The sequence below is a fragment of the Kytococcus sedentarius DSM 20547 genome, assembly GCF_000023925.1.
Lineage (GTDB): Bacteria > Actinomycetota > Actinomycetes > Actinomycetales > Dermatophilaceae > Kytococcus > Kytococcus sedentarius.
The window spans coordinates 1,705,078-1,762,454 of the sequence record NC_013169.1 but is presented as its reverse complement, the minus strand read 5'-3'; the positions used below and the strand labels follow the sequence as shown (position 1 = coordinate 1,762,454).

Below are 57,377 nucleotides of genomic sequence, written 5' to 3'. Positions count from 1 at the left end.
TCACGAGGGCCATGGGGGCTCTGTCCGTACCCGGGCGACCGGCCTCAGCCGGTCAGCGCCTCCGAGCGATCAGTTGCCGCTGGGGGGCGGGGGAGGCGTGGTGCCCCCACCGTTCCACGGGCGGTCACCGCGGTCGTCGCGGCCACCGAGGTCACCACGGTCGTCGCGGCGGTCACCGTCGATGCCCTGGGAGCGGTCGTCCAGCGGACGGCCAAAGCCGCTCGTGGAGCCCGAACGGTCGCCGTGCACCTGCTCGCCGTCCAGCGGACGACCGAAGCCGCGGTCCTCGTCGCGCATGGGCTGGTCGAAGCCACGGTCGTCGCGCACCGGCTGGCCGGCGTCGTAGCCGCCCCCGGCACGCTCGCCGTACTGGGGGCGCTCACCGTCGAGCACCCGGCCGTCGCGGCGGTCACCGTCGTCGTGCGTGACGCCGTAGGCACCGGCAGCGCCGGCCCCAGCAGCACCAGCACCGGCGGCGCCGTAGCCCATGGTGTTGTTGCGGTCGTCGTACTGGCCCGGGCCCGGGGGCACCTGGCCGTCGCGCTGCGAGTACGGGGCGGAGCGGGAGAACTGGTCGGAGTACTCACCGTTGGTGTAGTTCGAGTGCTTGGGACGGTCCTTCTTGCGGCCGAAGAACCACAGCAGACCGCCGATCAGCAGGAGCAGCAGGCCCAGCGGGATCAGGATGATCGCGGCGAGCACGCCCAGGCCCAGCCACAGGGCGTCACCGATTGCCAGCGGCTCGCTGACGCCGAAGCCGGCGTCGCCGCAGTCGATCGTGTAGTCGCCGGCCTCCGGGGCGGTGAAGACGCCCTTCATGGACCAGCCGTCCACCGCCGGGGCCGTGTTTGCGTCGAACGGCACGTCGGTGCCGTCCGGCGCGGTGATGTCGCAGGAACCGCTGACGCCCTCCTTCGCGAGGATGCTGCGGGTCTCCCCGCTCTCCATCGCGACGGTGGCCGTGCCGCTGATCTCCTGGTCGACGGACAGCATGTCCTGCACGTCGTCCCACTTCGAACCGGTCAGCACCGCGCCGATGATCCCGAGGATCAACGACAGGACGCCCAACCAGAACAGGATCTTGCCGAAGAGCTTCATCGGCGTTCCCCTCTCGTGTCGTGGTCCGGGCGGGCCCGGACGGGTGTCGGCGGGGCAGGCAGCCCCGCACCTGACGCCCACGCTACCGAGCCGGTCGGTCCGGCGCCCCTCCCGGCGCGCCCCGTGGGGCCGATTTGGACGAAGCCCCACCCGGGTCGTATATTTGCCGCACTGTATCCAGAGCGGTGGAGAGATCTGGCTCTTTGAAACCGCAGCAACCCCCCGTCATCGGGTGAGGGTGCTAACGCCGGAATCGATGGAGGAATCATGCGAATGCACATGCGGACGAGGTCCTGACAGCAGCTCTGGCCGTCCCCGTCCCGCCCTGATGTGGCGGATCCATGCGGACCCAATGAGCCGTCAGGCCCTCTGAACCCACGTACCCCCCGTTTCGTCGTGCCCGGCGGACACTGGGTCTGCCTATGCATTCCCTGATGTCCGATTGGGTCTGTTCGTTGTGCCCGAAAAGGACATTCATGATTACGTTGGAGAACATTTCCAAGACCTACCCGGCCCGTGGCGGGGGTGAGGCGGTCCACGCGCTGGACGACGTCTCGCTCCAGATCGACCGGGGCCAGGTGCACGGTGTGGTGGGCCCGTCGGGGTCCGGCAAGTCCACGCTGGTGCGCTGCATCAACCTGCTCGAGCGGCCCACCAGCGGCCGCGTCACCGTGGACGGCCGGGAGCTCACGGCCCTGTCCGCCGCCGAGGTGCGCCGCGCCCGCCGCGAGATCGGCATGATCTTCCAGCACTTCAACCTGTTGGACTCCCGCACCGCGCTGGAGAACGTCGCCCTGCCGCTGGAGCTCGCCGGGGTCGGCCGACGGGAGCGTGCCCGCCGCGCCACCGAGCTGCTGGACCGGGTGGGGCTGGCCGAGCGCGCCGGCGCCCACCCGCGCCAGCTCTCCGGTGGCCAGAAGCAGCGCGTCGCCATCGCCCGAGCACTGGTGACCAACCCGACCGTGCTGCTCTGCGACGAGGCCACCAGCGCCCTGGACCCCGAGACCACCGCCAGCGTGCTGGACCTGTTGCGCGAGCTCACCGCCGACCTCGGGCTGACCACCGTCCTCATCACGCACGAGATGGACGTCATCACCCGCGTGGCCGATGCGGTGACCCTGCTCTCCGCCGGGCGCGTCGTGGAGTCCGGCACCCTCGCCGAGGTCGCCAGCAACCGCGGCAGCGCCCTGGCCACCCAGCTGGTGCCCCGCCCGGTCCGCGGCCTGGACGCCGCGGACCTGCCGGCCGGCTCCCGCATCGTCACCGTCGACCTGGCCACCCAGGACGAGACCCGGGTGATCGCCGAGCTCACCGCCGCCGGCAACAGCGTGCAGGTGGCCGCAGCCCGGGTGGAGAACCTCCACGGCGCCCGCGTCGGGACCCTCGACCTCCTCGTCCAGCCCGCCGGCTGGACCGCCCCCACCACCGCGACCACCCGACAGGAGCTCCCCGCATGACCAGCGACCGCCTTCTCACCGAGCTCCTCGACGGCACCGTCGACACCCTCTACATGGTGGGCCTGTCCTCCACCATCGGCCTGCTGTTCGGTGTGCCGCTGGGCGTGCTGCTCGTGGCCACCGCCCCCGGCGGCGTGCTGCCGAACCGCACCCTCAACACCGTCATCGGCGCCGTGGTGAACGCCGGCCGCTCCATCCCGTTCATCATCCTGCTGGTGCTCATCGCCCCGCTGACCAAGGTGCTGGCCGGCACCACCATCGGCCCCACCGCCGCTGCGGTGCCGCTCACCCTGGGTGCCATCCCCTTCCTCGCCCGCCTGGTGGAGAACGCCCTGCGAGAGGTCGACCCCGGCAAGGTGGAGGCCGCCTCCTCGATGGGGGCGAGCCGCACCCAGATCGTCCGCTCGGTCCTGTTGCCCGAGGCACTGCCGGGGCTCATTGCGGGGACCACGGTCACCGTCGTGGCGCTCATCGGCTACTCGGCCATGGCCGGCGCGATCGGCGGCGGCGGACTGGGCGACCTGGCCATCCGCTACGGCTACCAGCGCTTCGACATGACCGTCACCCTCGCCTGTGTGGTGGTGCTCATGGCACTGGTGGTGGCCGTCCAGTTCGTCGGCGACCTGCTCGCCCGCGCCACCCGGCACTGAAGCACCCGGCGCGTCCGCCGGCAGCCCCGCGGCGCGGCCCCCCACGTCGGCGCCCGCGCCACCGCGGTCACCCCTCACCGCACCGATCCCTCATCGACACCCCCACGCACCCAGGAGATCACCATGACCCCGTCCACCCGTTCCCGCTGGACCCCCGCCCGCACCGCGGCCGTCGCCGCCCTCGCCCTGAGCCCGCTGGCCCTGAGTGCCTGCGGCGGGGACGCCGCCGCCGAGGGCGACGGCGAGGTACTGCGCGTCGCAGCCACCCCCACCCCCCACTCGGACATCCTGCGCTGGGTGGACGAGGAGGGCCTGGACGCCGAGCACGGCTTCGAGCTCGAGGTGGTGGAGTTCACCGACTACCTGCAGCCCAACGTGGCCCTGCAGGAGGGCTCGGTGGACGCGAACTACTACCAGCACAAGGTGTTCCTGGCCAGCCAGGAGGAGTCCGCCGGCTACGACTTCGAGATCGTCTCGCCCATCTCCAACCAGCCGATGGGGCTGTACTCCGAGGAGTTCGACTCCCTGGAGGAGCTCCCCGAGGGCGCCCGCGTGGCCGTGCCGAACGACCCCGCCAACGGCGCCCGCGGCCTGTGGCTGCTGGAGGAGGAGGGGCTCATCACGCTGGCCGACACCGGCGACACCCCGCCCACCCCGGAGGACATCCAGGACAACCCCAAGGGTCTGGAGTTCGTGCCGGTCGAGGCCGCCCAGACGCCGCGCTCGGTGGGCGACGCCGACCTGTCGGCCGTGCCCGGCAACTACGCCGTCCAGAACCAGCTGAAGGTGGACGACGCCCTGGCCGCGGAGGACCCCCGCGACGAGCGATTCGTCATCAACCTCGTGACGACCGCCGACCAGGCCGAGGACGAGCGGATCACCGCCCTGGCCGAGGTCCTGAAGGGCGACGAGGTCGGCACCTACATCCAGGACACCTGGCAGGGCACGGTCGTGCAGATCGACTGACCCGCCACGAGGCCCACACCCACACCACCACACCCACCCCCACACCCACACACCCCGACCCTCCCGAGGAGATCCCATGTCCCGCTCGCCCCGCTCGCCCCGCTCGCCCCGCCTCTCCACGACGGGTCCCACCCGCCGCGCCGCGCTGGCGCTGACCGCCGCGCTCACCGCATCGATCACCCTCGCCGCCTGCGGGGAGGAGGACACCGCCGCGGGCGGGGGCGACTCCGGGGAGGCGAAGGTCCTGAAGGTGGGTGTGAACCCCGTGCCCCACGGCGAGATCCTCACCTTCGTCAAGGACGAGCTCGCCGCCGACGCCGGTTTGGAGATCGAGGTCGTCGAGTTCACCGACTACGTCCAGCCCAACCAGGCGCTCGACGCCGGGGACCTGGACGCGAACTACTTCCAGCACGAGCCCTACCTGGCCGAGCAGGAGGCCAGCGGCGGCTTCGACTTCGAGAGCATCGGCGCCGTCCACCTGGAGCCGCTGGGCGTGTACTCCGAGAAGGTGGAGGACCTCTCGGAGCTCGGCGGTGGCAACAAGGTCGCCATCCCCAACGACCCCTCCAACGCCGGGCGCGCCCTGAAGCTGCTGGCAGCCCACGGCGTGCTGGAGCTCGCGGACACCGGCGACTCCGCCCCCACGCCCGCCGACGTGGCCGACGGCGGTCCTCAGATCGTGGAGCTGGAGGCCGCGCAGCTGCCGCGCTCCCTGGGGGACGTGGACGCCGCGGTGATCAACGGTAACTACGCCATCGAGGCCGACCTCTCGCCCACGCAGGACTCCCTGGCCCTGGAGGAGTCCGAGGGCAACCCGTACGCCAACCTGCTGGTGACGCGCACCGAGGACGCCCAGGACGAGGACCTCCAGAAGCTCGCGGAGCTGCTGCGCAGCGAGGAGGTCACGTCCTACATCGGCGAGAACTACGAGGGCACCGTCATCCCCGCCGAGTGACCCCGGCCCTCAGGGGCGCTCGGACCGGCCGGCCTCGGCAGGCTCGCCGGTCGGAGCCGGCTCGGTGGCCCCGCGCAGCTGCTCGGTGACCTCGTCGATGAACTCGAGGCTCGCCGGGCCGCCGGCCACCGGGCCGCCGGCCAGGAGCCCGTCGGCGCCCAGCAGCACGGCCGACGGGGTGGCGCGCAGCTCCAGCATGGTGCGCAGCTGCTGGTCCTCGTCGTAGGCGACCGTGGCGCCGCGCGGGCGCAGCGGGTCGTCGACCGCGGTGGGGGTGGTGGTCACGACGAGCACCCCCACCTGGTCGAACTCGGCCGCGAACCGCTCGGCCCGCTGCAGCGCGCCCTGGCAGCTGCCGCAGCCCAGGCTCACCCAGAGCACGAGCTGGGCCTGCTGGGCCGCGAGCTCGCGCAGCCGGATCGGCCCGTCGTCGCCCTTCACCTGGACGAAGGGGATGGGCAGGCGCTGGTAGTCGAGCTCGGCTTCGTTCCCGCCCGCGGCGGGGCTCACCCCATCGGCCCCGATGGGGTGAGCACTCGCCCCCCGCTCGTCGCCCGCGGCCCCGGTGTCGCCGGTGATGAGCCAGGTCAGCGCCACGGCCGCGGCGAGCACCAGGGCCCACCACCACAGCTCGGCGCCGTCGAGCAAGCGGCCGATGATGCTGCCGCCGGTCGCGGCGTCGGCGACGGTGGCCGCCCCCAGGGCGACGAGCACCAGGTTGCGCACCACGGTGGAGCGGGTGACCGCGCCCTGCCCCAGGGCGCCGAAGCAGCCGCAGGTGACGGGCACGTCGAAGCCCAGCGCGCGCACGATCAACACCGTGTAGACGATGCCGAGCACCAGGGTGGCCACGGCGGGCAGCCAGTACCAGGGCGCGGGAAGGAGCAGCAGCGCGACCGCCAGGGCGATTTCCGCCGGCCCGAGCAGCCGGGGGGCACCCACCCGGTGCAACCACCGGGGCAGGCGCAGCTCGTGGAAGGCGCTGGAGGTGCTGGCGGGTTCGCGGACCTTGGCGACGCCGCTCGCGGCGTACACGGCCGCCAGCAGGAGGCCCGCGCCGGCGGCGGCAGCAGGCAGGAGGGACACATCACTCATGACCGCAGTATCCCGCGAATGCGACCAGGGGTTGACGCGGCGCCCGGTGTGACCTGCTTCACTACGAGCACGCCGCCTGAGGGCCGACCCCGAGGAGACCCCATGACCCGCAACGAGCGCCAACCGAACCGACCCGCTGCGGTCCCGGCCGCCGCTGGGCTGATGGTGCTGGGTGCCGGGCTCTCGCTGGTGTGGGCGCTGGGGGCCACCCGGGGGTGGTGGGTCGACACCGGTGGGCTGGTGACTCCCGAGGAGGTCAACGACCGGCTCCGTGACGCCGCGGTCAGGGGGTGGAGTGGGGATGCCGAGCAGGCACGGCAGGTGGTCAACGGCACCTCGCTGGTGCTCGGCGCGGCCTCGGCCCTGCTGTGGCTCACCGGCGCCGTCGTGACCCTGCGCGGGGAAGGTCCCAGCCGCCCCATCGTCGTCGGGCTCTTCCTCACCGGTCTCCTGGCGCTGGGGAGTTGGGCTCTCGGCGGGGGCATCGCGCTCAACCAGGCCATGCAAGTGCTGGCCGGCGCCATGCTGGCCGTGGGCGCCGTGGCCACGGCGCTGCTCTTCCTGCCGGCCTCCACCCGGTGGTTCGACTCGTTCACCATGTACCACCCGCTGCGCGAGGACCGTCGCGACCTGCAGGCGCCCTCCGGGGAGCGGCCGCTGGCACCCCCGGCAGCCACCCGCTGACAGGGCGATCCCCCGAGGCCGGTGCCCCGGGGGAGACTCCCACAGCGGGAGCGGTCCGCCCCGGGGATCCGTCCTCAGAGCGCGAAGAGCACCTGACCCGTCGTCACCTCACCGGTGGCGGCGGGCTCGATGCTGTCGGCGGGGGAGTCCATGACCACCACCGGCACCAGCGCGCTGCGGCCCCCCGCATCGACGGCGGCGGGGTCCCAGGAGACGATCGGATCGCCGGCGGCGACGGTGTCCTTCTCGGCCACGTGCACCTCGAATCCCTCGCCCTCGAGCTGGACGGTGTCGATGCCCAAGTGCACCAGCACGCCCTGGCCCTCGCCCATCACCACGAAGGCGTGGGGGTGGACCTTGAGCAGCGTGCCGGCGAGCGGGGAGACCACGGTGACGCGTCCGGGGTTGCCCTCCGGCCGCAGCGGGTCGACGGCGACGCCGGCGCCCACCATCTGCGTGGCGAAGACCTGGTCCGGCACCTCGGCCAGCGGCAGCACCGTCCCGGCGCAGGGGGCCAGGACGTCGGTCACCGCAGGTCCTCGATGTCCTCGGCGATGGTGTCGGCTTGCGGACCGACCACGACCTGCACGACGGTGCCGGCGGCCATCACGCCGTGGGCGCCGGAGGCCTTCAGGGCCGCCTGGTCCACCTTCGCCGGGTCCTTCACCGTCGTGCGCAGCCGCGTGATGCAGGGCTCGATGTCGACGACGTTGTCGGAGCCGCCGAGGGCGGCGAGGATCTGCTCGGCCTTGTTCATGGGTGCCTCCTGGGAGGGATGGGGAAGGACCATCATCCCACCCGGGGCGGCCGGCAGGAAGAGGTGTGCTCCCCGCATCGAGCCCCCGGTGGGCGTCAGCCGCGGTCGGTGCGGGTGACCTTGCGCAGGCCCTCGGGGGAGTCGGGGTCGAGCCCGGTGCGGCGGGCGAGGTCCAGGCAGGCGAGCTGCCCCGGCAGCACGAGCCCCAGCGGCGCGAGGTGCTCGGGCAGGTCCGGCCCGGGCACGTGGTGGGCGACCGCCGCGGCGAACGCGGCGTCCCCGCCGATGCCGACCACCCGCGCGCCCCGCTCGGCCACCTGCGTGGCGAGGTCGGTCAGGGGCGCCACCATCGGTCCGTCCGCCGGGGCGAGCAGGGTGATCGCCTCGCTGCTGTCCACCGCCGCAATGGGGCCGTGCCGCAGGTCGGCGTAGGAGTAGGCGCGCACCGAGCGCAGGCAGGTCTCCTCCGCCTTCAGGGCCGTCTCCAGGGCGGTGCCCAGGCAGATGCCGCGGGAGGTGACGACCATGTCGGGGCGCTCCTGCCAGGCGGCCACCAGCGGGGCCACGGCGTCCGCACGGTTCAGGAGTGACTGCATGGCCGCCGGCACGCCGGCGAGCTCCGCCTCCCAGGCGTCGGGCTGGTTGGCGCCGCGGAGGTCGGTCGCGGCCGCGGCCAGGACGGCGACGGCGGCCAACTGGGTGGTGTAGGTCTTGGTGGCCGGGACGGCCTGCTCCTGCCCGGCGCGCGTCACCAGCGCGATGTCGGCCGCGGCCGCCAGCGGGGAGTCGTCGTAGTTGGTGATCGCCACCGTGCGCGCACCGTTGCGACGGGCCCACTCCTGGCCGGCCACGATCTCCTCGGTGCGGCCGGACTGGCTGATGCTCACCACGACGGCGCCCGTAAGGTCGGTGTCCGTGCGGTAGTGGGTGGCGATGCTCGGGGCCACGTGGCCGGAGGCGATCTGGCACCGGGCCTCCATCAGGTAGCGGCCGTAGAGGGCCGCGTTGTCGCTGGAGCCCCGCGCGCAGAAGGTGACGCGCTGGGCGCCCTGCAGAAGCCGGGTGAGCTCGGGGCGCACCGGCAGCAGGTGGTCCAGGGTGCGGGCGACCGCCTCGGGCTGCTCGGCGATCTCGGCGGCCATGTGCCGGCCGGCGATGGTCTGCGGGTCGGCGCCACGTGGTGTGGAGTCCATCACTTCTTCCCCTCTGCGTGGTGTCACGGAGGTCTCGGAGCCCCGCACCCCACGCTAGGGCAGGGCGCCGGACCCCGCCGGGTGGCCCCCCGCCACCGCACGCACCCAGCCGACGAGCGGCACCCACCCCCCATCGAGGAGCACGACCATGAGCACTGTGGACGAGACCGGTCTCGCCGGCGAGCCGCCCGAGGGCGGCCTGACGACCGAGCCGAAGAAGCGCTTGACCGACTCTGCGGCCTTCGCCTGGCTGCAGAAGTTCGGCAAGTCGCTGATGCTGCCGATCGCGGCGCTGCCCGCGGCGGCGCTGCTGCTGCGCTTCGGCCAGCCGGACATGCTCGGCGCCGACGGGCTCGGCTGGGAGACCCCGGCCGCCGTCATCGGCGCCGCCGGTGACGCGCTGTTCGCCAACCTGCCGCTGCTGTTCGCCATCGGCCTGGCCATCGGTATGGCGCGCAAGGCCGACGGGTCGACCGCGCTCGCGGCGGTGGTGGGCTACCTCGTGTTCAAGGGCGTGGGTGACGCGATGAGCCCCCTCATCCTCGGTGCCGCGCCGGAGGGTGAGGAGCAGGAGCTCATCAACTTCAACGTCTTCGGCGGCATCATCAGCGGTCTGGTGGCCGCCTGGCCGTGGCAGAAGTACCACCGCATCAAGCTGCCCGACTACCTGGGCTTCTTCGGGGGCCGCCGTTTCGTGCCGATCGTGACCTCGCTGGCCATGCTCGTCATCTCCGTGCTCATGAGCTTCCTGTACAAGCCCTTCGACATCGGGCTGACGAACCTCTCCCAGTGGGTGGCCGCCAACGACATCCTGGGTGGCTTCATCTACGGCACGGCGAACCGCCTGCTCATCCCGTTCGGCCTGCACCACGTGCTCAACAGCGTGCCGTGGTTCGCCCTGGGCGAGTTCGAGGCCGGCGGCAAGACCCACACCGGCGACATCGCCCGCTTCCTCAACGGCGACCCCACCGCCGGTGCGTTCATGACCGGCTTCTTCCCGATCATGATGTTCGCCCTGCCGGCCGCGGCCATGGCCATCTGGCACGAGGCCAAGCCGGAGAACCGCAAGGCCACCGGCGGCATCATGATCTCCGCGGCGCTGACCAGCTTCCTCACCGGCATCACCGAGCCGCTGGAGTTCGCGTTCATGTTCGTCGCCTGGCCGCTGTACGTCATCCACGCGGTGCTCACCGGCTCGTCCATCGCGCTGACCAACGCCCTGGGCATCAAGGACGGCTTCGGCTTCTCCGCCGGGTTCATCGACTACGCGCTGAACTTCAACATCGCCACCAAACCGTTGTGGATCCTGGGCATCGGGGTGGTCTACGCGATCATCTACTACGTGCTGTTCCGCGCCGTGATCCGGTGGTGGAACCTGCGGACCCCCGGTCGTGAGGAGGAGGGGCAGGACTCGATGGTGCAGGCGGACACCTCGGCCTGACCGTCCCGGCCGACCCTGCCCGTCCCGGCCGACCCGGTGGCCCGCAGCGCTGCGGGGCACCGGGGGCCGGCGTGGGTGAGGATGGGGCCATGCTCCTGCGCACCCACCGCCTCTTCGACGGCCACCGGTTCGGCGGCCCGGCCACCCTCCACGTCGAGGGTGACCGGGTCGCCGCGCTCGTTGAGGCCCGGGGTGGGCCCGCGGACAGTGCGTCCCGGCCGGGCGGTGCGCTCCCGGCGGACGCCGCGCTCCCGGCGGACGTCGCGCTCCCCGCATCGGAGGGTGGGTCTCCCGCACCGGAGGGGGCGGTCGTCGACCTGCCGCGCGGCTGGACCCTGGCGCCCGGATTCGTCGACGTCCACTGCCACGGCGGCGGGGGAGCGTCCTTCTCCGACGACGCCGACGGCATCGCCCGCGTGCTCGCCACCCACCGCGCCGCCGGGACCACCAGCTCGATGGCGTCCACGGTCACCGAGGGCATCGGCGACCTGTGCGAGCGGGCCCGCACCCTGGCGCCGTTCGTCGCGTCCGGGGACCTGCTGGGCATCCACCTGGAGGGGCCGTGGCTCAGCCCCGACCACCGCGGCGCCCACGACCCGGAGCTGCTGCAGGCCCCGGACCCGGCGGCGCTCGACCGCATCCAGGAGGCTGCCGCGGGTGGGGTGCGGATGGTGACCCTCGCGCCCGAGCTCGCGGGCGGGCAGGAGTTCGTGACGGCGCTGACTGAGCGGGGGATCGTGGCGGCCGTGGGCCACACCGACGCGACGCACGAGCAGGCGGCGCGGGCGTTCGCCGGCGGCGCCACGGCGGCCACGCACCTGTTCAACGCGATGCGGGGGATCCACCACCGGGATCCCGGGCCGGTGACGGCGGCGTTGGAGGACGACCGGGTGTGGATCGAGCTGATCGCCGACGGGGTGCACCTCGCCCCGCCGATCCTTGCCGGCGCGATGCGGATCGCCGGCGAGCGGGCGGTGCTGGTCACCGATGCCATGTCCGCCGCCGGGCAGCCCGACGGGGACTATCGGCTCGGGGGGTTGGCCGTGCGCGTGACCGACGGCGTGGCCCGGCTGGTGGACGGGGGCGCCATCGCGGGCAGCACCTTGACCCTGGCCGATGCGGTGCGCCACGCCATCGAGGTGGCGGGGGTGGAGCCCGAGGCGGTGCTGCGTGCGGTGACGAGCGCGCCCGCATCGATGGTGGGGCTGGGTGAGCCGGCGCCCGGCAGGGAGGTCGGCCTCCCGGCCCCCGGCCTGAGCTGTGGTGGTGAGCCGGCGCCCGGCATCGGGCACCTCCGCGCCGGCGGTGTGGCCGACGCGGTGGTGCTGGACGAGCAGTGGGGAGTCCGCGGCGTGCTGCGGCGCGGGGAGTGGGTGGTGCGGCCGGACTGCTGAGCCCCCGCCCAACGCCCTCCCACGCAAACCATGCCCCCAAGCAAACTGTCTTCTCCCCGTCCACCCTGACGCGCGGACACGGGTCACGGTGGACGGGGAGAAGACAGAACTGCGGGTCGGTGTCGCCGCCCGCGTCAGCCCCCGCCCGGGCGCCGCCCCACCTGACGTGTGAGTTGTTGCACCCGATGGAGCAGGCGCCCGGCGGCATCCGCAGTCACCACGTCCCGCCAGGTCACGCGCAGGACGTTGTACCCGGCCTCGCGCAGGGCGTCCTCGCGTCGCTTCTCCGCGACCAGTGCGTCGCGCCCCTGCACCCCGTCGTACTTCACCGCCCCGTCGAACTCCACGACGATCCGCTCGGCCTCCAGGAGCAGGTCCACTCGGTAGGTGCCCTCGCGGGTGGCGATGCGCACCTGACTGGTGGGCCGCAAACCGCCGCGTACCAGCGCCAGGCGGGTGAGGGTCTCACCGGGGGACTCGCTCCCGGCATCCGCCAGGTCCAGGACGGCGCGCGCCTTGCGGACCCCCCACCGGTTGGGCTGGACCACCTCGGCGACCTCGTCACGGGTCACGAGCCGGCGCTGCAGGGCAGCATCCAGAGGAACCAGGGCTGCGGCAACCGTCGACTCCCGCTCCGAGGCGTGCGCCACCAGCGCCCGGGGCAGGTCACTGACAGCCCAGGTCTCGCGGCACCCGGGCGGAACGACGCTCTCGGGAGGTGCGTGGTGGGGCAGGAGGCGCAGGGCACCGGCGCCCTGCCGGATACGGCCGCGCGGGCCCCCGAGGTGCACGGGACCGGGCCGGCCGAGCAGTGGGAGGCCCCACATCGTCAGTGCAGTGGCCGATGCGGCGCACTCGCCGGGACGGTGGAGGAGGTACCCGAGGGTGCGCAGGCGGTGGACTGCTCCGGAATCCTCCGGGCGTTGCCCGCGGGCCACGATGCCCGGAGCCGGACGCCAACACAGCCCGAGCCGGACGGCCCGGGCCAGCGAGGACGGGGAGACGTGGACGGCCTCGAGTCGGGCGAGGGTGGTGACGCCGTCCCGCCACCGCACGTGGTCCAGGAGGTGCACGGTGCCGGGCTCGGGCCGCGGGCTCCCACCATGGTCCTGGGACACGGGGCCCGGGTGAGTCGGTCCTGGGGTGGTGTCTCGGTCCATGGGTGCCAGCGTCGCGCCCCGCGGACGGCCGGGGTCGGGGAGACCCGGTGGCCCTGTGGACGATGTGGTGCCCGCTGGCCCCTCGACGGCCAGCCAACGCATCTGCTGTGCACAAACTGTCGTCCCCTCGTCCACACTGCCGTGCGGACACGGGTCAGTGTGGACGAGGGGACGACAGTTTGTGGGTGGGGTGGGGAGGCCTCAGGCGTCGAGGTCCTGCTCCACGAGGGCGGCGACCTTCTCCACGGCCGCCTCGTCGTCGCTGGTGACCGTGACCTCGGCGCCCTGCTCGGCGCCCAGGGTCATGATCATGAGGCTCGAGGAGGCGTCCACGGGGTCACCCCCGGCCAGGGCGATCTGCACGTCGGCCTCGACCTCACCCGCTGCGGCGGCGATGACGGCGGCAGGGCGGGCGTGCAGGCCGACGGCGGAGCCGACGGTGACGGTCTTGCTGGCCATGGGGTGGTCCTCTCACAGGGGGCGGGCCGCGCGGGGCGGCCGGGATCGATGGGGGACAGGGTGCCACGCAGACCGCGCTCCCCACACAGACCGGGGTCGATGGGGGGGCGGGCCCCGCAGGTGCGGGGCCCGGCGTGGCGACGCGCGGGTGCGGGGCCGGGCGTGGCGACGCGCGGTGCGGCCCGCGCGGACAGGTGGTCGTCCGGCGGGCAGACTGAGGGGCAGTCCACACGCCGCGGGCCCCGGCTCCCGTGCGTGACCACGCCCCAGGAGGATCCCGTGCCCCGCGTCCCCGCGACCAGCACCCCGGAAGACCAGCCCCGCCAGCTCACCGGCACCCCGGTGGTGCCGGGCGTGGTGCACGCCCCGGTGGTGTGGGCGCGGCCCCGCCCCGAGGCCCCCGCCAGCGGCGCCGAACTGCCCGCGGGGGAGCGCGAGGCCGAGGCCGAGCGTCTGGCGACGGCGATCGAGGCCGTGGCCAGCCGCCTGGAGGAGCGCGCTGCGGCGGTCACGGGCGCGGCGGCCGAGGTGCTGGCGGCCACGGCCGGCATTGCGCGGGACACCGGGTGGGCCAAGCAGGCCCGTCAGGCCGTGGAGGCCGGGCAACCGGCCGCGGTGGCGACAACGCACGCCATCGGGGGCTTCATCGAGACCTTCGAGAAGCTCGGCGGGGTGATGGCCGAGCGCACCACCGACCTGCGGGACGTCCGTGACCGCGTGGTCGCAGAGCTCACCGGCCAGCCCGAGCCGGGTGTGCCCACGCCCGCCGAGCCGTCGGTGCTGTGCGCCGAGGACCTCGCCCCCGCCGACACCGCGGGGCTCGACCCGCAGCAGGTGGTGGCCATCGTCACCAGCGCCGGCGGCCCGACCAGCCACACCTCGATCATCGCCCGGCAGCACGGCATCCCCTGCGTGGTCGGGGTGGCCGGGCTCGAGGCGCTGGAGGCGGGGGAGTCGGTGCTGGTGGACGGGGGCGCCGGGACGCTCGACCGGGGGGTCGACGCCGAGGAGGCGGCGCGGCGGGTGGCGCAGGACGCCGACCGGCGTGCCCGCATCGAGGCGTGGTCGGGGCCGGCCCGCACGGCCGACGGGACGGGCGTGGAGCTGCTGGCCAACGTGCAGGACGGGGCCGGGGCGCGGGCCGCCGCGGCCGGGCACGCCCAGGGGGTGGGCCTGTTCCGCACCGAGCTGCTCTTCCTGGGTGCACGTTCCGAACCCACCGTGGACGACCAAGCGGCGCGCTACGCCGAGGTGTTCGGCGCGTTCGCCGGGCACAAGGTGGTGCTGCGCACCCTCGATGCGGGGTCGGACAAGCCGCTGGCCTTCGCCACCCTGCCCGACGAGCCGAACCCCGCCCTGGGGGTGCGCGGGTACCGCCTGGCGCAGGTGGACCCGGGGCTGCTGGAGCGGCAGCTCGATGCGGTGGCGCGGGCCGCGTCGCAGGCCGGGGTGGACGCCGCCGACGCCTGGGTCATGGCCCCGATGGTGGCGACCGTCGCCGAGGCGCGCGCGTTCGCCGAGCAGGTGCGCTCGCGGGGGCTGCGGGCCGGAGTGATGGTGGAGGTGCCGGCGCTGGCGCTGCAGGCCGAGGCGCTGGTGCGCGAGGTGGACTTCGTCTCGATCGGCACGAACGACCTCGCGCAGTACACGATGGCCGCCGACCGGATGACGGCCTCGCTGGCTGGGCTGACCGATCCCTGGCAGCCGGCGGTGCTGCGGCTGGTGGAGATGACCGCACGGGCCGGTGCGGCGGCGGGGGCACCCGTGGGGGTCTGTGGCGAGGCCGCGGCGGACCCGGACCTGGCGTGCGTGCTGGTGGGCCTGGGCGTGAGTTCGCTGTCGATGGCGGCCGGTGCCGTCAGCGCCGTGGGGGAGCGGCTGTCGCGGGCCACCGACGCGCAGTGCCGCGCGGCGGCGGAGGCGGCCCTGGGCGCTGCGGACCCGGCGGCGGCCCGCGAGGCGGTGGCCGCGGTGCTGGAGGGTTGACCGGGGCGCGGGGGCGGGTTCAACGCATCGGGGGCGGGGGTCGAACGTCCGCCCGTGGTCGGACCCGGGAAGGGGGCCGTGTGGCGCCCGGGGCCCCACAATGGACGTTCGCCGTCCACACGCGGTGAGCGTCCCCCATCGACCCCGACCACGAGGATTGCCATGACCTACAACCAGCCCGGCGGCTTCCAGGCCGCCCCGTCCCTCGACGAGCACCACGGCCAGCGCGGTCCCCTGACCCGCCCCAAGCCCCTCGACCTCGCCGTCAAGCTCATGTGGCTCGGCGGCATCGTGCAGCTGCTGGGCATGCTCCCGGCCTTCTTCATGGGCGACCAGATGCGCGATGCGGTGCGTGAGCAGCTCGAGGCCAACGGCCAGGAGGTCACCGACCAGGTCGTCGACGGCAGCGTGACCTTCGGCATCATCACCGCCGTTCTGCTGGGCGTCGTCGGTGCGCTGCTGTGGTTCCTGCACGCCTGGGCGAACGGCAAGGGCATGAACTGGGCCCGCATCACCGGCACCGTGCTCGGTGTGCTGAACATCCTGTTCACCCTCATCGGCCTGTTCATGCCGACCGGGGCGCAGGCGGGTCTGCTGTCCACGGTGGTCTCGGTCCTGGTGGCCCTGCTTGCGCTGGTCATCATCGTCCTGATGTGGCGCAAGGAGAACAACCCCTTCTACAACGCCCGCTGAGGCGGTCCACCCCGCGCCCGTCCGGGCGCGGGGTGGACACACGACGGCGCCTGCGCTCCCGCATCGGGGAGGGCAGGCGCCGTTCGCGTCACACGGAGGCGGTCAGCACTCGATGACGTTCACCGCCAGGCCGCCGCGCGCGGTTTCCTTGTACTTGACCTTCATGTCGGCGCCGGTCTCCCGCATCGTCTTGACGACCTTGTCCAGGCTGACGATGTGGGAGCCGTCGCCGCGCAGGGCGGTACGGGCGGCGGTGATCGCCTTGACCGAGGCGACGGCATTGCGCTCGATGCAGGGGATCTGCACCAGGCCGCCGACGGGATCACAGGTGAGGCCGAGGTTGTGCTCCATGCCGATCTCGGCGGCGTTCTCTACCTGCAGGGCGTTGCCGCCGATCACCTGGGCGAACGCGCCGGAGGCCATGGCACAGGCCGAGCCGACCTCGCCCTGGCAGCCCACCTCGGCGCCGGAGATCGAGGCGTTCTCCTTGAAGATGACGCCGATGGCGCCGGCGGTGAGGAGGAAGTCGACGACGCCCTCGTCGTCCGCGCCGGGCACGAAGTCGACGTAGTAGTGCAGGACGGCCGGGATGATGCCGGCAGCGCCGTTGGTGGGGGCGGTGACCACGCGGCCGCCGGAGGCGTTCTCCTCGTTGACCGCCAGGGCGTAGACGGTGATCCAGTCCATGCCGTGCAGCGGGTCGGTGGACTCCTTGCCGGCCTCCTCGAGGGCCTCCCACAGGGCGGGGGCGCGGCGGGGGACCTTCAGGCCGCCGGGGAGGGTGCCGGAGGCGTGCGTGCCGTTGTGGACGCACTCCTGCATGACCGACCAGATCTTGAGCAGGCCCTCACGGACCTCGGCCTCGGAGCGCCAGACCTTCTCGTTCTCCATCATGACCTGGGGGATGGTCATGCCGGTCTCGCGGCAGATCTCCAGGAGGCGGTCACCGGTGGTGAAGTGGTGGGGCAGCGGGGTGTCGTCCTCGACGATGGCGGAGTCGCCGTCGGCGTTCTCGTTGACGACGAAGCCGCCGCCGACGGAGTAGTAGACGTGGTCGCTGAGGACCTCGCCGGCCTCGTCGTAGGCGGTGAAGCTCATGCCGTTGGGGTGGACCGGGAGGGACTTGCGGCGGTGCAGGACGAGGTCGGTGTCCTCATCGAAGGTGATGTCGTGCTTGCCCAGCAGGGGGAGGCGCTTCTCGCGGCGGATGACCTCGAGGGTGCCCTCGACCGCGCGGGGGTCGCAGATCTCGGGGCGCTCCCCGGACAGGCCCAGGAGGACGGCCTTGTCGGAGCCGTGGCCGACGCCGGTGGCGCCGAGGGAGCCGTACAGCTGGGCGTGGATGCGGTGGGTGCGTTCGAGGACGCCCTCGCTCTCCATGCGCTCGGCGAACATGACGGCGGCGCGCATGGGGCCGACCGTGTGCGAGCTGGAGGGGCCGATGCCGATCGAGAACAGGTCGAACACACTGAGCGCCACTGTCACTCCTTCGTGGGTAGGCGGTGCCCGGGCAGGGAGGGCAGGCGTCAGTGTCTCATTGGTGGGGCAGGGTGGGTTGGCTGCGCGGGTGCGTCGGCCCCCTGTGGTGTGGGTGGGGTGGGGCTGGGGGTTTCCACAGGTCGGGTGGGTGTGTCTCGACACGGTGGGCGCTCGTCCACATGTACTACACCAGCGGCACCCCGCACCCCGCACCCCGACGCCCCGGATGCCGTGGCCCGCGGGATGTCGCCGCGCGCAAGGTCACACGCCCGCGTGGCCACTCGGCACCGGAAGGCGGCTGTGCAGAGATCTCGGGGCAGCGGCGTGGGCACGGGAGGCGGCGGCAGCGCTCCGCAGCCTCTGGGGCTCTGGGCGTACCATGAGGCGCCAGCATGCCGAGGGACCAGGAGACATGGGGATGATGTCGTTGCCGAGCCGCCGCTCCTCGCGGAGCCGTCTGGCGACGCCCGCGTCTGGGCGAGGGGCGCGTGCTCGCAGCTGGCAGCGGGGGACAGGTCTCGTGGCTGGTGCTTTGCTCACGGGAACGCTCGTGGCGAGCTGCGGCGGGATCTCCATCGGCATCGGGGGCGACGACCCCTCGGAGGAGTCGCGCTCCACGGACACGACCACCAGCGAGTCCAGCGAACCCAGTGAGTCCGAGACCAGCACCGAGACGAGTTCCGACGACGAGTCGTCGAACCCGGATGAGTCGTCCACCGACGTGCCTGAGTCGACCAGCCCGACCGATGCCGACTCCGGCTCGCTGACCGACGACCAGACGGACCCGGCTCCGACCTCCGACGACGTCGCTCCCACCGACTCCGGCGAGGTGCCGCCTGTGGGCCCGACCGACCCGACCGACGGCTCGGACCCCGAGAGCGACCCGGACAGCCACAGTGCGACCGACGGGACGACCCCGTTCCCGACCGACTCGCAGTCCCATTCCGGGCCCGGCGGAGACCCGAGCTCCTCGGGGGACGAGTCCGACTCCGCGTCCGAGGGGGACCCCAGCCCGTCCGACGAGTCGTCGCCGAGCTCCAGCATCGATGGGGACCAGCCCGCCGACGCGCGGGGACGGGTCATCGAGGAACCCGGCATCCCACACCGCGGCGAGGCCTACCGGTGGGAGTCCGGACTGGTCGCCCACATCACCCCGGGCGAGTCGTTCGTTCCCTCCAGTGCCGCGGCCGGGTCCGAGGGCTACAGCCAGTTCCTGCTGTTCGAGGTGACCCTCACCAACCGGTCCCCGCAGGAGTTCCGTCTGAGCGACTTCCGCATCGGCGGTCAGAGCGCGGGGGAGCAGGCCTCACGGGTCTTCGACTCCGGCAACGGCATCAACTCGTTGCCGGCACAGGACCTGGGCATGGGGGAGACGAGCACCTTCCCCGTCGTGTTCGGGGTGCGCGACCCCGAGGACACGGTGCTCGACGTCGTCCAGGCCTTCGAGCTGAGCGACCGCATCGTGTTCCTGCCGCCCAAGGACTGAAGCGCCCCTGCCGCCCACGGACGGGCGGGCTCCCCGCGAGCGATCAGCGGTAGAGGGCGTCGATCTCCTCGGCCCACTTGTCGGCCACCACGGCCCGACGCACCTTCAGGGTCGGCGTCAGCTCCCCACCCTCCATGGTGAACGGCTCCTCGGCCACGACGACCTTGGTGATCCGCTCGTAGCGGGCCATGTCAGAGGTCAGCTCGGTGACGCGCTCGGTGATGGCTCGGGCCAGGTCCCGGGCAGAGGCCCCCGGGAACGCCTCGGCACAGGCCGCCGCATCGGGGGAGACGACCGCCACCAGGTAGGGCCGCCCGTCACCGACCACCATCGAGTACTCGATGAGGGAGTCACTGTCCAGCACCCCCTCGATGGCCGCCGGGGCGATGTTGCGTCCACCGTCGGTGACGATGATCTCCTTCGAACGCCCCGTCAGCGTCAGGTACCCGTCCTCGTCGAGCCGCCCCAGGTCACCGGTGCGGAACCATCCGTCCTCGGTGAACGCCCCCTCGTTGGGGTCGGTGCCGTCAGCGTTGGGCAGGTAGCCGGCGAACACCCCGTCACCACGCGCCTGGATCTCGCCGACTCCGGGCGTGTCGGGCCCATCCGGCTGGGGCACGATCCGCACCTCCATGCCGGCGATCGGACGCCCCACCGTGCCGAAGCGCCAGTCACGTACCCCCGGGCAGGAGATCACCGGTGAGGTCTCCGACAGCCCGTATCCCTGCGAGACCAGCAGGTCCGCCGCCAGCAGGAACTCCTCGACCTCCCGCCGCAGCGCCGCGCCACCCACGGCCATGCAGGTCTTGGGCCCGCCCAGCACGTCGCGGATGCGGTGGAGTACCAGTCGGTCGGCCACCCGGTAGGCCGCCTCGGCCCACGGCTCCACCGGCAGTCCGCTCCTCCGCCGCCGGTTGCGCCGCAGGCCCACCCGCAGGGCCCAGTCGAACAGGGCGCGGGTGATCCGGGAGGAGTCCGCGTTCGCGTGGGCACCGGCGTACACGCGCTCGTACAGGCGCGGCACGCTCACCATCACCTGTGGCTCGGCGGCCGCCAGCAGCGGCTGCACCTCCTTGGGGTTGCGGCAGTAGGCGATCGTCAGCCCCTGCTGCACACCGAACGCCGCCCAGGCCCGCTCCAGCGCGTGCGAGAGGGGCAGGAAGCTCAGCGAGCGCTGGCCGGGGGTGAAGTCGAAGCGGTCGGCGATGGTCGCGAACTGGGTGGTGAGGTTGCGGTGCGTCAGCGGGACTGCCTTCGGCGTGCCCGTCGTGCCGGAGGTGTAGAGCACCGTCGCCAGGGCGTCGAGGTCCGCGGAGTCGATGCGGCGAGCCACCTCAGCGTGCGTGCTCGCCGGGGCGGCGTGGCCGGCTGAGATGGCCTCCTCGAGGTCGACCACCTCGGCACCGAGCACCGTCGCCGCGGACTCCCGGGCGTCCTGCGAGCACTCGATGGCGATCACCTGGCGGACCCCCTCGTCCGCCAGCAGGCCGGCCACGCGGGCGAGCTCCTCGTCCCCGAGGACCGCGACCACGTGGGCCTGGCTGTGCCGCAGCACGTAGGTCTTCTGCTCGGTGCTGGAGGCCAGGTGGACCGGCACGACGCTGGCACCGGCGGACATCGCGCCGTAGTCCACGACCGACCAGGCCGGGCAGTTGGGGGAGACGATCGCCACCCGGTCGCCGACCGCGAGGCCCGCGGCCACCAGATGGACGGCCAGGCCCCGGCAGCGCTCGGCGAACTCCGCATAGGTCCACTCCTGCCAGACCTCGTCCACCAACTCACGCTGTGCGACCACCCGGGGGTGGGCCGTTGCGGTGTCGCGGAGGTGCTGGGACAGGGGCGCGAGCGTCGACATGCGCTCAGGGTACGACCACGGTGCCCGTGGCGCCCGGGGCGGACCGGGCGCGTGAACCCGGACCCCCGTCGCCGTGGAACCATGACGCCATGAGGCCCGATGGTGACGCGTTGCGCCGGATGCAGTGGGTGGCCACGGGCCTGCTGGCACTGGCCGCCCTGGTCTTCCTGCTGACCCCCGAGGGCGGCCCCTGGGGCTACCTCCACGCCACCGCCGAGGCCGCGATGGTCGGCGCGATCGCCGACTGGTTCGCGGTGACGGCCCTGTTCCGCCACCCGTTGGGCATCCCGGTGCCGCACACGGCGATCATCCCGCGGCGCAAGGACGAGATCGGCGCCGCCCTGGAGTCGTTCGTGGCCACCAACTTCCTCACCCCGGACACGGTCACCGAGCGTTGGGTGCAGGCCGGGGTCACCCGCCGTGTGGCCGGATGGGCCTCCGACCCCGACCACGCCCGCACCGTGGTCACCGAGGCACTGCCCGCCCTGCGCCGCGCGCTGCGGGCCGCCGACACCGAGACCGTCCGCGAGCTCGCGGCCGAGCAGCTCCTCCCTCGGCTGGCACAGGAGCCGCTGGCGCCGCTGGCGGGCCGGTGGCTGCAGGAGGTGCTGCGCACCGGGTCGCACCACCGCCTGGTGGACCTCGTGGTCGACGAGCTGGTCTCGTGGCTGGAGGCCAACCCGGATCGGGTGCAGTTCATCGTCCGCACCCGCGCCCCGTGGTGGTCGCCCCAGTGGGTCGACGACGCGGTGGTCTCCCGCATCCACGCCGAGCTGCTGGGCTGGACGAGGGACGTCCAGCGCACCCCCGACCACCGCATCCGCGCCAGCATCGACGACCTGCTGGGTGACCTCGCCCGCGACCTCCAGCACGACGAGGCCACCGCCGAGGCCATGGCCCGTATGCAGGAGCGGATCCTCACCGACCCCTCGGCGGCCGGCACCGTCGCCGAGCTGTGGGAGGGCCTGGCCACCGTCCTCACCGAGGCGCTGGCCGACCCGGACGGGCCCCTGCCGCGCCGGCTGGCCCTCGCCCTGGCCGACGGGGCCGGCAGCCTGGCCGGCGACCCGCGGGCCTGCGAGGTGCTCGACCGCCGCAGTGCCGAGCTGGTCGCCGGCCTGGTGGAGCGGCACGGTGCGGAGGTCGCCAGTGTGATCTCCGGGACCGTCGAGCGGTGGGACGCCCACGAGACCTCGCGCCTGCTGGAGTCCTACGTGGGGCGCGACCTGCAGTTCATCCGCATCAACGGCACGGTGGTGGGCGGCCTGGTGGGGTTCACCCTGCACGCCTTCAGTCAGATCCTGTGACCCGGCGCGTAGACTCCTCCCCGTCCCGCTCCGTCCCACCACGCACCAGGGGGTGCCCGTGCTCGCGTTGATCCTGGCGCACCTCGTGGCCGCCCTGTGCGCTCCGATGCTGGTGCGCGCGCTGGGATCGAAGGCCTTCCTGCCGCTGGCCCTGCCCTCGTTGGCCTCCGTGGTCTACCTCGTGGCCAAGGCGCCGGCGGTCCACGCGGGATCGACCGACCACCCCCACCACGAGGTCGGCCAGGGCGCCGGGGGGCTGCCGCCGGCGGTCACCGAGTCGTGGACCTGGGTCCACCAGCTGGGCATGAACCTCGACTTCCGTCTGGACTCCCTCAGCTGGGTGCTGGCCATGGTGGTCGTGTTCATCGGCACGCTGGTGCTCATCTACTGCGTCGGCTACTTCGAGGACGACGAGCCGGGCCTGGGTCTGTTCGCCGGCTCCCTGACCGCCTTCGCCGGCGCGATGCTGGGGCTGGTCACCACCGACAACATGCTGGTGCTGTACGTGTTCTGGGAGATCACGTCGGTGCTGTCCTTCCTGCTGATCGGGCACCGCATCACCTCCCGGCACTCGCGCTCCGCGGCCATGGAGGCGCTGATCATCACCGCCAGCGGCGGCCTGGCCATGCTCGTCGGCATCGTGGGGCTGGGGCAGGCGACCGGCAGCTACTCGATCAGTGCGCTGATGGCCCACCCGCCCGAGGCCGGCCCGCTGGTGACCGCCTCGGTCGTGCTGCTGCTGGTGGGCGCGATCACCAAGTCCGCGATGGTGCCCTTCCACTTCTGGCTGCCGGGGGCCATGGCCGCGCCCACCCCCGTGAGCGCCTACCTCCACGCCGCGGCGATGGTGAAGGCGGGCATCTACCTCATCGCCCGCTTCGCCCCGGCCTTCGCGGACCTGGACGTGTGGAAGTGGACGGTGCTGCTGCTGGGTGGCCCCACCATGCTGTTGGGGGCCTGGCGCTCCCTGCGGCAGGTCGACATCAAGCTGGTCCTGGCCTACGGCACCGTCTCGCAGCTGGGCTTCCTCGTGCTGGTCGTCGGCCACGGCACCCAGGACGCCGCGCTGGCCGGACTGACCTTGCTGGTGGCCCACGCCCTGTTCAAGGGCTCGTTGTTCCTGGTCGTCGGCGCCATCGACCACTGCACCGGCACGCGTGACCTGCGCCGCCTCTCGGGGCTGGCAAGAAGCATGCCGGTGCTGTTCGCGACCGCCTGCGTCTCCGCGGCCTCGATGGCGGGTGTGCCTCCGCTGCTGGGCTTCGTGAGCAAGGAGGGCGCCTACACCGTCTTCAACCCGGTGGAGCACGGCTGGTTCACGGTCGAGGGCGTCACCTTCGTGTTCATCCTCGTCGGCTCGATGATGACCTTCGCGTACTCCGCCCGCTTCCTGTGGGGCGCCTTCCGCACCCAGCGCACCAAGCCGCTCACCGAGGTGCACGACCCGGGCTTCTTCCTGCAGTTCAGCCCCGCCCTGCTGGCCGTGTGCACGATCGTGCTGGGTCTGACCAGCAAGACGGTGCTCGAGCCGTGGTTGGGCAACTACTCCGGCTGGTGGGCCGCCTCGGAGCACCCGCTGCACCTCGGTCTGTGGCACGGGTGGACCCCGGTCCTGGCCTTCACGGCGCTCACCTTCGCCGTCGGTGTGCTGCTGCACCTGCGACGCCGCCAGATCAACTCCTTCCAGCGCGGGGTGGCCGCCCTGGACCTGCCGGGTGCCGAGCGTGCGTTCCTCCTCTCGATGCGGTCGGTCGACCGGTTGGCGCTCTCGGTCACCGGTGCATCGCAGCGCGGCTCGTTGCCGGTCACCCTCGGCATTGTCTTCGCCGTGTCCATCGCGGTGCCGGTGGGGGTGCTGGTGTTCCAGGAGGTGCCCTTCCCCACGCAGTTCACGCTCATGGACTCGTGGGCGCAGCTCGGCGTCGCGCTGGTCACCATCGCCGCGGCCGTCTGGGGTGCACTGTCCACCCGCCGCCTGCGCGCGGTGATCCTGGTGGGTGTCACCGGGTACGGCACCGCGGCACTGTTCATGCTCTACGGCGCGCCGGACCTGGCCCTGACCCAGCTGATGGTGGAGAGCATCTCCATCGTCATCTTCATCCTGGTGCTGCGACGCATGGCCGGACGCTTCCCCGACACCCCGCGCACGGTCGAGCGCGCCGCCCGCATCGTCATCGCGGTGGGCGTGGCCGGGGTGCTCGCGATCGTGGCCTTGGTGGCCGCGGCCTCGCGCATGCACCCGCCGGCGAGCGGGGGGCTGCTCGAGACCGCCTACACCAAGGGCGGCGGGCACAACATCGTGAACGTGATCCTCGTGGACACCCGAGGTTGGGACACGATGGGTGAGATCGCTGTGGTGCTCGTCTGCGCCACCGGTGTGGCCAGCCTGGTCTTCCTGCGCGAGGAGGTGCTGGAGACCGCCCGCGCCGCCGCCTCGGTGTCCCGCACCCGCCGTGCGGTCCACCACGAGCCCGACACCGAGGGCAGCCGCTGGCTGGCCGACGCGAGCCGCATGAAGGCAACCCGTCGCTCGGCGGTGCTCGAGGTCGTGACCCGCCTGATCTTCCACGGCATGCTGGTCTGGAGCCTGTTCGTCCTGCTGGTGGGTCACGACGCCCCCGGCGGTGGCTTCGCGGGCGGCCTCATCGCCACGCTGGCCCTGACCGTCCGCTACCTCGCCGGTGAGGGTGACGAGCTGCGCGCGGCCGCGCCGGTGCTCTCGGGCACGCTGATGGGCGGCGGTCTCTTCCTGGCCGTCACCACCGGCGTGCTGGGGATGATGGCCGGCGGCGAGCCGCTGCAGAGCTGGGTCTTCGACCTCGACATCCCGGTGCTGGGCAACCTGCACCTGGTGACGCCCGCCTTCTTCGACATCGGCGTCTACCTGGTGGTGCTCGGCATGGGCGTCGGGCTGCTCACCAGCCTGGGTGACGGCGTCGACCAGCAGATCGCCAGCGAGCGCGGGGACGGCGACCGTGATGCGTTGAGCCGCCACGCCGACGACGAGTTCGTCCGCTACGGCCTGCGCCACACCGAACGTCCCATCGAGCGCCCGGAGGTCGACGCATGAGCGAGGCCATGGCCCCCTCCCTCGCCCTGATCGTCGCCGGTGCCGTCCTGGCCGGCGCCGGGGTCTACCTGATGCTGGCGCGCTCCATCGTCCGGATGCTCCTGGGCTTCATCCTGGTCGGCAACGGGGTGAACCTGCTCTTCCTGGCAGCGTCCGGTCCTCCCGGCAAGCCGCCGCTGATCGAGGAGGTGCCGTCCGCCGCGATGGCCGACCCGCTGCCGCAGGCGATGATGCTCACCGCCATCGTCATCTCGTTGGGTCTGGTCTCGTTCCTGCTCGCCCTGGCGCACCGGTCCTGGCAGCTCAGCGGGACCGACCGGGTCACGCACGACCCCGAGGACCTGCGCATCGTGCTGCGGGCCGACCGGGCCGACATGTCCGGCTCGGATTTCGAGGGCGACGACGACCTCACCCCGGACGACATCGGTGATGACGACGTCGACGACACCGGTGACCACTACATGGAGCAGGCGGTGCGGCGCTTCCGCGAACGCCGCCGGGAGATCCGCCGCCACCGCAGCCGGGCCTTCCAGCCCCGCGACGACGACCAACCGCCCGTGGACACGACAGGAGGTGCGCGGTGAACGACCTCAACGTCTCCTTCATCGTCCCGCTGTTGGTGATGCTGCCGCTGCTGGCCTCCGCGGTGACGCTGGCGGCTGGCCGCCACACCACTGTCCAGCGCGTGATTTCCACCGCCGTCGTGGCCGCCTGCCTCGTGGGCTCGGTGGTGCTGCTCTGGGCGGCTGACACCGACGGCCCGCAGGTGGTGCCGACCGCGGCGTGGATCCCCTACGAGGGCATCGTCCTGGTGGTCGACCGCCTCTCGGCACTGATGCTGATCGTGGGGTTCACCGTGATCCTCGGGGTGCTCTGGTACTCCAACGGTGAGGGGCGCGAGTCCTTCGACCAGGAGGCCGGGGGCAAGGCACCGCTGCCGATCTTCCACCCCTCGCTGCTGGTGCTGGCCGCGGGCGTGGCCACCACCTTCGTCTCCGGCGACCTGTTCCACATGTACGTGGGCTTCGAGGTGCTGCTGGGCGCGAGCTTCGTGCTGCTGACCCTGGGCGGCACCGCCTCGCGCGTGCGGGCCGGTGTCACCTACACCTTCGTCTCCCTGTTGAGCTCCACGGTCTTCCTGTTCGCCGTCGCGATGGTCTACACGGCCACCGGCACGGTGAACCTCGCGCAGGTGGCCGAGCGGATGGGGGACCTCCCGCAGGGCACGCAGGTGCTGCTCCAGTCGATGCTGCTGGTGGGCTTCGCGGTGAAGGCCGCGGTGTTCCCCATGTCGAGCTGGCTGCCGGACTCCTACCCGACGGCCCCGGCCCCGGTGACCGCTGTCTTCGCCGGTCTGCTCACCAAGGTGGGCGTGTACGCGATGATCCGCACCCAGACGCTGATCTTCCCCGGCGGGATCTTGCAGGACCTGCTGCTGTGGGCCGCCCTGCTGACCATGGTCGTGGGCATCCTGGGGGCCGTGGCGCAGACCGAGGTCAAGCGGATGATCAGCTTCACGTTGGTCAGCCACATCGGCTACATGCTCTTCGGTCTGGCGATCGGCACGGCTGCCGGCATCGCCGCCGCGATCTTCTACGTCATCCACCACATCCTCATCCAGGCCACGCTGTTCCTGGTGACGGGCATGGTGCAGCGGCGTACCGGGGTCAGCACGCTGGACCGGCTCGGCGGCCTCATCCGCACGGCCCCGTGGCTCGCAGTGCTGTGGTTCATCCCGGCCATGAACCTCGCCGGCATCCCGCCCTTCTCCGGCTTCATCGGCAAGGTGGGCCTGATGCGGGCCGCCGCGCAGATCGGCACGGAGATGATGTGGGTGCTCATCGTCGGCAGTGTGGTCACCTCCGTGCTGACGCTCTACGCCATCGCCAAAACCTGGGCGAAGTCCTTCTGGGGCGCCGAGAGCAAGGAGGAGGGCATGGGCCAGCGGGCCGAGCGCATCGGCCCCGGCCTGTTCGTCCCCACCGGCACGATGGTGTTGCTCGGGCTGGGCCTCACGGTCTTCGCCGGCCCCATCTACGGCATCTCCGAGCGGGCCGCGGGGGACCTGGTGAACCGCCACAGCTACCTCACGGCCGTCTCCGACGCCGCGGACGCGATGGCGGAGAACTACCCGGAGCCGAAGGGCGGTGACCACTGATGCTGCGCCGCATCCAGCTGTTCCCACTGCTGTGGCTCGTGGTGGTGTGGATGATCGCCTGGGGCTCCTACTCGCCGATGATCATCTTCGGTGGTCTCGCCCTGGGGCTCATGGTCTCGCTGGCCTCGCCGCTGCCCCGGATGCGGGTGAACGGCACTTTCCGCCCTTGGTCCTTCGTCGTGCTGGTGGCCGTCTTCCTGCGCGACCTGGTGGGGGCCGTCGTGGAGGTGACGCTGCTGGCGGTGCTGCCGGGGCGGCGGACGGACGCCGCGATGGTGGTGGTGCAGTTCCAGGCTGAGGAGGAGCTCTTCCAGACCATCACCTCCGAGCTGATCACGCTGGTGCCGGGCACCATGGTGATCGACCTCGACGACGCCACCGGCATCGCCCACGTGCACTGCCTGGGCGTGCGCTCGGAGGAGGACGCCGAGCGCCTGCGGCAGGACTGCCTGGCCCAGGAGCGCCGGGTGCTGGCCGCCTTCGACGCCGACTACCGCCGGGAGGACCGATGAACGAGATCGCGACGTGGCTGATGTGGGGCGCCGCGGCGGCCCTCATCGCCGCCTCGGCCCTGGCCCTGGTGCGCATCGTGCGCGGCCCCACAGTCTTGGACCGGATGGTGGGCTCGGACCTGCTGGTCAGCATCCTGCTGGGCTTCTTCTGTCTCATGGGGGCCTGGTGGGGCCTGGCGCAGGCGGTGACCCTGCTGGTCTCGTTGTCCCTGGTGGTCTTCCTGGGGGCGGTGGCCGCGGCCCGCTATGCCGCCCGCGACCGGGACACCGGGTGGGCTCGGGACGAGCGGGTGGACATGTCCGCGGACGGGAGGCCCTCGTGAACGACGCCCTGCAGATTGCCGGCGCCTCCTTCTTGCTGGTGGGCGCCCTGTTGTCGCTGGTGGCCGGGATCGGTCTGGTGCGCTTCCCCGACGTGCTGACCCGCATGCACGCGGCCACCAAGCCGCAGACGATGGGCCTGGTGCTCATGGCCATCGGGTTCGGCTTGGTGGTGCGGGAGTGGCCCGTGTGGGGCGCCCTGGTGCTGGCCGTTCTCTTCCAGTTCCTCACCGCGCCGGTGGCGGCGCACATGATCGGGCGCGGCGCGCTGCGCACCGGGCAGGTCCGCCTGCCGCTGTACGAGGACCCCGGGGTGTCCGCCGACGCCCGAGACGATGACTGAGCAGGGCCGTTCCGGTGGCCCCCGGGGCGCCGGAAAGCGCCGTTCCGGTGGTGGCCGGGGGCAGCGGCGGTCCGGCCGCGGCCGGGGAACCCGGCGTGGCCCGCGCCGCCTGACCCCCGAGCAGGTCGAGGCGCGCCGCGCGTCCGTCCCGGCCCTGCGCTGGCCAGACCTGCCTGTGGTCGACCGCAAGGACGACCTGGCGGCCGCCATCCGCGATCATCAGGTGGTCGTCGTGGCCGGCGAGACGGGCTCGGGCAAGACCACCCAGCTGCCCAAGATCTGCCTGGAGTTGGGCCGTGGCGTGACCGGGATGATCGGCCACACCCAGCCCCGCCGCATCGCCGCCCGGTCGGTGGCCGACCGCATCGCGCACGAGCTCGGGGTCGAGCTCGAGGACCCGCAGGGGCCGGTGGGCTACCAGGTGCGCTTCACCGACCTCTCGAGCCCCACGACGCTCGTGAAGGTGATGACCGACGGCATCCTGCTCAACCAGATGCAGTTCGACCGGGATCTGCGGGCCTACGACACCCTCATCATCGATGAGGCCCACGAGCGCAGCCTCACCATCGACTTCATCCTCGGGTACCTGCAGCAGCTGCTCCCGCGGCGGCCCGACCTCAAGGTGATCATCACCTCGGCGACCATCGACCCCGAGCGCTTCGCCCACCACTTCGCGGACGCGGAGGGCAACCCTGCCCCCATCGTCGAGGTGTCGGGGCGCACCTACCCGGTGGAGATCCGCTACCGGCCCCTCAGCCTCCAGGAGACGTCGAACGTTGCCGCGCTGGCCGACCCCGAGGGCTACGACGAGACCGTCTACGGCGAGGACGACATCGACCAGGTCACCGGCATCGGCCAGGCCGTGCAGGAGCTGTGGACCGAGGTCATCGGCCCGGACGACCCCCGCCCGCAGGATCGCGACATCCTGGTCTTCTGCTCCGGGGAGCGGGAGATCCGTGACGCGACCGAGGCGCTGGAGGGGCTGAAGCTGCCCGGCACCGAGATCGTCCCGCTCTACGGCCGCCTCTCCTCCGCCGAGCAGCAGCGCGTCTTCGCCCCCCACTCCACGCGGCGCGTGGTGCTGGCCACCAACGTCGCGGAGACCTCGCTGACCGTGCCCGGCATCCGGTACGTGGTGGACACCGGCACGGCCCGCATCTCGCGGTACAGCCAACGGCTCAAGGTGCAGCGCCTCCCCATCGAGAAGATCTCCCGGGCCTCGGCCAACCAGCGGGCGGGACGCTCGGGGCGCGTGAGCGCGGGCATCTGCATCCGCCTGTACTCGCAGGAGGACTTCGAGGCCCGCCCCGAGTTCACCGACCCGGAGATCCAGCGCACCTCGCTGGCCAGCGTGATCCTGCAGATGGCCCACCTGGGCCTGGGGGACGTGCAGCGCTTCGGCTTCGTCGACCCGCCGGACCCACGCCAGATCACCGACGGCCTGCGCCTGCTGCACGAGCTGGGTGCCGTGACCCGGGAGACCGCCTCCCGCGGCGGTGTCGTGACGCTGACCCCCGAGGGGCGCGAGCTCGCCTCCATCCCCGCCGACCCCCGCCTGGCGCGGATGCTGTTGGAGGCCCACCGCCGCGGGGCGCTGGCCGAGGTGCTCGTGATCGTGGCCGGGCTGTCCATCCAGGACCCGCGGGAGCGGCCGGCCGAGAAGCGCGAGCGCGCCGACCAGCTGCACGCCCGCTTCAAGGACGAGAACTCCGACTTCGTCGCCCTGCTGAACCTGTGGCAGTACGCCCGGGAGCGCAAGGGCAGCCTCTCCGGCTCGGCCTTCCGCCGGCTGTGCCGTGCCGAGTTCCTGCACTACCTGCGCCTGCGGGAGTGGGTGGACGTACACCATCAGCTGCGCAGCGTGGTCAAGGGCCTGGGCTGGCAGGACTCCTCGCTGGGCCTGGAGTCCGACCGCACCCGCCAGCGCGACCACGGCTTCGCGCCGGTGGACCCTGCGAAGGCCGAGGTGGTGCACCGCAGCCTGCTGCCCGGGCTGCTGAGCCAGGTGGGCCTGCGCGACCGGGAGACCCGGGACTACCTGGGCGCCCGCGGGGCGCACTTCTCCATCCAGCCCGGCTCGGGGCTGTTCCGCACCCGCCCGGACTGGATCATGTCCGCCGAGCTGGTGGAGACCACCCGCCTGTGGGCCCGCACGAACGCGACGGTGGACCCCGCGTGGGTGGAGGAGGCCGCCGACCACCTGGTGAAGCGGCAGTACTCCGAGCCACGCTGGTCGGCCAAGCGGGCCTCGGCGGTGGCCGACGAGCGCGTGACCCTGCTGGGCATCCCGCTGGTCGCCGGGCGGCAGGTGGGCCTCGCGACGGTGGATGCCCCGCTGGCGCGGGAGCTCTTCATCCGGCACGCGCTGGTGGAGGGGGACTGGCAGACCGGCCACGCCTTCTGGGGGCACAACAAGAAGGTGCTCGCCGAGGTGGAGCAGCTCGAGGCCCGCTCGCGGCGCCGGGACCTGCTCGACGACGAGGCCCTGTTCGCCTTCTACGACGAGCGCCTGCCCGCCGAGGTGGTCTCCGCCGCGCACTTCGACAGCTGGTGGAAGTCCCACCGCCGCACGGAGCCGCACCTGCTGGACCTCTCGGTCGAGGAGGTGGTCGGCGAGGACTCCAGCGGTGTGGACCTCGCGGACTTCCCGGCCACCTGGGTGCAGGGTGACGTCGAGCTGCCCCTCACCTACCAGTTCGAGCCCGGCACCGAGGCCGATGGGGTGACGGCCCACCTGACGCTCAGCCAGCTCAACCGGGTGCGCGACGAGGGCTTCGACTGGCAGGTGCCCGGCCTGCGCGAGGAGCTCGCGGTGGCCCTGCTGCGCTCGCTGCCCAAGGCGGTGCGCCGGTCCTTCGTACCCGCGCCGGACCACGCGGCGGCGGCGCTGAAGGACCTGTCCGAGCAACTCGCCGACGCGCCCACGGGGACCGCGACGGAGCCGATGCGGGGGAGCGGCACCTTCGCTGCCGCGCTCGCCGGTGCGTTGACGCGGCGGACCGGCACGCCGCTGGACCCGGCGGACATGGACACCGCCGCGGTCCCTGCACACCTGCGCATGACCTTCCGGGTCACCGAGGACGCCCCGGGCGAGGGCGGCAGGGTCCCGGGAGGGAAGGGCGCGGGAGGCGGTGCCCCGCGCGGCAAGGGGTCCCGCGGCCGACGCGGGCCGCGCCAGCGGCCCACGGTGCTCGCCGAGGGCAACGACCTGACGGCCCTGCAGGCGCAGCTCGCGGGCTCGCTGCAGGAGGCCGTGGCGGGAGCGGCGGCCGGACTCACCGCATCGGGGCTGACCAGCTGGACCCTTGACGAGCTGCCAGCCCACTTCGACGACGGCGGTGTGCAGGGCTGGCCCGCCCTGGTCGACGAGGGGACGACGGCCGGGGTGCAGGTGTTCGCCGACCCCCGCCAGGCGGCCCACGAGCACGCACTCGGCCTGCGCCGCCTGGTGCTGGCCGGCTTCAACCCGCCGTGGAACCGCATCCTGCGCAGCGTGGACAACCAGACCAAGCTGGCCCTGGGGGCCGCGCCGCACGGCTCCACCCAGGCCCTGCTGGAGGACGCGTTGGCGGCGGCGGTGGACTCGGTGATCGCCGAGCGCCTGGCCGCGGCCGGGACGGTGCGCACCCGGGAGGCCTTCGAGCAGGTGCAGGCCACCGCCGTGCAGCAGGCCGCGCCCCGCATCCTGGAGATGGTGGGCGCCGCCGGGAAGGTGCTCGCGGGCGTGCCGGCCGTGGAGCGCGCGGTGGAGTCGATGACGGCACCGCGCCTGGCGCCGCTGCGGGAGGACCTGACCGCCCAGCTGCGGGGGCTGGTGCACCCGGGTTTCCTGACCCACGCCGGCTACGAGCAGGTGCGGCACCTGCCTCGCTACCTGCAGGCCATGGAGCAGCGGGCGGCCAAGGCACCGACGGATCTCGCGCGGGACACCGAGCGGCTGGCCGTGGTGCAGACCGTGGAGCGCGAGCGGGCCGACCTGCTGGCGGGCCTGGACGAGCTGGAGCGGCTGCGGCCGGACGTCCGCGCGCTGCGCTGGATGACCGAGGAGCTGCGGGTCAGCCTGTTCGCCCAGCAGCTCGGGACCGCACACGCCGTGAGCGAGAAGCGCATCTACGCGGCCATGGACGCCGTCGAGAAGGCACTGGAACAGAGCCGCGGCGCGGGGCGTTGACCCCACACGGTCGCCCGCGCCACCAGGCGGTGCGCCGCCTATCGTGGCACCACGCATCCACAAGGGAGGACCCCCCGTGCAGGACCCCAGCGAGCTGTTCCGGATCGAGGACCCGGCCGACATCGACCCCCGGTCGGTGCGGACCGACACCCTGTGGCTGGCCACCGGGGGACTGGTCGATGCCGGCGACGTCGAGAAGAACGCGGTGGCCCACGTGCTCTCCACCATGGAGTCCCGGGTGGTCGCGTCCTTCGACGTCGACGCACTGCTGGACTACCGCGCCCGCCGGCCGTTGCTGACCTTCCAGCGCGACCGCTACATCTCGGTGGACATGCCGAGCCTGGTGGTCCACCGCGTCACCGACCCCAACGGGCGCCACTTCCTGCTGCTCAACGGCCCCGAGCCGGACTACCAGTGGGAGCGCTTCCTCATGGCCCTGCTGATGCTGGCGCAGGAGTTCGGCGTCCGCACCCTGGTCTCGGCCAACGGGGCGCCCATGCAGGTGCCCCACACGCGGCCGACCGGGCTGACCGCCTACGCCTCGGACGAGCGCCTCATCGCCGATCACGCATCGGTGTTCGGCACCATGCAGGTCCCTGGCCACGTCGACGGCCTGGCCCACGTGCGCTTCGCGGAGGCGGGGATCGACACCATCGGCTTCGCCATCCACGTCCCGGGCTACCTGGCCGACCGGGAGATGCTGGACGGCACCGTGGCCGCCCTGCACGCGATCTCGGAGGCCACCGGGATCGAGGTGCCCATGGACGACCTGGAGAAGCGGGCCGAGGTGAACCGCCGGGAGCTGGACGAGCTGGTGGAGTCCAACCCTGAGGCGCTCGAGGTGGTGCGCACCATGGAGCAGCAGTTCGACGAGTTCATGAGCTCTCAGCAGCGCCGCAGCCTGACCGCGCACGACGTGGCCAAGCTGCCCAGCCCCGACGAGATCGCCTCCGACCTGGAGGAGTGGCTGGCCTCCGGCGCCACGATGGAGGACGCGCCGAACGAGCCGGGCGACGGTGAGCCGGACGACGAGTCGGGCGCCGACGGCAGCGACGACCGCCCCGCGGACCCCGATGACGACGGTCCGCCTGCGGGCCGCGGCGGTTCGACGGTGTGGGGCTGAGTTCTCGGATAGATTCGACCACCGGACCGTATTCGCCTGCACCCGAGGAGGAACGATGGGCTTTTTCTCGTCCAAGAAGGACAAGGAGCTCGAACGACGGGCAGCTGCTGCCGCCCAGACCGAGGACCCCGGCCTGCTCGACAAGGCCGCACACAGCCTGGCCGACCGCCTGCTGAAGGTCGGCATCGACGGTGTCGGCCCGGTGAAGGGCGCGCAGAAGGTGGCCGAGCAGGCCCTGGTCGCCGCCAAGGGCGACGTCGAGAAGGCCGAGAAGGCCATCGCCAAGGACCACTTCCGCAAGATCGCTGGTGGCGGCTTCGCCACCGGGCTGGGTGGCCTGATCACCCTGCCGGTCGCGCTGCCGGCCAACGTGCTGGAGTTCTACCTGCTCTCGACCCGCGCCATCGCGGCGATCGCCCACCTGCGTGGCCACGACGTGCAGCAGCCCGAGCTCCGCTCGGCGATCCTGCTGACGCTGGTGGGCGCCGACGCCCGGGACATCCTCACCTCGGCGGGTATCCCCGCCACCCTGGTCTCCGGGGGCCGTCTGGCCTCGCTGGCCAGCCGCCAGCTGCCGGCCCCGGCTCTGATGGTGGTCAACAAGGCCGTGGGCTTCCGCATCCTGGCCCAGACCGGTGAGAAGGTGCTGACCCGCCTGGGCAAGGCGATCCCGCTGGCCGGTGGCGTCATCGGTGCGGCCCTGGACGTCTACCTGTTCAACCGCATCCTCGACCACGCGCGCGAGGAGCTGCCCCGCGTCTGAGGGCTTCGTCAACAGGTCGCCACGTCCTCCGCGGGAAAGCAACGGCCCACCCACACCACCGGCCCCGGCCCCACCCACGAGGTGGGCCGGGGCCGGTGGCATGGGGGCATGACGACGATCCCCAAAGTCCGAGACCTCCCCGACCTGCTCACCGTGGTGCCACTGCTGGCGGGCTTCACCCCCACCGATGCGGTGGTGCTGGTGTGCCCGACCCCCGAGGGGCGCGTGGCGCTCCAGCGGGTGGCGCTCCCGCCGCCGGACCACTGGAGCCATGCGCACCTCGACGCCCGCGAGCTGGTCCAGAGCGTGCTGCCGGCCCTGCTGCACGCCGACCTGCGGCGGCTCACCCTCATCGGCTACCTGTCCGACCCGATGGACCAGGACTACGTGGGGGCGCTGCTGCACCAGTCCGCCGACTGGCTGGCGGAGACCGGCATCGACGTGATGGGGGTGGCCCTGGTCTGTGAGGGCTCCTGGTGGCGCCCGGACTGCCCGTGTGGAGACCTGGAGTGCGGGGAGCCGCAGCCGGTGCCCAGCCTGCACGAGTCCGCCGCGGCGACGGCCCTCATCGCCGAGGGGGCCGTGGTGCACGAGTCCCCGGAGGCGCTGCTGGCGCCCTGGGTCGAAGGGGAGGGGGCGCAGCTCGACCCGCAGGAGCTGGCCGCGGCCACGAAGCGCTGGACCGGCCGCAAGGGGAACACCCGACTGCGCAAGGAGTCGCTGGAGCAGTGGCGGCGCGTGGTGCACGAGCCGGCCGCGGAGTTCGGGCCGCCGGAGCTCGCGGCGGTCCTGTGGGCGGCGCGGTCGGTGCCGGTACGTGACGCGCTCATCGCGTGGCTGACCCCGGGGGGCATGCCCCTGGAGGCCCTGGACCCCGACGCGCGGGCCGCGGTCGAGCAGGCGCTGGGCGAGCCGGCCTCCGTGGTCGGCGAGGACCGGTGGACGGGATGGGCGGTGACGCAGAACCTGCGGACGCTGACCGCCGTGCTGCCCACCACGTGTGCGGCGCCGGTGGCCTGTCTGGCGGGGCTGTGGGCGTGGTGGCACGGCGACGGGATCGTCGCGCGCTTCCTGCTGGAGCGGGCGCTGGACGCCGAACCGGGTCACACCCTCAGCGGGCTGTTGCTGCGGCTGGTGCACCACGGGATCCCGATGGAGGGAAGCCCGGCCCGCCGGGTCAGCGCCGGGTGTGATGCACTGGACACGAACGGGCGCCTACGTTGAGCCCACTGGTCACTACCTGCAGGAGAACCCCACCATGGCAGTCATCGTTGGATACATCGCGTCGGACGAGGGCCGCGCCGCTCTGAAGTTCGGCGTCGCCGAGGCGATCCGTCGTCAGGAGCCGTTGCAGGTCGTCCACTCCGCACGCACGGGCAAGGGGTCGGGGGCGGACTCCACCCGGGCCTTCGTGCGCGAGCTGGAGGCTGCCGAGAAGGACTTGGAGGAGGCCGGTGTCGCGCTGGAGCGACTGGACTTCGACCGCGGCAACGAGCCCTCGGAGGACCTCATCGAGGTGGCGGAGTCGGCCGCGTCCAGCGGTCAGGAGGCCGTGATCGTCATCGGCCTGCGGCGTCGCACCCCGGTGGGCAAGCTGCTCTTGGGCTCAAACGCCCAAAGGATCCTGCTCGAGGCGCCGTGCCCGGTCATCGCGGTCAAGGCGGTCTGAGGACCCTTCCAGTCATCGCGGTCACAGCGGTCTGCGGAGCCGCCCGGGACCCCTCAGGACCACCCCGCGCGACAGAGCGCGGGGTGGTTTTTTATAATGGTCATGTTCCACCAGCCCGGCGAGAGGGCGGACGAGGGAGGACCGCCATCGGAACCCCTCAGCACGTCTCCTCCGCACGTCATCGATCGACCCTCACCCATTCGGGGTGACCTCGTCGACTCCCCATGATTCCGTGCCCGGTGGTTCGTCGCGCCCGTGATACCACCCGGAAGGATCCGCTTCGTGACTCCCCCCACCTCCGAGAAGTCCGCAGAGAACCCCACCGTGAGCGAGCCTGTGACCGCGGTGCTGGGAAAGCAGATGTTGGACAAGCCGGGACTCATCGAGTTCGTGGAGCGCGCCGTCGACAACGGCAAGGTCGCCACCGACAAGGTCCAGGCGGCCATCGAGGGGGCCGACCTGACGCCCACCCAGGCACAGCGCCTGCTCAAGAACCTCCGCTCCCAGGGCGTCGAGGTGCACTTCGACCAGGAGACCGCGGCCCGGCTCGCCCAGGTGCAGCGGGGGGTGAAGCCGCGCGCGACGCGTTCGCGGACGGCCAAGTCCACGACCGCCAAGAGCACGACGGCCAAGTCCGCGACCGCCAAGTCGACCACCAGCAAGGCCACCACCGCCAAGTCCACGACGGCCAAGTCCACGACCGCCAAGAGCGCGACGGCCAAGTCCACGACCGCCAAGTCGACCACCAGCAAGGCCACCACCAAGTCGACTCCGACCAAGGGCGCGGCCGCCAAGTCGACCCCGGCCAAGGGCACCGCCAGCACCACCCGCAAGGCCACGAAGGCCGCGAAGGGCACCGCGGCGAAGTCCACCGCCAAGGGCAAGGCCGCGACCAAGACCACGGCGAAGTCCGCGGCGGAGACCAACGCCCGCAACGCCTCGGCCGACGCGCCGGAGCTGGACGAGATCGCGGCCGAGGACGAGGCCGAGGAGCGCGCCAAGCTCGAGGGCAAGGACACCGTCGAGCTGGTGGCCGGCGAGACCTCGCAGGTCGCCCCGCAGAAGGCTGCGGAGGAGGAGGCGTCGGAGTCCCGCGGGTTCGTGCTGCGCGCGGACGACGAGGACGACGCCCCGGCCCAGCAGGTCGTCACCGCCGGTGCCACCGCCGACGCGGTGAAGGACTACCTGAAGCAGATCGGCAAGGTCGCGCTGCTGAACGCCGAGCAGGAGGTGGACCTCGCCAAGCGGATCGAGGCCGGCCTGTTCGCCGAGCAGCGCCTGAACTCCGGTGACAAGATCGACGCCAAGCTCAAGCGAGAGCTGTGGTGGGTGGCCTCCGACGGCAAGAACGCCAAGAACCACCTGCTGGAGGCCAACCTCCGCCTGGTGGTCTCGCTGGCCAAGCGCTACACCGGCCGCGGCATGCTCTTCCTGGACCTGATCCAGGAGGGCAACCTGGGCCTGATCCGTGCGGTTGAGAAGTTCGACTACACCAAGGGCTACAAGTTCTCCACCTACGCGACCTGGTGGATCCGGCAGGCCATCACGCGCGCCATGGCCGACCAGGCCCGCACCATCCGCATCCCGGTGCACATGGTCGAGGTCATCAACAAGCTGGCCCGCGTGCAGCGCCAGATGCTGCAGGACCTGGGCCGCGAGCCCACCCCGGAGGAGCTCGCCAAGGAGCTCGACATGACCCCCGAGAAGGTCGTCGAGGTCCAGAAGTACGGGCGTGAGCCGATCTCCCTGCACACCCCGCTGGGCGAGGACGGCGACTCCGAGTTCGGTGACCTCATCGAGGACTCCGAGGCGGTCGTCCCCTCCGATGCGGTGAGCTTCACCCTGCTGCAGGAGCAGCTGCACTCGGTGCTTGACACCCTCTCCGAGCGCGAGGCCGGTGTGGTCTCCATGCGCTTCGGCCTGGCCGACGGCCAGCCCAAGACGCTCGACGAGATCGGCCGCGTCTACGGGGTGACCCGCGAGCGCATCCGCCAGATCGAGTCCAAGACGATGTCGAAGCTGCGCCACCCGAGCCGCTCGCAGGTGCTGCGGGACTACCTGGACTGAGCCCCGGCCTCACAGCACGCCACAGGGCGCCACCTCCGATGGGGGGGTGGCGCCCTGTCGCGTGGGTCGCCCCGGGCAGGGTGACCCGGCGGAGCCCCGGCCTCAGCGGGTGGCGGAGGCCGGGAACAGCCGCCGGCGGGTCCGGTCGACGGCGGACTCGTCGTGGTCCAGCCACGTCAGCAGCTGTTTCCGCAGCGTGTCGGCCGCGGCGGCGTCCCCGGCGTCCGTGGACGGTCGGGCGTATCGGGCGGCCTCGGCTCGGTGGGCCAGCTCCTGGAGCGTGTCGACGTCCACGTCGGGACGCTGTCGCAGCACCGCACTGGCCTGGGTGCGCACGGAGTCCGTGGGCAGGGTGCTCACTCCCCGGTCCAACAGGTCCAGGCGCAGCACCTCCCACGCGCCCGACCAGGGCGACTGCTCGCCCTCGCGGATCCGCTTGCGCGCCTGGCGCGCCCGCCAGGGCAGGTAGGCCAGGGCCAGGGCGGCGACCAGCAGGACCGCCAACCACGTCAGCAGCACCCGCCACCAGCCCGTGGAACCACCCTCGTCGTCGCCGTCCTCGGCGGACGACGGCGACGGGGAGGGCGAGGCCTGGGACGGCGAGGGGGACGCCTCGGAAGGGGAGGGCGAGGCCGGGGACGGGGACGCCTCGGAGGGGGAGGGCGACGCGCTCGCGTCGGCGCCCACCGGCTGGCTGTAGGCCGGCACCGCAGCGGCCCGGCTGGAGGGGGTCGGCTCGAAGCGCAGCCACCCCACGCCCTCGAAGTACAGCTCCGGCCAGGCGTGGGCGTCGTTGCGCTGCACCACGCGCTCGGGGCCGACGTCGGACCCGCGGCCCAGGTCGCTGGCGGTCTGCTCGCCGGGCAGCATGCCGATCGCCATGCGGGCGGGGATGCCCTGTTCGCGGGCCATCATGATCATCGTGGTGGCGTACTGCGTGCAGTACCCGCGCTTCTCGCGCAGGAAGGCCTGCACCATCGACTCGCCGTCCTGCGGCTCGGCGGCGTCGAGGGAGTACTCGAAGTCCCCGTTGCGCAGGAAGGACTGCATGGTCCGGGCCTTGTCCAGGGGCGCGTCGTCGGGGTCGAGCACCTCGGCGTTCAGCTGCGAGATCGTGTCCTGCAGCCCCTCGGGTACCTCGGTGTACGTCTCCGACAGCCCCTGGGGCTCGGCGGGGTCCGGCAGCTCCTCCGGCACCGTGGGCTCCAACGCCGTGCCCTCATAGCGGTTGGCGTCCTCGCCGACCCACACCGCACCCGTGATCGGGTCACCCGTCACCGCGACGGGGGAACTCAGGTCCACCGGGAAGGAGGGAGTCGCCACGAAGGGGGTCGGGATCCCGTTGGCGGTCACCGCGAAGTCCTCCTCGGTGGAATCCAGCTCGCCGGACCACTCCACCCGCGGCAGGCGGTCGGGCACCGCACCGTCCACGGCCGTGGGGTCCGGCAACACCTCCGCGGCGGCGCGGCCCTCCTGCGGCGACCACCGGTCGTTGGCGAAGCGATTGGTGGCCGTGATGCGCAGCGGGCCGGGCGAATCGCTCTCGGTGTGCCACAGGAGCACGGGGCGCTCGTCGTCACTGCGCAGGTCGGCCTCGAGGTCGAGGGTCTCGGTGAAGTCGACCGTGGCCAGCGAGCTGTCCGTGGCCAGGCCGCGGCCGACCAGACGTTGCTCGCGCTCAGGCAGCACCGAGGGAATCGCCAGCGCCGCGACGACGCCCAGGGTGGTCAGCGCGGCCGCCGTGGTGAGCATCGCCCCCCGCCCGGGGGCACCCAGGATGCCACGCCCCTGCCCGGAGGCCGGCGCTGTCTCGGCGGAGTGGTGGAGTGCGAGCAGGCCGGCCCAGGCCGCGGCGAGCAGCAGGAACCACCACCACGGCTCGTGGGTGGTGCGGTTCGCAGCCAGAATCACGAAGACCAGCAGTGGGGCGATGGCGCCCAGCAGCACCGAGCGCAGGGTGTGGACCGCCGCATCGGTGAACAGCACGAGCAGCGCGATGACGCTCAGGAGGGTGACCGTGAGGGATGGGTGGGCAGGAACCGGCGCCGCGCTCTCGGCGAGCAGCTGACCGGTCACCCGGACGTGCTCGCTGATGGCGCTGGCGGTCCGGGGTGTCGGGACGATGCCGGCCCACAGCGTGTCGGCCAGGGAGGACCGCAGCAGCAGGACCAGCGCGGTGACGAACTGGACCACCGAGGCCAGGACGGGCGACCCGGTCACCAGACGCACCAGGGCGGCGACGGCCACGAGACCCACGGTGAGCACGATGGCCGAACCCCACCAGCCGGCGTCCTCGAAGAGCTGGCGTGCCGGCCAGATGGTCAGCAGGCACAGGCCGGCCACCAGGGCGGCCGACAGGGGCTCGGTGCGGTCCCAGAGGCGGCGGAGCAGACCACCGCCGGGGGACTGGGCCCGCGGAGGGCGCGGGGCGGCCTGCGGGGTCGGGGTGCTCATGCGGTCTCTCCTCGGGAGGTCGCGCGCGTCAGGAGGTCCATGGCCCGGCGCACCTCGGCATCGGAGGGTCCGGGGGGCCCGAACGTGGACGGGCCGGGTGCGCCGTCGTGCCCAGCGGCCCCCGCTGCGCCGCCACCGGTCCAGGAGGACACGCGCCACCCACCCCGTCGCAGGGCGTAGGCCGCGGTCTCACGGTGGTCGGACGCCCCATCGGCCGGCTCCCCGCCCACGAGCAGCGCGGTGCCGGGGTGCCGGGGGTGGCGCTCACCCAGGGCGCCGGTGTCGGCAGGCGTTCGGCCCGTGGTCACCAGGAAGGGCAGCCCACCCGCCCGCGTGGCGCCCAGGGCGTGCTCGACGAAGTCCTCGGGGCGGCGGCCGCTGGGGGCGACGGTGGCCAGGTGGGCCAGGGCGTCGGCGGTGCGCACAGCGCGTTGGTGCAGCCCCTCCTCGAGGCCGGCGGCGGTGAGCAGACGCACCTCCAGCCCGGCGCGGGCCGCGGACTCCACCAGGGTCGCGGCCACCCGCACCGCGGCCTCGAAGGCCGGGGGCCCCGGGTAGACGCCGGTCGCGCCCTCGGCGCGGGCACCCCACGGTGCACCCTCGTCGATGCAGAGGAGCAGCCAGGGCTTCACCTCGGTGTCGTCGTGGCGGACCATGAGGTCGCCGGTGCGTGCCGTGCTGCGCCAGTGGATGCGGCGCACGTCGTCGCCGCGCCCGTACTCGCGCACGGCGGCGGCGTCCACCGCATCGGTCGTGGGGCGCATGGTCACGGTGCGCTGGGCGGCGTCCTGCACCAGCCGGCGCACCCGCGTCCCGGGGTAGTCGATGGTGCGGGGTAGCACCGTCACGGTCAGCGCCTCACCGGACTCGGTGAAGGCCTGCCGGGTCAGGCCGAACGGGTCGGAGCGGTCCACCAGCAGCGGCCCCACCTCGTAGAGACCGCGGTGGGTGGGGCGCACGGTGACCTCCTGCACGGTCTCCTCCTGGCGCACCGTGAGGGTGCCCAGCTCGACCATGGGTCCCCAGGTGGCGTGCACCGGGAGGTGGGTCACGACCGGGGCGCCGGGCAGGGGGACGGTCGAGCGGGTGGCCACGCGCAGGCCCACCGGGTCGCCCGCGCGCGGGGTCTGCGGCGTGGCCGTCAGGTCCGTGTGGGTCGTGCGCACCGATCCCAGTCCGAGCAGCCAGGTCAGGCCGGGCAGGGCGACGAGCAGCACGCCCAGCCGGCTCAGGTCGCCCAGGGCGAAGTACTGTCCGACGCCCACCAGCACCAGGCCCGCGAGGACCAGGACCCACCCGCGCAGCGTGAATCCGGGGAGCCGACGGGACGACGCGGAGGCGGAGGCGGCAGCCATCGGGCGCGGGCCGCTCAGGCGCCGGTCCGGTGCACCTGCACCGAGCCCAGGATGCGGCGCACCAGCTCGGTGCTGTCCACGTCGTGCTCCACGATGAGCCGGTGGGGCAGGGTCCACGGCGCCACCCGTTGGACGTCGTCCGGGGTCGCGGCGTCCCGGCCCTGCAGGGCGGCGTGGGCGGTGGCCGCCCGGAGCAGGTGCACCGAGGAACGGGGCGAGGCGCCCAGGACCACGTCGGGGGAGTGGCGGGTGGCTGCGACCAGGTCGACGACGTATCCACGCAGCCCCTCGGAGGCATGGACCTGCCGGGCCGCGGCCACCAGGCTGTGCAGGTCGTCCACGCTCATCACCGGCCGCAGCTGCGCGAGCGGGTCGTCCCCGGTCTGCTCGCCCAGCATCGCCATCTCGGCCTCGCGGGTCGGGTAGCCCAGGGAGGTCTCGCAGGTGAAACGGTCGCGCTGCGCCTCCGGCAGGGCGTAGGTCCCCTCCATCTCGATGGGGTTCTGCGTCGCCATGACCAGGAAGGGCTGCGGCAGTGGGCGGGTCACCCCATCGACCGTGACGTTGTGCTCGGCCATGGCCTCCAACAGCGCCGACTGGGTCTTCGGTGAGGCGCGGTTGATCTCGTCGGCGACCACCACGTTCGCGAACACGGGGCCGGGGTGGAACTCGAACTCGCTGCGGTCGGCGCGCCAGACGCTCACGCCGGTGACGTCGCCGGGGAGCAGGTCGGGCGTGAACTGGATGCGCCCGACACTGCCGCCGCTGGCGGTGGCCAGGGCGCGGGCGAGGGTCGTCTTGCCGACGCCGGGCACGTCGTGCAACAGCAGGTGTCCGCCCGACAGCAGGGTCACCAGGACCGTGTCGAGCACCTCCTCGTTCAGGTGGACCACCGAGGACACGGCACGACGCAGCGCGTCTGCGCCGGCCCGGACGTCCGAGACCGAGCGGGACGGGAAGGGAGTCGACATGGGCCCATCGTGCCTCACGCCCCTGACACGGCGCAGCAGCCCACGTCCCCCACTTTGCTCCACCCCTCCGGGGTGAGAGACGGAGATTTGGCGTGTTCTCGTCGGGACCCTGTGCGGAGTGGTCGCGGGCCGTGACGGGACGGCGCGCCGCAAGGCATCCGAAATCCCCGGTATCACAGGGGCAAAGGCCGGGGGGTGAGCGCCGGGGAGTAAAGGGGTCTGGAAGTGGAGCGAAGTGGAGTAGGGTGGCGCCAATCCAGCGACGACTCCAGCGGCCTTCGTGCCGGCGCGGAAGCACCCCTACCAGGAGACGAGGTGAGCCCCGATGTTCCTCGGAACCCACACGCCTCGCCTCGACGAGAAGGGGCGCCTGTTCCTCCCGGCCAAGTACCGCGACAAGCTCGCCCACGGCCTGGTGATCACCCGTGGTCAGGAGCGCTGCCTCTACGTCTTCCCGATGGCGGAGTTCGAGCGGATCGCCGCGGCCATGCAGTCCACTCCCGTGAGCAGCAAGGCCGTACGCGACTTCCAGCGCGTGTTCCTCTCGGGCGCCTCCGACGAGGTGCCGGACAAGCAGGGCCGCATCGTGATCCCGCCGACGCTCCGGGAGTACGCCGGGCTCAGCCGGGAGTGCACGGTGATCGGTACCGGCAACCGGGCCGAGATCTGGGACAGCGCCGCGTGGGAGAGCTACCTGGAGAGCACCGAGCAGTCCTTCTCCGAGCAGTCGGAGGAGGTGGTCCCGGGACTCCTGTGACGTCCTGCTGGGCCGGCCCCCGCCGCGCCGCATCCGGCACACCTTCCCCGGTGCCGGGCGCAGCCGGAGGGGACCCGCCCAGCAGGCCGGCCCGCACCCCGGCCGACCAGCCCGACCACGACACCCGCCCACCCAGACCGAGACATCCGCCAGACCCACCCGGACCACCGCGACACCGACCGGACCCACTGCAGGAGAGGAGGGGCAATGACCACACCCACCGACGGCCAGCCGCCCACCAGCACCCGGCACGTCCCGGTGATGCTGCCCCGCATCCTCGACCTCCTGGCCCCGGCCCTGGACGGGGTCGACGGTGCAGTGCACCTGGACGGCACCCTGGGCATGGGTGGCCACGCCGAGGCCCTGCTGGAGCGCTTCGGCCACGCACGGGTGGTGGGCATCGACCGCGACCCGCAGGCCATCGAGCTCGCCAGCGAGCGACTGGCCCGGTTCGGTCACCGCTTCGTGGCCCACCACGGCACCTACGACGAGGTGGGCCCGGCACTGGATCGACTGGGCGTGGACTCCGCGCAGTCGATGCTGTTCGACCTGGGCGTCTCCTCCCTGCAGCTCGACGAGGTCGGCCGCGGCTTCTCATACTCCCGCAACGCCCCGCTGGACATGCGCATGAACCCGACGGTCGGGCAATCGGCCGCGGACGTGCTGAACACCTATGGCCACGGCGACCTGGCTCGTGTGCTCAAGGAGTACGGCGAGGAGCGCTTCGCCGGCAAGATCGCCTCCGCCGTGTTGCGAGAGCGGGAGACCGAGCCGTTCACCGACTCGGCGCGCCTCGTGGAGCTGCTGGAGCGCACCGTGCCCGCGGCCTCACAGCGCACCGGGGGACACCCGGCCAAGCGCACCTTCCAGGCCCTCCGCATCGAGGTGAACAGCGAGCTGTCCATCTGGGCGACCACCGTGCACCGCGCGCTGGACCACCTGGCCGTCGGCGGACGACTGGCCGTTCTCTCCTACCACTCGCTGGAGGACCGCCTCACCAAGCAGGCCTTCGCCGCGGGGGCCACCTCGAGCGCGCCGGAGGGCCTGCCCGTGGAGCTGCCCGAGCACGCACCGTGGCTGCGCCTGGCCACGCGTGGGGCCGAGCAGCCCGATGAGGGGGAGCGCGCCGTGAACCGCCGGTCCAGCTCGGCCCGCCTGCGCGTGGCCGAGCGCACCCGCACCACCGACCGACCCTCCGGGAGGGGGAACCGATGACCACAGCACCGTGGAGTGGCCCGAGGGGTCTGCGAGGGCTGCGTGGCCGGGGTGTCACCCGCCCGGCCCCGGGCCGTGGAACTCGCCCGTCGCGCACGGCGGCCCCGTCGCTGTCGGCCCTGCGTCCGGCGGACTGGGGCCGTGCTGTCGGCTGCGTGGCCGGGGCCGGCATGCGCTCGGCCCGCGGGTACGTCAGCACCTGCTCGCACAAGGCGTTCGCCCTCCTGTGCGTCCTCATCGTGGTCGCGGCCATGGTCGCCTCCCTGGTCTTCAACACCGCCCGCGGCGAGGGGGCCTTCCACCTCGCCGAGGCCCAGTCCTCCCACCGGCAGGCCACCGAGACCCGGTTGTCCGTGGAGGCACAGGTCGACGAGATGAGCTCCCCCGAGCAGCTCTCGGCGCGCGCCGAGCAGCTGGGCATGGTGCCGGCTGGCACGATGGGCTACGTCGACCCCGAGACCGGGGCCGTGCTGGGGGAGGCCGAGGCCGCCCCCCAGGCCCCCGCATCGGCGGCGGACAACGGCGCGGGCAACGGGGCGGGCGGTGCGCCCGCTGACGAGTCCGACGAGAAGGACGACAAGGGCGAGGAGTCGAACCAGGCCAAGAAGGACGAGCCCGCCAAGAAGAAGCCCGCCGAGAAGAAGCCGGCGAAGAAGGCCGACGACGAGCCCACCGCGCAGCCCAGCCAGAAGTCCACCCCCGCCTCCGACTGATCAGCGAGAGACCACCGCATGACCGTGACCCAGACCCGTCGCCGCTCCCGGCGCCGGACCAGCAGCGCGGCGCCCGGGCACCCGGTCCGCCGTGCGCGCTGGTTGCTGGTGGTGGCCACCTTCGTGTTCACGCTGTTCGTCGGCCAGCTCTTCCGCCTGCAGGCCCTCGACGGGCCGGCCCTCGCCGAGACGGCCATGGCCTCGCGCATGCACACCGAGCGCGTCCCGGCACTGCGCGGCGCGGTGACGGACTCCTCGGGCACCGTGCTCGCTCGCAGCGTCTCGACCCGGCACGTCACCGCGGACCCCGAGTTGCTGCGGGACTTCAAGGGAAGCGAGAAGCGGGGACTCGACTCCGGGGCCCAGGGCAGCGCCGAGGCGCTGGCCGAGGTCCTTCAGCTCGACGCCGCCGAGCTCCAGAAGCGGATCGAAGACGCTCCCGGGCGGTTCCTCTACGTGGCCAAGGACGTCACCCCCACCGACTGGCGGGCGGTCCAGGAGCTCCGGCTGCCGGGCGTGCGCTCCGAGCCCTCCAGCGTGCGCACCTACCCGCTGGGCTCCACGTCCGCGCCCCTCATCGGCTGGGTGAACGCCCAGCAGGTGGGCTCCGGCGGCATCGAGGCCGTGGCGGAGAAGACCCTGTCGGGGACCCCGGGCACCATTGCCTACCAGCGGTCGGCCACCGGTGGGCGCATCGCGACCACCGCGGTGGACATCAGCGAGGCCCAGTCGGGCCGCGACGTGCAGCTCACCATCGACGCCGACATCCAGTTCAAGGCCGAGGAGCTGCTCGCGAAGCGCGTCCAGGACATGGGCGGCCTCTCCGGCACGGCCGTGGTGCAGCGCACCAACGGCGACGTGCTCGCGGCCGCCTCCTACCCGGGGTTTGACCCGAAGGGCAAGGTCGAGGACCCCCGCGACCGGCAGAACCCGATCTTCACCGAGGTGTTCGAGCCCGGCTCCACCGGCAAGGTGATCACGGCCGCGGCCGCACTGGAGGAGGGCCTGGTGGCCCCGGAGACCAAGCTCGTGGTACCCAACCGGCTGCCGCGGGCCGACAAGGAGTTCAAGGACTCCCACGACTTCCCGGGCAACCGCTACCTGACCTTCGCCGGCGCGCTGGCGACCTCCTCCAACATCGGCACGATCATGGCCGGTGAGGAGCTCGGCCGCGACCGCCTCCACGACTACATGAAGGGCTTCGGGCTGGGGGAGGGCTCGGGGCTGGGCTTCCCCGGTGAGTCGTCCGGCATCCTCGCCGACCCGGACACGTGGAGCGACACGCAGTACTTCACGGTCATGTTCGGCCAGGGCGTCTCGGCCACCGCCATCCAGCAGAACACGGTCTTCCAGACGCTCGCCAACGACGGCGTGCGCGTGAAGCCGCGCCTGGTCGCCGCCACCCGCGAGGAGGGCGGCGAGTGGGAGCCCACCGAGCGCGATGCGGGCACGCGCGTGGTCAGCGAGCAGACCGCCGATGCGGTGTCGCGCATGCTCACGGCCGTCCCCACCGAGGAGGGCACCGCCCCGCAGGCGGCCGTCCCCGGGTACGCCGTGGCCGGCAAGACCTCCACGGCCCAGCGCTACGACCCCGAGAAGGGCGGCTACGACGGCGTCACCGCGTCCTTCGCCGGGTACGCGCCGGCCGACGACCCGGAGCTGGTGGTGAGCGTGACCGTGCAGAAGCCCGAGGTGTCCCCCTGGGGTGGTGTGGTCGCCGGGCCGGTCTTCTCCGAGCTGATGGGGTTCGCCCTGCGCCAGGAGGGCGTGGCGCCCTCGTCGCGGGAGGCCGAGTACCCGCCGCTGAGCTACGACCCCAACGACCTGGTGGGCGAGGACTCCTCCGGTGGCCCGAGCGGGTCCGGGCCCTCCGCGGGGTCCGAGGAGCCCGACGCCGGCGGCTCCGCCCCGGCCACGACCACCGGCGCCGATGGCAGTGCGTCCCCCTCCCCGGAGTCGGGGGAGAATGCAGGCTCGACCCCGTCCAAACCCCAGGAGCAGACCCCGTGATCCAGCTGACCACCCGACAGCTCGCCCAGGTGGTGGGCGGCACGCTCGCCGGTGACGGGGAGCTGGTCCTCACGGGCCCCGTCGTGACCGACTCGCGCCTGGCCGAGGCGGGCTCGCTCTACGTGGCCCGCCGTGGAGAGAGCGCCGACGGCCACGACTTCGTCGAGGCTGCACTGGGGAACGGTGCCGTCGCCTCGCTCGCGGAGCGCGAGGTCCCCGGCACGTACGTGCTGGTGCCGGACGTGCAGGAGGCCTTCGCCCGCCTGGCGCGCTGGATGGTCGACGAGCTGCCCGACCTGCAGGTCGTCGCGGTGACGGGCTCCTCGGGCAAGACCTCCACCAAGGACCTGTTGGGGCAGGTGCTGGCCGAGGCCGGGCCCACCATCGCCCCCATCGAGTCCTACAACTCCGAGGTGGGCGTCCCGCTGACGGTGTGCCGGATCGAGCCCACCACGGAGTACCTCGTCGCCGAGATGGGCGCCTCGGGGCCCGGCCACATCGCGTACCTGACGGCCATCGCGCCGCCGCGCGTCGGCATCGTGCTCAACGTGGGGTCGGCGCACCTGGGGGGCTTCGGCAGCCAGCAGGGGATCGCCGACACGAAGGCCGCCATCGTCGAGGGGCTCCCGGCCGACGGGCTGGCCGTCCTGAACGCCGACGACCCGTTGGTGGCGGCCATGTCGGAGCGCGTCACCTCGGGTGAGGTGCAGTACTTCTCCCTCGATGCGGACCGGGCCGTCCGTGACGAGTCCGTGACCGCCTGGGCCGAGGACCTCGCGTTGGACGAGGCCGGCCGGGCGCGCTTCACCGTGGCCGTGCGCGGGCAGGGCGGGACCGAGCGCCACCCGGTGCACCTGCGGGTGCGGGGGGCCCACATGGCCGCCAACGCCCTGGCCGTCCTCCTGGCCGTCCGGCACGTGGGTGTGGACACCGCCGATGCGGTGGCCGCCCTGTCCCGCGCGGAGGCCATCAGTCGCTGGCGCATGGAGGTCACCGAGCGCCCCGACGGGGTGATGGTCATCAACGACGGCTACAACGCGAACCCCGAGTCGATGCGGGCTGCCCTCACCGCACTGCGTGACATGGCACACGGCCGCCGCACCTGGGCGGTGCTGGCCGGCATGCTCGAGCTGGGCCCGGACTCTGCGGCACGACACCGTGAGGTGGGGCGCCACGCCGCCGAGGTGGGCGTGGACGTCGTTCTGGTGGTGGGCGACACGGCCGCACCCATCGGCGAGGGAGTCCACGACGTCTCCACCGCGGCAGGGCAGGATGGGCCCGTGGTGATCAGCGTGCACGATTCCGAGGAGGCCCGCAGCGTGTTGGAGGACCAGCTGGTGGACCAGGACGTCGTCCTGTTCAAGTCCTCCCGGGACTCCGGGATGCGCGTGCTCGGTGACCAGGTCGCAGGAGTGGTCGCGTGATCGGCGTCGTCGTCGGGGCAGCGGTGTCGCTGCTGGTCGTGCTCCTGGGCATGCCCGCCTTCATCCGCTACCTGCAGTCCAAGCGCTACGGGCAGTACATCCGGGACGACGGGCCCACCTCGCACCACGTGAAGCTCGGCACGCCCACCATGGGCGGGTTCGTGATCGTGGTCGCCGCGGTCCTGGGCTACGTCGCGGCCCTGCTGGCCCGGTGGGAACCGCCGTCCTGGACGGGAGTGCTGCTCATGTTCCTCATGGTCGGCATGGGCGCCATCGGGTTCGCCGACGACTACCTGAAGATCGCGCGCAAGCACAACCTGGGCCTGACCTCGGTGCAGAAGCTCATCGCCCAGTTCACCGTGGCCACCGTGTTCGCGGTGCTGGCGCTGCAGTTCCCCAACGCCGACGGGGCCACCCCGGCGAGCACCGCCATCTCGTGGGTGCGCGACACCCCCTTCGACCTGGCTGCCGCCGGCGCCGTCGGCGGGGTGCTGCTCTTCGTGCTGTGGGCCGGGCTGATCATCGCCGGCATGTCCAACGGCACCAACCTCACCGACGGACTGGACGGGCTGCTGACCGGTCTGGCAGCCATCGTCTTCGCCGCCTACACCCTCATCGCGTTCTTCCAGTTCTCCCAGAACTGCTCGATGGTGGACACCGGGGCCTGCTACACCGTCCGCGACCCGCTGGACGTCGCGGTCATCTGCGCCTCGGTGGCCGGTGCCTGCATCGGCTTCCTGTGGTGGAACGCCTCCCCGGCCAAGATCTTCATGGGTGACACCGGGTCGCTGGCCCTGGGCGGGGCACTGGCCGGCGTGGCCATCGTGACCCGCACCGAGCTGCTGGTCGTCGTGATCGCCGGTGTCTTCGTCATGGAGACCATCTCGGTCATGATCCAGGTGGGCTCGTTCAAGTCCACCGGAAAGCGCGTGTTCAAGATGACCCCCATCCACCACCACTTCGAGATGCTCGGCTGGCCCGAGGTGAACGTCGTGATCCGCTTCTGGATCCTCGGCGGCCTGTTCGTCGGCGCCGGCATGGCGTTGTTCTACACCGACTGGCTGGTGCGCTGATGGCGGGGCTGGTGCCCTTGGAGACGGGCTTCGCCAGCCCGGAGCCGCGGGGCGGACGCCTGACCTGCCGGGAGGCCGACTGGGCCGGGCTGCGAGTGGTGGTCGTCGGTCTGGGGGTCAGCGGTTTCGCCGCGGCCGATGCCCTGCTGGAGCAGCAGGCCCGGGTCACGGTGCTGGAGGGCAAGGAGCCCGAGCCCGGCACCCAGCTGGCCGAGCGCGCCCGGCTGCTGGGCATCCTGGGCGCCGAGCTCGTCACCGGGGAGGCCGCCGCCGGCTGGTTCGCCACCGGGGACCACGCGGTCGCCGCGTGTACAAAGGCGCTGGACGAGCAGGGGGCCGAGGTGGTCGTCACCTCCCCGGGCCTGCGCCCCTCCACACCGCTGCTGGAGGCCGCCCGGCGTGCCGGGATCCCGGTGTGGAGCGAGGTCGAGCTCGCCTGGCGCATGCGCCCGTCGCAGGGCGCCGCTCCGTGGCTCTGCGTCACCGGCACCAACGGCAAGACCACGGTGGTGCGCATGCTCACCGCGATGCTCGAGGCGGGCGGCGAGCGCGCCGTGGCCGCCGGGAACGTCGGTACCCCGATCATGGAGGCGATCCTGGACCCCACCCGGTTCGGGGCGATCGCCGTGGAGCTCTCCAGCTTCCAGCTGCACCACACCTGGACCGTCTCCCCGGAGGCGTCCTGCGTCCTGAACATCGCGGCCGACCACGTGGACTGGCACGGCAGCATCGAGGCCTACGCCGGGGACAAGGGGCGCATCCACCACAACGCCCAGGTGGCCGCCGTGTACAACGTGCAGGACGAGGTCACACGGACGCTGGTGGAGCAGGCCGATGTCGTCGAGGGCTGCCGGGCGGTCGGTTTCGGCCTGGGCACCCCGGGCCTCTCGGAGCTGGGTCTGGTCGAGGACGTCCTGGCCGACCGCGCCTTCGTGGACGACCGGCAGAACTCCGCCGCCGAGCTGGGCACGCTCGAGGACCTGACCCGCGATGGTGTGGCCCCCGCGCCGCACCTGGTGGCCAATGCGCTGGCGGCCGCGGCCCTGGCGCGCGCGCACGGGGTGCAGCCAGCCGCCATCCGCGCCGGCCTGCGCGCCTTCCGCGCGGACCCGCACCGCATGGAGACCGTGCTGGTGGCCGACGGCATCACCTGGGTGGACGACTCCAAGGCGACCAACCCGCACGCCGCGGCCGCCGCGCTCACCGCGAGCGACCGCATCGTGTGGGTGGCCGGGGGAGACCTCAAGGGGGCGGAGGTCGACGAGCTGGTCGCCGCAGTGGCCGACCGGCTGCAGGCCGTGGTCCTGCTCGGCAAGGACGCGCGGGTGATCGCCGAGGCCGTCGCCCGCCACGCGCCCGAGGTGCCCGTCGACCACATCGAGCACACCGACCCGCGCCGCGCCGTGACCGATGCGGTGACGGCCGCCACCGCGCGCGCCGCCGCCGGCGACATGGTGCTGCTGGCCCCGGCCGCTGCGTCGATCGACATGTTCTCCAACTACGGCGAGCGCGGGGACCTGTTCGCCCAGGAGGTCCGGCGCCTCCACGGCGGGCAGGACGACGGGCCCGACCGGGCTGATGGCTGAGGCCACGCACGTGGGGACGCACGTCTCGCGCTGGGAACAGTTCACCGACTGGCTGCAGCGGCCGGTCACCGTGGCGCGCCTCGCGGTCGCCGCCCCGTTGGCCCTGCTGGTGCTGGGTCTGGTGATGGTCCTCTCGGCCTCGTCGGTGACCTCCTTCTCCGAGTCCGGGTCGAGCTACGCCGAGGGGGTCAAGCAGGCCACCTTCGCGGGTCTGGGTCTGGCCGGGGCCGCGGTGATCGCGTTCCTGCCCGTGGCGTGGATCCGCCGGTTGGCCGTGCCCGCGCTGCTGGTGACGATCGCCCTGCAGGCGCTGGTGTTCACCCCGCTGGGCGTGGCGGCCAAGGGGAACCGCAACTGGATCCTCGTGGGTGGGCAGACCGTGCAGCCCTCGGAGTTCCTCAAGCTGGGACTCGTGCTGGGCGGGGCCTACCTGCTGGCGCACAAGGTGCCACGGCTGCGCGAGTTCCTGCACCTGATGGTGCCCTTCGTCGTGCCGGTGGTGGCGATCTGCGTGGGGCTCGTGCTGGCGGGGCGGGACCTCGGTTCGGCGCTGGTGCTGCTGGCCGTCGCCGTGGGCATGCTGTGGGTGGCCGGGATCTCCCTGGTGTGGATGGGCCTCGGGCTCGGGGCCGCCGCCGCGGCGGCCGGGGTGCTGGCGGTGACCTCGAGCAACCGCATGGGGCGCATCGCGGTGTGGCTCAACGACTGCTCGGACCCTCACCAGGAGAACTGCTACCAGAAGGTCCACGGGGAGTACGCCTTGGCCGACGGTGGCTGGTGGGGCGTCGGTCTGGGGGCCAGCCGCGAGAAGTGGTTCTACCTGCCCGAGCCGCACAACGACTTCATCTTCGCCGTCATCGGCGAGGAGCTCGGCATGCTCGGCGCCTGCGGGGTGATCGGGCTCTTCGCAACCATCGGCTTCGTCTGCTACCGGGTGATCGCCGGCACGCGGGACACGTTCACCCGCATCGCCACCGGCGGGATCATGGCGTGGCTGCTGGGCCAGGCGATGATCAACATCGGGTCGGTCATCGGCCTGCTGCCGATCATCGGTGTCCCCCTGCCGCTGGTCTCCTCCGGTGGCTCGGCCCTCGTGGCCGCGCTGGGGGCGATGGGGGTGCTCGTCGCCTTCGCCCGGGCGCAGGTTCCCGGGACCGGGCGGGCACGCAAGCGCTCGTCCGGCACCCGCTCGCCGCGCACCCGAACAGCCGGCGCTCGGTCGGCCTCGACCCGGTCGGCCGGAACCCGCTCGAGCTCCCCGCGGGCGGCGGGCGCTCGTTCCGCTGGCACCGGTGGGAAGCAGCCCGCAACAGGCGGGCGCGCGGTCACCCGTCGGCGCCCTCGCTCCTGAGAGACTGGCGACCGACCACCCGGGCACGGCGTCCGGGTCCTGACACACGCCGTTGGAGGCATCCATGACTTCCCTGACCTCGGTCGTCCTCGCCGGAGGGGGTACGGCAGGGCACGTCTCGCCCCTCATCGCGACGGCGGACGCCCTGCGCCGTGAGCACCCGGAGGTGGGGATCACGGTGCTGGGGACCGTCGAGGGCCTGGAGGCCCGGCTGGTGCCCGAGCGGGGCTACCCGCTGCGCACCATCGGCAAGGTGCCCTTCCCGCGGCGCCCGGGAGCCGCGGCCCTGCGCTTCCCCGCCGCCATGAAGCGGGCGGTTGACCAGGCCGGGCGGGTGCTGGACGAGACCGGGGCGGAGGTCGTGGTGGGCTTCGGCGGCTACGTCTCGACCCCGGCCTACCTCGCGGCCCGCAACCGCGGCATCCCCATCGTCATCCACGAGCAGAACTCCGTGGCCGGTCTGGCCAACAAGCTCGGTGCGCGCCTCACCCCCCACGTGGCCACCACCTTCACCCAGACCAGGCTGCGCGGCTCGCGCGTGGTGGGCATGCCGCTGCGTGAGGAGATCTCCGGGCTGGACCGCGCGGCGCTGCGTCCCGAGGCGCTGGACGTCCTGGGCCTGTCGGACCACCGGCCCACCGTGCTGGTCACCGGCGGGTCGCTCGGGGCCGCCCAGCTCAACGACTCCTTCGCCCACTCGGCCGACGCCTTGCTGGCCTCCGGCGTGCAGGTGCTGCACCTGACCGGCGCCGGCAAGGTGCCGCAGGCCCTGGTCGGCCGCGACGACAGTGGGCCGGGCCCGCGCTACGTGGTGCTGGAGTACTGCGACCGCATGGACCTGGCCTACGCGGCGGCCGACCTCGTGGTCTGCCGGGCGGGTGCCAACACCGTGACCGAGCTGGCGACGGTGGGCCTTCCGGCCGTGTACGTGCCACTGCCGATCGGCAACGGCGAACAGCGACGCAACGCCTCCGACGTGGTGGAGGCAGGAGGCGGGATCGTGGTCGACAACGATGCGGTGACCCCCGCGTGGGTGACCGGTGAGCTCACGGCCCTGGCGACGGACGCGCCGCGCCTGCAGGCGATGTCGCGGGCCGCGGCGTCCCTGGGGTCCGGCGCGGCCGCCGGGGACATGGTGGAGATGATCCGCAGGGCCGTCCGATGAACGGGGACACCCGGGGCGCCGCGCTGGGCGGCGGGGAGATCGCCGGGGTGCCGACGCGGTTCGACTTCCGCGCCGAGCTGCCCGCGCTGGATGCCTGGCAGCGGATCCACCTGCTGAACGTCGCAGGGGCGGGGGTCTCCCGCATCGCGCGGCTGCTCGCGGCCCGCGGGGTGGCCGTCAGCGGCTCCGACCCGGCGGACCTGCCCGTGATGGCCTCCCTGCGCGAGGCGGGGATCGACGCGCAGGTGGGGTGGGACGCCGAGCGGGTCGCGGACGTGGACGCGGTCGTGGTCTCGAGCGCCACCAAGGAGGACGTGCCGGAGCTGCGGGCCGCCCGGGAGCGCGGTCTGCCGGTGCTGCACCAGGCGCAGGCCCTGGCGCTGGCCACGCAGGGGCGGCGCCGGATCGTGGTGGCCGGGGCCAACGGCAAGACGTCCACCTCCGCGATGGTGGCCTGGGCGCTGCGGGCGGCCGGTCGTGACTGCGGCTACGCCATCGGGGCCGAGCTCGTGGGCCGTGGACGCAATGCCGAGGTGGGGACCGCGCCCGAGTTCGTCATCGAGGGCGACGAGTCGGACGGGTCCTTCGTCACCTACCGTCCCGAGGTGGCGGTGCTGACGAACGTGCGCCCGGACCACCTCGACCTCTACGGGAGCTTCGAGACCGTGCAGCGCGCCTACGACGAGTTCCTGGCCACCATTCCCCGGGGGGGAGTGCTCATCGCCTGCTCGGACGACCCCGGCGCACGGGCTGCCGCGGACCGTCAGCGTGACCGGCTGCGGGTGATCACCTACGGCTTCGGGGTCGAGGGCCAGGCCACCCCCGACCTGCACCTCGGGACTCCCGATCACCGGGGCATGGTCTGGGAATCCGTTCTGCAGGATAATATCTCAGGTCGAACTCTGAACTTGAGGGTCAAGGTTCCGGGTGCGCACAACCTGCTCAACGCCGCGGCCGCTCACGCGGTGGTGGTGCACGCCAGCGCGACGGGTGCCCACGGTGCCGGGGGCGATGCTGCCGGCGCCGACGCAACGGTGGTCGAGGGTCCTGTGGACCCCGCCCTGGAAGCGGCCAGCCTCGCGGGGCTCGCGGACTTCGCCGGGGCCAGCCGCCGCTTCCAGGTGCGGGGTGAGGCCGGGGGTGTGGTGGTCGTCGACGACTATGCCCACAACGGCGACAAGGTGGCCGCCGTCGTCCGCACCGGTGCGGCGCTGGCGCGCGAAACCGGCCACCGGGTGGTCGTGGCCTTCCAACCCCACCTGTTCTCCCGCACGCGGGACTTCGCCGCGGAGTTCGCAGCGGGCCTGGACGCCGCCGACGAGGTGCTCCTCCTGCCGGTCTTCGGCGCGCGGGAGGAGCCCCTGCCGGGCGTCTCCAGCCAGCTGATCGCCGACCGGCTCACGACCTCCCACCGTGCGGTGGGCTCCCTCGAGGAGCTGCCGGACGCGGTGGTCGAGTCGGCGCGGCCCGGCGACCTCGTGCTGCTGGTCGGTGCCGGGAACGTCACCACGGCGGGGCAGGCCGTCCTCGACGCCCTGCGCGCTGCCTCGTGAGCCGCGCGGGCGGCTCGCGCCGGGGCCGCGTGGTGCGTCCCGAGCCCGGCGCCGGGGGCCCGGGGGCCTGGTGGGGGGTGGGGGCCCTCATCGCGGTGCTCCTGGCGCTCGGCGCCGCCTGGGTGGCCCTCGGTTCCCAGTGGTGGGTGGTGCGTTCGGTCGACGTCCGGGTGGAGGCGCCGCCGAGTACCGCTCCGTGGTCGGAGCAGGTGGCCGATCCGGCCCAGGTGCAGCGCGTCTCCGGGATCCGGGTGGGGGACCGGGTGGCGACCCTGCCTCGCAGTGAGGCGCGGGAGCGCCTGGAGGAGGTCCCCGGTGTGGCCGCGGCCGACGTGGGTCGGGGCCTGACCGGCACGGTCGTGCTCGAGCTGCAGCTGGAGGAGGCCGTGGCCACCCGGGCGCGCGGTGACGAGCAGGAGGTCCTGGCCTCCAGCGGTGAGGTGATCACCACCGTCCCGGACGGCGCGGCCCCCGGGGGCGAGGAGGGTGGGGGCACCCCTGCCCTGCCCGAGCTCCAGCTGGCCGACGGCGTACCCGAGGGGCAGGCCGACCAGGCGGTCAGCCGTGCCGTCGGCACCCTGGCCGTGATGTCGGACGAGACGCGGCAGGAGGTGCGCGAGTACCGCGCCTCGGAGTCCGGCCTGGCCACGCTGCTGCCCGACAGTCGCGTGGTCCACTGGGGCCACGTTACCGACGAGGCGGACCTGCACGAGCGGGAGCGCAGCGTGCGGGCCATCCTCGCCGAGCAGTCCCCGGCGCCCGGCGCGACCCTCGACGCCACCCAGCGGGGGACCGTGGTGGTGCACGAGGGGTGAGTCGCGCGGCGCCCCCCGAGGGATGACCCTCAACTCCACGATGAGAGTGGCGCGCGACCATGGTCCGACATAGGGTTCAGCCAGACCCAGGGACGGGTGTCGACGGCGTACAGTGCACCTCATCGGTGAACGGTTCCCGCGAATCCGCCTCACCATGCGGCACGCGACGTGTGACCGTGAAGTAGAAGTTCACCCCTTGCCGTTCAGGACGGGGTGGCGACACAGACCTGGCAGCCGTCCCGGCGCCCGACACAGGAAGGCCAGCCCTCCATGGCAAACCCGCAGAACTATCTCGCCGTGATCAAGGTCGTCGGTATCGGCGGCGGCGGCGTGAACGCCATCAACCGCATGATCGAGGTGGGCCTCAAGGGCGTCGAGTTCATCGCCATCAACACCGACGCGCAGGCGCTGCTCATGAGCGACGCCGACGTGAAGCTGGACGTGGGCCGCGAGCTCACCCGCGGCCTCGGCGCCGGCGCCGACCCCGAGGTGGGCCGTCAGGCCGCCGAGGACCACGCGGACGAGATCGAGGAGGTCCTCAAGGGGGCCGACATGGTCTTCGTGACCGCCGGCGAGGGTGGCGGCACCGGCACCGGTGGCGCTCCGGTCGTGGCCCGCATCGC

General features: G+C 72.8%; 47 protein-coding genes and 1 riboswitch (1 of these 48 running past the window's edge). Of the genes, 35 read left to right on the top strand and 12 right to left on the bottom strand.

Going from position 1 to position 57,377, the window contains the following annotated elements; all coding sequences use genetic code 11:
• Positions 1-69: 69 nt before the first annotated feature.
• Positions 70-1,098: a hypothetical protein gene (locus KSED_RS08330; RefSeq protein ID WP_015779661.1), complete on the bottom strand. Its 1,029-nt coding sequence runs from the start codon at positions 1,096-1,098 to the stop codon at positions 70-72.
• 170 nt (positions 1,099-1,268) lie between these two features.
• Positions 1,269-1,361, top strand: a riboswitch (SAM riboswitch).
• Positions 1,362-1,574: 213 nt separating this feature from the next.
• Here KSED_RS08330 and KSED_RS08325 point away from each other — a divergent pair.
• From KSED_RS08325 to KSED_RS08310, 4 genes are all read left to right on the top strand, one after another.
• Complete coding sequence (locus KSED_RS08325; protein WP_041290909.1) at positions 1,575-2,555, top strand: methionine ABC transporter ATP-binding protein; 981 nt, start codon at positions 1,575-1,577, stop codon at positions 2,553-2,555.
• The gene (locus KSED_RS08320) at positions 2,552-3,205 is read left to right on the top strand and encodes a methionine ABC transporter permease (RefSeq protein WP_015779659.1); all 654 of its coding nucleotides are present in this window, start codon (positions 2,552-2,554) and stop codon (positions 3,203-3,205) included. Before KSED_RS08325 ends, KSED_RS08320 begins: the two co-directional genes overlap by 4 nt.
• Positions 3,206-3,328: 123 nt before the next feature.
• Positions 3,329-4,171 (top strand): MetQ/NlpA family ABC transporter substrate-binding protein, encoded by an 843-nt coding sequence (locus KSED_RS08315; protein ID WP_015779658.1) that lies wholly within the window; start codon positions 3,329-3,331, stop codon positions 4,169-4,171.
• 76 nt (positions 4,172-4,247) lie between these two features.
• Entirely contained in the window at positions 4,248-5,126 is an 879-nt protein-coding gene (locus tag KSED_RS08310) for a MetQ/NlpA family ABC transporter substrate-binding protein (RefSeq protein WP_015779657.1), read from the top strand.
• Positions 5,127-5,135: 9 nt separating this feature from the next.
• On the opposite strand, the gene KSED_RS08305 is transcribed toward KSED_RS08310, so the two are convergent.
• A complete protein-coding gene (locus tag KSED_RS08305; RefSeq protein WP_041290908.1) occupies positions 5,136-6,221 on the bottom strand; it encodes a MauE/DoxX family redox-associated membrane protein in 1,086 nt (361 codons plus the stop codon).
• A gap of 102 nt (positions 6,222-6,323) precedes the next feature.
• Here KSED_RS08305 and KSED_RS08300 point away from each other — a divergent pair, with 102 nt between their 5' ends.
• On the top strand, positions 6,324-6,905 hold the full coding sequence (locus KSED_RS08300) for a hypothetical protein (RefSeq protein WP_015779655.1): 582 nt from the start codon (positions 6,324-6,326) through the stop codon (positions 6,903-6,905).
• 74 nt (positions 6,906-6,979) lie between these two features.
• Here the strand turns inward: KSED_RS08300 and KSED_RS08295 are convergent, their stop codons facing one another.
• The 3 genes from KSED_RS08295 to KSED_RS08285 all read right to left on the bottom strand — a co-directional run bounded on the left by KSED_RS08295 (position 6,980) and on the right by KSED_RS08285 (position 8,855).
• The gene (locus tag KSED_RS08295) at positions 6,980-7,435 is read right to left on the bottom strand and encodes a PTS sugar transporter subunit IIA (protein ID WP_015779654.1); all 456 of its coding nucleotides are present in this window, start codon (positions 7,433-7,435) and stop codon (positions 6,980-6,982) included.
• Positions 7,432-7,662, bottom strand: a complete 231-nt coding sequence (locus tag KSED_RS08290) for a PTS sugar transporter subunit IIB (protein WP_015779653.1) — start codon at positions 7,660-7,662, stop codon at positions 7,432-7,434. The genes KSED_RS08295 and KSED_RS08290 overlap by 4 nt, the downstream gene beginning before the upstream one ends.
• A 95-nt stretch (positions 7,663-7,757) precedes the next feature.
• Entirely contained in the window at positions 7,758-8,855 is a 1,098-nt protein-coding gene (locus KSED_RS08285) for an SIS domain-containing protein (RefSeq protein ID WP_015779652.1), read from the bottom strand.
• Positions 8,856-9,003: 148 nt separating this feature from the next.
• On the opposite strand from KSED_RS08285, the gene KSED_RS08280 reads away from it, so the two are divergent.
• Together KSED_RS08280 and nagA are read left to right on the top strand one after the other, a co-directional pair.
• Positions 9,004-10,296 carry a PTS transporter subunit EIIC gene (locus KSED_RS08280; protein WP_015779650.1) on the top strand — a complete coding sequence of 431 codons (1,293 nt, stop codon included), beginning with the start codon at positions 9,004-9,006 and terminating at the stop codon, positions 10,294-10,296.
• An 89-nt stretch (positions 10,297-10,385) separates the two neighbouring features.
• Entirely contained in the window at positions 10,386-11,690 is a 1,305-nt protein-coding gene (gene nagA, locus KSED_RS08275; protein WP_015779649.1) for an N-acetylglucosamine-6-phosphate deacetylase, read from the top strand.
• Positions 11,691-11,824: 134 nt separating this feature from the next.
• Here nagA and KSED_RS14590 read toward each other — a convergent pair whose 3' ends face one another.
• Positions 11,825-12,808, bottom strand: coding sequence for a DUF559 domain-containing protein (locus KSED_RS14590; RefSeq protein WP_015779648.1), 984 nt, complete (start codon positions 12,806-12,808; stop codon positions 11,825-11,827).
• A gap of 243 nt (positions 12,809-13,051) precedes the next feature.
• Complete coding sequence (locus tag KSED_RS08265; RefSeq protein WP_015779647.1) at positions 13,052-13,309, bottom strand: HPr family phosphocarrier protein; 258 nt, start codon at positions 13,307-13,309, stop codon at positions 13,052-13,054.
• Positions 13,310-13,588: 279 nt separating this feature from the next.
• On the opposite strand from KSED_RS08265, the gene KSED_RS08260 reads away from it, so the two are divergent.
• Positions 13,589-15,295, top strand: a complete 1,707-nt coding sequence (locus KSED_RS08260; RefSeq protein WP_015779646.1) for a phosphoenolpyruvate--protein phosphotransferase — start codon at positions 13,589-13,591, stop codon at positions 15,293-15,295.
• Between the two features lie 162 nt (positions 15,296-15,457).
• Positions 15,458-15,988 carry a hypothetical protein gene (locus KSED_RS08255; protein ID WP_015779645.1) on the top strand — a complete coding sequence of 177 codons (531 nt, stop codon included), beginning with the start codon at positions 15,458-15,460 and terminating at the stop codon, positions 15,986-15,988.
• Between the two features lie 102 nt (positions 15,989-16,090).
• Here the strand turns inward: KSED_RS08255 and KSED_RS08250 are convergent, their stop codons facing one another.
• Positions 16,091-17,467 (bottom strand): L-serine ammonia-lyase, encoded by a 1,377-nt coding sequence (locus KSED_RS08250; protein ID WP_015779644.1) that lies wholly within the window; start codon positions 17,465-17,467, stop codon positions 16,091-16,093.
• Positions 17,468-18,017: 550 nt separating this feature from the next.
• On the opposite strand from KSED_RS08250, the gene KSED_RS08245 reads away from it, so the two are divergent.
• Positions 18,018-18,953 carry a hypothetical protein gene (locus KSED_RS08245; protein WP_015779643.1) on the top strand — a complete coding sequence of 312 codons (936 nt, stop codon included), beginning with the start codon at positions 18,018-18,020 and terminating at the stop codon, positions 18,951-18,953.
• Between the two features lie 43 nt (positions 18,954-18,996).
• Here KSED_RS08245 and KSED_RS08240 read toward each other — a convergent pair whose 3' ends face one another.
• Positions 18,997-20,808 (bottom strand): AMP-dependent synthetase/ligase, encoded by a 1,812-nt coding sequence (locus KSED_RS08240; RefSeq protein ID WP_015779642.1) that lies wholly within the window; start codon positions 20,806-20,808, stop codon positions 18,997-18,999.
• An 89-nt stretch (positions 20,809-20,897) separates the two neighbouring features.
• Here KSED_RS08240 and KSED_RS08235 point away from each other — a divergent pair, with 89 nt between their 5' ends.
• The 13 genes from KSED_RS08235 to KSED_RS08175 all read left to right on the top strand — a co-directional run bounded on the left by KSED_RS08235 (position 20,898) and on the right by KSED_RS08175 (position 38,312).
• A complete protein-coding gene (locus tag KSED_RS08235) occupies positions 20,898-22,115 on the top strand; it encodes a DUF445 domain-containing protein (RefSeq protein WP_041290907.1) in 1,218 nt (405 codons plus the stop codon).
• 58 nt (positions 22,116-22,173) lie between these two features.
• A complete protein-coding gene (locus KSED_RS08230) occupies positions 22,174-25,185 on the top strand; it encodes a Na+/H+ antiporter subunit A (protein WP_015779640.1) in 3,012 nt (1,003 codons plus the stop codon).
• The gene (locus KSED_RS08225; RefSeq protein WP_015779639.1) at positions 25,182-25,769 is read left to right on the top strand and encodes a Na(+)/H(+) antiporter subunit C; all 588 of its coding nucleotides are present in this window, start codon (positions 25,182-25,184) and stop codon (positions 25,767-25,769) included. Before KSED_RS08230 ends, KSED_RS08225 begins: the two co-directional genes overlap by 4 nt.
• Positions 25,766-27,343, top strand: coding sequence for a Na+/H+ antiporter subunit D (locus KSED_RS08220; protein ID WP_015779638.1), 1,578 nt, complete (start codon positions 25,766-25,768; stop codon positions 27,341-27,343). The genes KSED_RS08225 and KSED_RS08220 overlap by 4 nt, the downstream gene beginning before the upstream one ends.
• Positions 27,343-27,855, top strand: a complete 513-nt coding sequence (locus KSED_RS08215) for a Na+/H+ antiporter subunit E (RefSeq protein ID WP_015779637.1) — start codon at positions 27,343-27,345, stop codon at positions 27,853-27,855. The genes KSED_RS08220 and KSED_RS08215 overlap by 1 nt, the downstream gene beginning before the upstream one ends.
• On the top strand, positions 27,852-28,178 hold the full coding sequence (locus tag KSED_RS08210; protein WP_015779636.1) for an MrpF/PhaF family protein: 327 nt from the start codon (positions 27,852-27,854) through the stop codon (positions 28,176-28,178). The genes KSED_RS08215 and KSED_RS08210 overlap by 4 nt, the downstream gene beginning before the upstream one ends.
• Entirely contained in the window at positions 28,175-28,519 is a 345-nt protein-coding gene (gene mnhG, locus KSED_RS08205) for a monovalent cation/H(+) antiporter subunit G (protein ID WP_015779635.1), read from the top strand. The genes KSED_RS08210 and mnhG overlap by 4 nt, the downstream gene beginning before the upstream one ends.
• Positions 28,512-32,690 carry an ATP-dependent RNA helicase HrpA gene (gene hrpA, locus KSED_RS08200; protein ID WP_081439796.1) on the top strand — a complete coding sequence of 1,393 codons (4,179 nt, stop codon included), beginning with the start codon at positions 28,512-28,514 and terminating at the stop codon, positions 32,688-32,690. The genes mnhG and hrpA overlap by 8 nt, the downstream gene beginning before the upstream one ends.
• A 76-nt stretch (positions 32,691-32,766) precedes the next feature.
• On the top strand, positions 32,767-33,813 hold the full coding sequence (locus KSED_RS08195; RefSeq protein WP_015779633.1) for a PAC2 family protein: 1,047 nt from the start codon (positions 32,767-32,769) through the stop codon (positions 33,811-33,813).
• A gap of 55 nt (positions 33,814-33,868) precedes the next feature.
• A complete protein-coding gene (locus KSED_RS08190; RefSeq protein ID WP_015779632.1) occupies positions 33,869-34,576 on the top strand; it encodes an EcsC family protein in 708 nt (235 codons plus the stop codon).
• A 108-nt stretch (positions 34,577-34,684) separates the two neighbouring features.
• The gene (locus tag KSED_RS08185) at positions 34,685-35,800 is read left to right on the top strand and encodes a DUF4192 domain-containing protein (RefSeq protein WP_015779631.1); all 1,116 of its coding nucleotides are present in this window, start codon (positions 34,685-34,687) and stop codon (positions 35,798-35,800) included.
• 34 nt (positions 35,801-35,834) lie between these two features.
• On the top strand, positions 35,835-36,245 hold the full coding sequence (locus KSED_RS08180; RefSeq protein WP_015779630.1) for a universal stress protein: 411 nt from the start codon (positions 35,835-35,837) through the stop codon (positions 36,243-36,245).
• A gap of 360 nt (positions 36,246-36,605) precedes the next feature.
• Positions 36,606-38,312: an RNA polymerase sigma factor gene (locus tag KSED_RS08175; protein WP_049758657.1), complete on the top strand. Its 1,707-nt coding sequence runs from the start codon at positions 36,606-36,608 to the stop codon at positions 38,310-38,312.
• A gap of 102 nt (positions 38,313-38,414) precedes the next feature.
• Here the strand turns inward: KSED_RS08175 and KSED_RS08170 are convergent, their stop codons facing one another.
• Genes KSED_RS08170 through KSED_RS08160 form a run of 3 tightly spaced genes read right to left on the bottom strand, consistent with a single transcriptional unit; the run spans position 38,415 to position 43,092 of the window.
• Complete coding sequence (locus KSED_RS08170) at positions 38,415-40,766, bottom strand: transglutaminase TgpA family protein (protein WP_015779628.1); 2,352 nt, start codon at positions 40,764-40,766, stop codon at positions 38,415-38,417.
• On the bottom strand, positions 40,763-42,121 hold the full coding sequence (locus KSED_RS08165; RefSeq protein ID WP_015779627.1) for a DUF58 domain-containing protein: 1,359 nt from the start codon (positions 42,119-42,121) through the stop codon (positions 40,763-40,765). Before KSED_RS08165 ends, KSED_RS08170 begins: the two co-directional genes overlap by 4 nt.
• Before the next feature lie 14 nt (positions 42,122-42,135).
• Positions 42,136-43,092 carry an AAA family ATPase gene (locus tag KSED_RS08160; protein ID WP_015779626.1) on the bottom strand — a complete coding sequence of 319 codons (957 nt, stop codon included), beginning with the start codon at positions 43,090-43,092 and terminating at the stop codon, positions 42,136-42,138.
• 325 nt (positions 43,093-43,417) lie between these two features.
• On the opposite strand from KSED_RS08160, the gene mraZ reads away from it, so the two are divergent.
• The 12 genes from mraZ to ftsZ all read left to right on the top strand — a co-directional run.
• The gene (mraZ, locus tag KSED_RS08155; protein WP_015779625.1) at positions 43,418-43,849 is read left to right on the top strand and encodes a division/cell wall cluster transcriptional repressor MraZ; all 432 of its coding nucleotides are present in this window, start codon (positions 43,418-43,420) and stop codon (positions 43,847-43,849) included.
• 207 nt (positions 43,850-44,056) lie between these two features.
• Positions 44,057-45,064, top strand: coding sequence for a 16S rRNA (cytosine(1402)-N(4))-methyltransferase RsmH (gene rsmH / locus KSED_RS08150; protein WP_015779624.1), 1,008 nt, complete (start codon positions 44,057-44,059; stop codon positions 45,062-45,064).
• Positions 45,061-45,777 carry a cell division protein FtsL gene (ftsL, locus tag KSED_RS08145; protein WP_143827362.1) on the top strand — a complete coding sequence of 239 codons (717 nt, stop codon included), beginning with the start codon at positions 45,061-45,063 and terminating at the stop codon, positions 45,775-45,777. The genes rsmH and ftsL overlap by 4 nt, the downstream gene beginning before the upstream one ends.
• A gap of 18 nt (positions 45,778-45,795) precedes the next feature.
• Positions 45,796-47,787: a peptidoglycan D,D-transpeptidase FtsI family protein gene (locus KSED_RS08140; RefSeq protein WP_015779622.1), complete on the top strand. Its 1,992-nt coding sequence runs from the start codon at positions 45,796-45,798 to the stop codon at positions 47,785-47,787.
• On the top strand, positions 47,784-49,211 hold the full coding sequence (locus KSED_RS08135) for a UDP-N-acetylmuramoyl-tripeptide--D-alanyl-D-alanine ligase (RefSeq protein WP_015779621.1): 1,428 nt from the start codon (positions 47,784-47,786) through the stop codon (positions 49,209-49,211). Before KSED_RS08140 ends, KSED_RS08135 begins: the two co-directional genes overlap by 4 nt.
• Positions 49,208-50,284: a phospho-N-acetylmuramoyl-pentapeptide-transferase gene (gene mraY, locus KSED_RS08130; protein WP_015779620.1), complete on the top strand. Its 1,077-nt coding sequence runs from the start codon at positions 49,208-49,210 to the stop codon at positions 50,282-50,284. The genes KSED_RS08135 and mraY overlap by 4 nt, the downstream gene beginning before the upstream one ends.
• Complete coding sequence (murD, locus tag KSED_RS08125) at positions 50,284-51,870, top strand: UDP-N-acetylmuramoyl-L-alanine--D-glutamate ligase (protein WP_015779619.1); 1,587 nt, start codon at positions 50,284-50,286, stop codon at positions 51,868-51,870. The genes mraY and murD overlap by 1 nt, the downstream gene beginning before the upstream one ends.
• On the top strand, positions 51,863-53,221 hold the full coding sequence (gene ftsW / locus KSED_RS08120; RefSeq protein WP_015779618.1) for a putative lipid II flippase FtsW: 1,359 nt from the start codon (positions 51,863-51,865) through the stop codon (positions 53,219-53,221). Before murD ends, ftsW begins: the two co-directional genes overlap by 8 nt.
• 64 nt (positions 53,222-53,285) lie before the next feature.
• Positions 53,286-54,386 (top strand): undecaprenyldiphospho-muramoylpentapeptide beta-N-acetylglucosaminyltransferase, encoded by a 1,101-nt coding sequence (gene murG / locus KSED_RS08115; protein WP_015779617.1) that lies wholly within the window; start codon positions 53,286-53,288, stop codon positions 54,384-54,386.
• A complete protein-coding gene (murC, locus tag KSED_RS08110; RefSeq protein WP_015779616.1) occupies positions 54,383-55,939 on the top strand; it encodes a UDP-N-acetylmuramate--L-alanine ligase in 1,557 nt (518 codons plus the stop codon). The genes murG and murC overlap by 4 nt, the downstream gene beginning before the upstream one ends.
• Positions 55,936-56,754, top strand: a complete 819-nt coding sequence (locus KSED_RS08105; protein ID WP_143827361.1) for a cell division protein FtsQ/DivIB — start codon at positions 55,936-55,938, stop codon at positions 56,752-56,754. The genes murC and KSED_RS08105 overlap by 4 nt, the downstream gene beginning before the upstream one ends.
• Before the next feature lie 270 nt (positions 56,755-57,024).
• Positions 57,025-57,377, top strand: the 5' end (the start) of a protein-coding gene (ftsZ, locus tag KSED_RS08100) for a cell division protein FtsZ (RefSeq protein ID WP_015779614.1). 895 nt of this gene lie beyond the right edge of the window; only the first 353 of its 1,248 coding nucleotides appear in the window; the start codon lies at positions 57,025-57,027; the stop codon falls past the right edge of the window.

Bases quoted from the DNA above. Each gene is read 5' to 3' on its own strand.
- hrpA (WP_081439796.1), top strand. From the start codon at position 28,512: ATGACTGAGCAGGGCCGTTCCGGTGGCCCCCGGGGCGCCGGAAAGCGC.
- KSED_RS08265 (WP_015779647.1), bottom strand. From the start codon at position 13,309: ATGGCCAGCAAGACCGTCACCGTCGGCTCCGCCGTCGGCCTGCACGCC.
- murC (WP_015779616.1), top strand. From the start codon at position 54,383: ATGAACGGGGACACCCGGGGCGCCGCGCTGGGCGGCGGGGAGATCGCC.
- KSED_RS08185 (WP_015779631.1), top strand. From the start codon at position 34,685: ATGACGACGATCCCCAAAGTCCGAGACCTCCCCGACCTGCTCACCGTG.
- KSED_RS08290 (WP_015779653.1), bottom strand. From the start codon at position 7,662: ATGAACAAGGCCGAGCAGATCCTCGCCGCCCTCGGCGGCTCCGACAAC.
- KSED_RS08285 (WP_015779652.1), bottom strand. From the start codon at position 8,855: ATGGACTCCACACCACGTGGCGCCGACCCGCAGACCATCGCCGGCCGG.
- ftsW (WP_015779618.1), top strand. From the start codon at position 51,863: ATGGCTGAGGCCACGCACGTGGGGACGCACGTCTCGCGCTGGGAACAG.
- KSED_RS08165 (WP_015779627.1), bottom strand. From the start codon at position 42,121: ATGGCTGCCGCCTCCGCCTCCGCGTCGTCCCGTCGGCTCCCCGGATTC.
- KSED_RS08325 (WP_041290909.1), top strand. From the start codon at position 1,575: ATGATTACGTTGGAGAACATTTCCAAGACCTACCCGGCCCGTGGCGGG.
- KSED_RS08160 (WP_015779626.1), bottom strand. From the start codon at position 43,092: ATGTCGACTCCCTTCCCGTCCCGCTCGGTCTCGGACGTCCGGGCCGGC.
- KSED_RS08320 (WP_015779659.1), top strand. From the start codon at position 2,552: ATGACCAGCGACCGCCTTCTCACCGAGCTCCTCGACGGCACCGTCGAC.
- KSED_RS08180 (WP_015779630.1), top strand. From the start codon at position 35,835: ATGGCAGTCATCGTTGGATACATCGCGTCGGACGAGGGCCGCGCCGCT.
- KSED_RS08170 (WP_015779628.1), bottom strand. From the start codon at position 40,766: ATGAGCACCCCGACCCCGCAGGCCGCCCCGCGCCCTCCGCGGGCCCAG.
- murG (WP_015779617.1), top strand. From the start codon at position 53,286: ATGACTTCCCTGACCTCGGTCGTCCTCGCCGGAGGGGGTACGGCAGGG.
- KSED_RS08315 (WP_015779658.1), top strand. From the start codon at position 3,329: ATGACCCCGTCCACCCGTTCCCGCTGGACCCCCGCCCGCACCGCGGCC.
- KSED_RS08235 (WP_041290907.1), top strand. From the start codon at position 20,898: ATGAGGCCCGATGGTGACGCGTTGCGCCGGATGCAGTGGGTGGCCACG.
- KSED_RS08240 (WP_015779642.1), bottom strand. From the start codon at position 20,808: ATGTCGACGCTCGCGCCCCTGTCCCAGCACCTCCGCGACACCGCAACG.
- murD (WP_015779619.1), top strand. From the start codon at position 50,284: ATGGCGGGGCTGGTGCCCTTGGAGACGGGCTTCGCCAGCCCGGAGCCG.
- mraZ (WP_015779625.1), top strand. From the start codon at position 43,418: ATGTTCCTCGGAACCCACACGCCTCGCCTCGACGAGAAGGGGCGCCTG.
- nagA (WP_015779649.1), top strand. From the start codon at position 10,386: ATGCTCCTGCGCACCCACCGCCTCTTCGACGGCCACCGGTTCGGCGGC.
- KSED_RS08225 (WP_015779639.1), top strand. From the start codon at position 25,182: ATGAGCGAGGCCATGGCCCCCTCCCTCGCCCTGATCGTCGCCGGTGCC.
- KSED_RS08255 (WP_015779645.1), top strand. From the start codon at position 15,458: ATGACCTACAACCAGCCCGGCGGCTTCCAGGCCGCCCCGTCCCTCGAC.
- KSED_RS08190 (WP_015779632.1), top strand. From the start codon at position 33,869: ATGGGCTTTTTCTCGTCCAAGAAGGACAAGGAGCTCGAACGACGGGCA.
- KSED_RS08305 (WP_041290908.1), bottom strand. From the start codon at position 6,221: ATGAGTGATGTGTCCCTCCTGCCTGCTGCCGCCGCCGGCGCGGGCCTC.
- KSED_RS08330 (WP_015779661.1), bottom strand. From the start codon at position 1,098: ATGAAGCTCTTCGGCAAGATCCTGTTCTGGTTGGGCGTCCTGTCGTTG.
- KSED_RS08175 (WP_049758657.1), top strand. From the start codon at position 36,606: ATGTTGGACAAGCCGGGACTCATCGAGTTCGTGGAGCGCGCCGTCGAC.
- ftsL (WP_143827362.1), top strand. From the start codon at position 45,061: ATGACCACAGCACCGTGGAGTGGCCCGAGGGGTCTGCGAGGGCTGCGT.
- KSED_RS08310 (WP_015779657.1), top strand. From the start codon at position 4,248: ATGTCCCGCTCGCCCCGCTCGCCCCGCTCGCCCCGCCTCTCCACGACG.
- KSED_RS08140 (WP_015779622.1), top strand. From the start codon at position 45,796: ATGACCGTGACCCAGACCCGTCGCCGCTCCCGGCGCCGGACCAGCAGC.
- KSED_RS08300 (WP_015779655.1), top strand. From the start codon at position 6,324: ATGACCCGCAACGAGCGCCAACCGAACCGACCCGCTGCGGTCCCGGCC.
- KSED_RS08215 (WP_015779637.1), top strand. From the start codon at position 27,343: ATGCTGCGCCGCATCCAGCTGTTCCCACTGCTGTGGCTCGTGGTGGTG.
- rsmH (WP_015779624.1), top strand. From the start codon at position 44,057: ATGACCACACCCACCGACGGCCAGCCGCCCACCAGCACCCGGCACGTC.
- KSED_RS08280 (WP_015779650.1), top strand. From the start codon at position 9,004: ATGAGCACTGTGGACGAGACCGGTCTCGCCGGCGAGCCGCCCGAGGGC.
- KSED_RS08210 (WP_015779636.1), top strand. From the start codon at position 27,852: ATGAACGAGATCGCGACGTGGCTGATGTGGGGCGCCGCGGCGGCCCTC.